This window comes from Methylobacterium sp. E-016, assembly GCF_022829745.1.
Lineage (GTDB): Bacteria > Pseudomonadota > Alphaproteobacteria > Rhizobiales > Beijerinckiaceae > Methylobacterium.
In genome coordinates, this window is sequence record NZ_JAKSYF010000116.1 from 1 (window position 1) to 55,890 (window position 55,890).

Sequence of the window (55,890 nt, forward strand, 5' to 3'; positions counted from 1 at the left end):
GCGTGACCGTCGTGCAGAGCGGCCTGAACCGCAACAACAGCACCGAGTTCGCTGTCGTGCGCGCCGGCCTGAACTACAAGTTCGGCTCGTACTAGGACCTGCCGGATCCGCCGCGGCTCGCCCAGAGCCGCGGTTCGACCCGACCCGAGAAGCCCGGCCGAAAGGCCGGGCTTTTTTCGTCGCACGATCGCATCGTCCTACGGCGAAGATTTCTTCGCCGCCCCTGACAAACCTCGGGCGTGCTCCCCATCTTGGAACTGGTCCATGCGGCGCACGATGCCGCGGGTTCGATTCGAGGAGGACGACTCCATGAACAGCGAAGAACGCGACGTCATCTCCGGCATCTTCCAGCGGCTCGAGCAGGCGTCCAGCCAGCCCCGCGACGCGGATGCCGAGCGCTTCATTGCCGACAAGCTCAGGGCCCAGCCCTATGCGCCCTACGCGATGGCGCAGCTGATCTACGTGCAGGAGGAGGCGATCAAGAGCCTCAACCAGCAGCTCGAGCAGGCCCGCCAGCAACAGGCGCAGCCGCAATCCTCGGGTGGCGGCGGGTTCCTGTCGAGCATCTTCGGCGGCGGTTCGCAGCGCCAGGATCCGCAGCCGCAGCAGCGGGCGGGCGGCGCCTGGGGCAACCAGGGCGGCGCGCCGCAGGGTTACCCGCAGCAAGGGTATCCGCAGCAGGGCTACCCGCAACAGGGGTATCCGCAGGGCGGACCGCAGCAGGGCGGCCCGTGGGGCGGCCAGCAGCAGGCGCCGGCTCGCGGCGGCGGCTTCATGGCCACGGCCTTGCCGATGGCGGCCGGCGCGGCCGGCGGCATGCTGCTCGGCAGCGCCCTCTCGAACGCCTTCGCCGGCGGCCATTCGAGCCTCGGCAGCGCGGCGGCGGCCGGCCTCGGCGGCGGCACGACGGTCGAGAACAACTACTTCGGCTCGGACGCCGGCGGCACCCAGGATTTCGGTGCGCCGCTCGGCGGCGGGAGCGACACCGCCTTCGACGGCGGCAACGACGATTTCGCCGGCGATCTGGGTGGTGGCGACGACAGCGACTGGGCCTGATCGCGCGGCCCGATCCGGGCGCGGCCCGCTCGGATCGGGCCGGATGACATGCGTCCGACGACGTCGAAGGCTCGGGTCGCTCCTCTCGGCGATCTGAGCCTTCTTGCGTTCGATCCCGCGGTCACATCACCTCGACCCGCGTCCCCACCGGCACGCGTTCGTAGAGGTCGACCACGTCGTCGTTCATCATCCGGATGCAGCCGGACGACACGTTCTGGCCGATCGTGTGCGGCTCGTTGGTGCCGTGGATGCGATAGAGCGACGAGCCGAGATAGAGTGCCCGCGCACCGAGCGGATTGCCGGGGCCGCCTTCCATGTGGCGCGGCAGGTCCGGCCGGCGCGCCAGCATCTCCGGCGGCGGCGTCCAGCCCGGCCACTCGGCCTTGCGGCTGACGGTCTTGAGGCCCGACCAGGCGAAGCCCGGCCGCCCGACGCCGATGCCGTAGCGCATCGCCCGGCCGCCGGGTTGGACGAGGTAGAGATACTTCGACGGCGTATCGATCACGATCGTGCCCGGGCGCTGGGGACCGGAGAACGCGACCTCCTGCCGGGCGTAGCGCGGATCCGGCGCGCGGGCGATGCGGTCGCTCTCGGCAGGTGGGTCGGCCTGGGCGGGCAGGCCCTGAGGCAGCGCCGCGTAGGCTCGCGATGCGACGCCATAGGGTTCGATCGGATCGCCGGATCGTGCCGACGCGCCTGCGTAACCCGGCCGGGCCGGCGCAACGGGGCGGGCACCGCCGCGTGGGGCGACGCCGCCGGTGACAAGGTATTCGATCAGGCCGCCGCCGTATCCGTCGGGCTCGGCATAGCGCGCCTGCGCCTGGACCGCCCCCGACCAGACGGATGCGGCAAGCGCCGCCCCCACGCACCAACTCGTCCGCATCGCCGCACTCCCGCACCACGGCCGGGCTCGATGCCGGCCGTCATGGTTGAGAGGGTCGGACCGGGACGCGCGACATTCGATGAAGGAACGTGGTGAATCGGTCGCGGACGGGCTTCGCTGCCCCGGTCGTCACGAAGCAACGTGAATCGACTGTAAATCTGACCGAATGCTTTCGATCTTCAGCAAACTGCAACCGTTCCCGGTCCTAGATCGGATCCGGGTTTCCAAGACGGCCGGTTCGAACCGATGACTCACAAGCGCTACCGCATCGAGGACAGCCTCGGCCTCCCGCCCGCGGCGGGGACGACGATGTCCAGTGCCGGGCCCGTGGAGGGCGGGGCGCGCCTCGACGAGATCCTCTCGGCGATCCAGGACCTGCGCCGCATCACCCAGTCGAGCGCCGGCGAGACCATCGAGGCGTGCCGCCGCGAGCTGTCCGAAGCCTTGGCGATGCGCTCCGAGCTCGACGTGATGAAGGCGGCGATCACCAACACCCGCGACGAGATCGCGGCTCTGTATCACTCCGAGTCCAACGGCAAGGGCATGCGCCGCGCCGCCGACGAGCTGGGCGCCGTGGTCGGGTCGACCGAGCGCGCGACGTCGACGCTGCTCACCGCGCTGGAGGAGATCGAGGCGAGCGCCAACATCCTGCGAGCCGGCAACCTCGGCAAGGGCGGCCAGGACAAGGTCGACGTCATCCTCGACCGCGTCATCGTCGCCTACGAGGCCTGCAATTTCCAGGACCTGACCGGCCAGCGCATCAGCAAGATCGTCAACGTCCTGAGCTTCGTCGAATCCCACCTCGACCGCATGATCGCCGCCTGGAGCGGCCTCGACGGGTTCCGCGACGTGTTCTCCGCCGGCCCCGCCACCGTCGTCGATCCGGACGACGAGCGCTCGCTCCTGAACGGCCCGAAGCTCGACGAGGATCCGGGCCACGTCGACCAGTCCGACATCGACGCGCTGTTCGGCTGAGGGCCGAGGTCCGCCGGCACGCCTTTGCGCATCGCGCCCCTTCCCTCGCCAGTTCCGCGGGCTTAGATCACGGCGATGAGCCGGAGAGTCCCGTCAGGTCGCGCCACCGAGGATCTGCCCCAGGAGGCTTTCGACGACGAGGCTTTCGACGAGGAGCGGGACGAGGCCGAGCCGGCGCAGGCCGACGAGGCGCCCGAGATCGACTTCGATTTCGAGCCCGGCGCCGTCGAGGCCGGCACGGAGGTGATCCGCCGGTTCTGGACGACGCTGCCCTCCGGGCCCGGCGTCTACCGGATGTTCGATGCCAAGGGCGACGTGCTCTACGTCGGCAAGGCGAAGAACCTGAAGGCCCGGGTCGGCTCCTACGCCCGCGGGCAGGCGCATTCCAACCGCATCGCGCGGATGATCTCGCAGACGGCGGCGATGGAGTTCGTCACCACCGCCACCGAGACCGAGGCGCTGCTGCTCGAGGCGAACCTGATCAAGCAGCTGAAGCCGCGCTTCAACGTGCTGATGCGGGACGACAAGTCGTTCCCTTACATCCTCGTCACCGCCGACGGCCCGGCACCGCAGATCGTCAAGCATCGCGGCGCCCGCCGCCGCAAGGGCAGCTATTACGGCCCCTTCGCCAGCGTCTGGGCGGTGAACCGCACCGTGAACGCCCTGCAGCGCGCCTTCCTGCTGCGCACCTGCACCGACAGCTACTACGAGAACCGCACCCGGCCCTGCCTGCTGTTCCAGATCAAGCGCTGCTCCGGCCCCTGCACCGGCGAGATCGCGCTGGAGGATTACGCCGGCATGGCCGACTCGGCCAAGAACTTCCTCGCCGGGAAGTCCAATGCGGTGAAGGACCGGATGCGCACCGAGATGCAGGCGGCCTCCGACGCGATGGAGTTCGAGCGTGCGGCCCGCTTCCGCGACCGGATCAGCGCGCTCTCGGCGATCCAGGGCGTGCAGGGCGTCAACACGCAAGGGGTCGAGGAGGCCGACGTGTTCGCCCTGGACGAGCAGGCCGGGCAGTTCTGCATCGAGGTGTTCTTCTTCCGCAACTTCCAGAACTGGGGCAACCGCGCCTACTTCCCCAAGGCCGACCGATCGATGACCCCGGACGAGGTGCTGGGCTCGTTCATCGGCCAGTTCTACGACACGATGCCGGCGCCCCGGCTGGTGCTGACGAGCCACGCGGTCGAGGATGCGGAGCTGGTCGCCGCCGCGCTCTCCAGCCAGGTCGCCTACCGGGTCGAGCTGCACCAGCCCCAGCGCGGCGAGCGCAAGGCGCTCGTCGACTACGCCCAGCGCAACGCCAAGGAGGCGCTCGGCCGCCGGCTCGCCGACACCGCGTCGCAGGGCAAGCTGCTGGTGGCGCTGGGCCAGGCCTTCGCCCTCGAGAAGACGCCGCGGCGGATCGAGGTCTACGACAACTCCCACATCATGGGCACCAACGCGGTCGGCGGCATGGTCGTCGCCGGCCCGTCCGGCTTCATGAAGACGCACTACCGCACCTTCAACATCAAGTCGGAGGAACTGACGCCCGGCGACGATTACGGGATGATGCGCGAGGTGCTGCAGCGCCGCTTCAAGCGCCTGGTCAAGGAGGCGCCGCGCACCGTCGCCGAAGCCGCCTTCGCCGCGGCCGAGGGCGGTCCGGCGGAGCCGGTGGCCGAGGCGCCCGAGGATGCCGACGCGTTCCCCGCCTGGCCCGACCTCGTGCTCATCGACGGCGGCAAGGGCCAGCTCGACGCCGCGCGCAAGGCGCTGGAGGAGATCGGCGTCGCCGACGTGGCGCTGGTCGGCATCGCCAAGGGGCGCGACCGGGACGCCGGCCGCGAGACCTTCTTCATCCCCGGCCGGCCGGCGTTCAAGCTGCCGCCGCGCGATCCCACGCTCTACTTCGTGCAGCGCCTGCGCGACGAGGCGCACCGCTTCGCCATCGGCACCCACCGGGCCAAGCGCAAGCGCGAGCTGGTGCGCAACCCGCTCGACGAGATCGCCGGCATCGGCCCGAGCCGCAAGCGCGCGCTCCTGCACCAGTTCGGCACCGTGAAGGCGATCGAGCGGGCGGCCTACGAGGACCTCGCCAAGACACCGGGCGTGAACGCCGCCACCGCGCGCGCCGTCTACGACTTCTTCCATGCGGGCGGCTGACGCATGAGCGACGGCATCGGCGACGCATCGGAACGGTTGACGCTCAGGCAGGCGCATGATTTCACCGGCCCGATGAACGCCGTCCTCCCCCGACGCCGGTCGCAGGCCTGGACGCTCGCGAACTGCCTGACCTACGGCCGCCTCGTCGCCGTCCCGGTGATGGTCGCGCTGCTGTTCTGGCCCGACGCGATCACCATGCGCTTCACGGCGCTGGCGGTGTTCGTGCTCGCCGCGATCACCGACTACCTCGACGGCTACGTCGCTCGCACCTACGCACAGAGCTCGGCGCTCGGCCGGATGCTCGATCCGATCGCCGACAAGCTGCTGGTCGCCGCCTGCCTGCTGATGCTGGTGGCCGACCGCACCATCGTCGGCGCCTCCGTCTGGGCGGCGATCGTGATCCTGTGCCGCGAGGTGCTGGTCTCGGGCCTGCGCGAGTACCTCGCCGAGCTGAAGGTCGGCGTGCCGGTGAGCAAGGTCGCCAAGTGGAAGACCACGGTGCAGCTCGTGGCGCTGGGCTTCCTCGTCGCGGGGCCGGCCGGCGAGACGATCCTGCCCGGCACCGAGCGGATCGGCCTCGTCCTGCTCTGGCTCGCCGCCGCCCTGACGCTGTGGACCGGCTGGGACTACATGCGCGCCGGCATCAAGCACGTGATCGACGATCCGCGATAGGGTGATCCCGCCAGGCTTCCTCGCCCGCTGCGGCAGAGGGAGAAGCGACCTCGTGCATCGGGTGCGACCCGAGGAAACCGAACCATGAAGCTCGTCTATTTCGCCTGGGTGCGCGAGCGCGTCGGACGCCCCGAGGAGACCGTGACGCCGCCGGCGGAGGTCGCGACGGTGGGCGACCTGATCGGCTGGCTCAAGGGGCGGGGCGAGGAATACGCCCACGCCTTCGAGAAGGACGGCGTGGTCCGCGCCGCGATCGACAAGGTCCACGCCAAGCCCGACGCACCGATCGCGGGCGCGCGGGAGATCGCGTTCTTCCCACCGATGACCGGCGGCTAGGACCGACGCAGGGCGAGCGCCACCACCGCCCCGGTCATCGTCACTGCGCGCGGGCGCGGTCGACCACCGCGCGGGCGGCGGCGAAGGCCTCGTCGGCGTCGAGATGGGTGGTGTCGAGCCGTACCGCGTCGTCGGCCGCCCTGAGCGGCGCCGTGCTCCGCGCCGCGTCCCGGGCGTCCCGCGCCTCGATGTCGGCGAGGATGGCGGCCAGCGTCGTCGTCTCGCCGCGGCTCTCGAGCTCGCGGTGGCGGCGGCGGGCGCGCTCGGCGGCGTCGGCGGTGATGAACAGCTTCACGCGCGCGTCCGGGCACACCACCGTGCCGATGTCGCGCCCGTCGAGCACCGCGCCGGCGCTGGTGCCGGCGAAGCGCTGCTGCCACGCGAGCAGGGCCGCGCGCACCGCCGGCACCGCCGAGATGCGCGAGGCCGCCTCCCCCATCGCCCGGTCGCGCAGGCGCGGGTCGGCGAGGCGGTCGGCGATCAGGCCCTCGGCCGCCCGCGCCGCGGCGGCCTCGTCGTCGAGGGAAGCGCCGGCGTCGAGCAGGGTCAGCGCGACGCCGCGATAGAGCAGGCCGGTGTCGAGGTGGGGCAGGCCGTAGTGCCGGGCGAGGCGCTGGGCGAGCGTGCCCTTGCCGGAGGCGGCCGGGCCGTCGATGGCGATGACCATGGCTGTCGGGTTGTCGGGCATCGGGCCTATTCCCCGATCCCGGCGCCGAGCGCCTGCATCGTCGGCAGGAAGCTCGGGAAGCTCGTGGCGATCATCGCGCCGTCGTCGACGGTGACCGGCTCAGCGGTGGCCAGCCCCATCACCAGGAACGCCATGGCGATGCGGTGGTCGAGATGGGTCGCGACCGTGCCGCCCCCGGGCGGCGCGGCGCCGTCGCCGTGGACGAGGAGGTCGTCGCCCTCGATCAGGTGGGCGACGCCGTTGGCCTTGAGCCCGGCGGCGACCGCGGCGAGGCGATCCGATTCCTTGACCCGCAACTCGTGCAGGCCATTCATCCGCGTGGTGCCATGGGCGAAGGCGGCGGCGACCGCGAGCACCGGGTACTCGTCGATCATCGCCGGCGCTCGCTCGGCCGGCACGTCGACGCCCTTGAGGCGGCTCGCGCGCACGCGCAGATCGGCGACGGTCTCGCCGCCCTCCTCGCGCTCGCGCAGGCGCTCGATGTCGGCGCCCATCTCGATCAGCGTCGTGATCAGCCCGGTGCGCAGCGGGTTCATCATCACGCCCTCGATCGTGATCTCGGAGCCGGGCACGATCAGCGCCGCCACCAGCGGGAAGGCGGCCGACGACGGGTCGGCCGGCACCACCACCTCGGTGCCGCGCAGCGTCGGCTGGCCGGTGAGCGCGACCGCGCGGCCGTGGCCGTCCGGCCCGTGCGGGGTGACGGAGACCTCGGCGCCGAACAGGCGCAGCATCCGCTCGGTGTGGTCGCGGGTGGCCGCGGCCTCGATCACCGTGGTGGTGCCCGGGGCGTTGAGGCCGGCGAGGAGCACCGCGGACTTGATCTGCGCCGAGGCGGCCGGCGTCTCGTAGCGGATCGGGATCGCCTCGCGCGGGCCGCGCAGCGTCAGCGGCACGCGGCCGCCCTTGGCCTCCGCGAGCACCTGGGTGCCCATCAGCCGGAGCGGATCGAGGATGCGGCGCATCGGCCGGCTGCGCAGGGAAGCGTCGCCGTCGAAGGTCGCCGTGACCGGCTGGCCGCCGACGACGCCCATCATCAGCCGCGAGCCGGTGCCGGCATTGCCGAAGTCGAGGGTCTCGGCCGGATCGGACAGGCCGCCGATGCCGACGCCGCGCACCACCCAGCGTCCCTCCCCCAGGCGCTCCATGGAGGCGCCGAGCGCACGGGCCGCGGCCGCGGTGCGCAGCACGTCGTCGCCCTCCAGCAGGCCCTCCACCCGCGTCTCGCCGATGGAGAGCAGGCCGAGGATCATCGCGCGGTGCGAGATCGACTTGTCGCCCGGCGGCCGCAGCCGTCCGCGCAGGGGCGCGCCGGGCGCGGCGGAAAGCGGGGTCGGCTCGGAATCGTGCGACACGGGCGGTCAACTTCGCGAGGGATCCGGGCCGGGGCCGCGGGATCGCCAGAGGAGGCGCTGAGGCGCCGAAAAGCCGGTGCGACGCGTGGCGCCGCGCGGGAACATGGGGCGGTCGGTTATCACGCGCGCCGCGATCCGTCATCCGAGCTGCGGCGCCGATCCGACGGTCCGCCGCCGCCCTGGATGCATCGAATGTCGCCGGCGAACGATCGCCGATCGCTTTTCCGCAAAAAGGGGGTTGAGTCCGATCCGAGGCCCGCCTATAGAACCGCCCTCGCCGGACGGCATCGCCGGGCCAGCGAGACACCAGCGCGGACCTCCAGAGCCGCGGTGGACGAGAGTGGGGCCTTAGCTCAGCTGGGAGAGCGCTTCCATGGCATGGAAGAGGTCATCGGTTCGATCCCGTTAGGCTCCACCACTCTCCCTCTCAGACCCGGATACGGTTGTCCGAGAGGGGTTCGGCATGGACGATGTTCCATCGCTGCCCCATACGATCTTGTACCGACATCCCGTACGATAGGCAGGCCGCCGCCACGTCTGCGACCGAGACCAGGTACGGTTTCTATCTGCCGTCGAACGGCGCGGTTTTCAGAAGAATCTGCCGTTACGGGCTGACGTCGGGTTCGCCGACGCTGGTGACTGCATCACGCGCGGATGACGTCGCGTGCCCATTGTCGACCGATCGCATCGACCCTCACGGCTCGCGTCGACGGTCGTCGCGCGAGGGAGGCCGGAACCGAACCGCCGATCGCGACCTTACATCTTCAATCACTGGTTGTGTGAGGCTGTGATGGTTGCGATCGTGATGGCGGCGGTCTTCGGCGCGGGGCTGTCGATCCTGCTCCTGGCCAAGTTCGGCCTCCTCATGGCGCTGCTGGCGATCCCCCTCGGCGGGAGCACCGCGGGCATGGCGGCCGCGCTCGGCCTCGCCGCGGCGCGCGATCGGCGCCCGCCGAACCGGATCAGCCGGAGACCTGCGATGGCGCGGCCCGTCACCATCGTCCGCTGACGCCGCAGCTCGCACCGCGACGCCGCTTTCGGCTGGCGCCTACCGGTGCCGGTCGAGGAACTGCGCGAGGTAGGCGCCGGCCGCGTCCGGTCGCTCGACGGCGAGGAGGTGGGCGGCGTGCGGCAGCGTCACCAGTTCCGCCTGGGGGATGCCCCGGCAGATCTCCTCGGCCATCGCGGGCGGCGTCGCGGGGTCCTCGCGGCCGGCGACGACCAGCGTCGGGGCGGTGATGGCCGGCAGACGCGGGCGCAGGTCCATGCGCCCGATCGCGCCGCAGCAGACCGCGTAGCCGGCCGCATCGCAGGCCGTGAACGCCGTGCGGATCGGCGCGACCACCTCCGGATGCCGTTCGGAGAAGCCCGGCGTGAACCAGCGGCCGAGGGTCGCCGCGACGATCGCCTGCGGTCCCGCCTCGCGCACCGTCGCGGCGCGCGCGTTCCAGCTCGCTTCGCTCGGCATGTGGGCGGCCGTCGCCATCAGGGTCAGGCTCGCCACGCGGTCGGGCGCGGCGCTCGCCAGCGCCTGCATCGTCATGCCGCCGAGCGACAGGCCGACGGCGTGGATGCGGTCGATGCCGAGCCCATCGAGCAGCGCGAGCAGGTCGCCGGCGAGATCGTCGATCTCGGCCGGCGCGTCCCGCGTCGCCGAGCCGCCATGGCCGCGGGTGTCGTAGCGCAGGATGCGGTAATGGTCGGCCAGGTGCGGCACCACCGCGTCCCACATGGCGAGCGTCGTCCCGAGCGAGTTGGAGAACGCCACCACCGGTGCGTCCTCCGGGCCGGTGAGGATGTGGTTCAGAGGCTGGTGAGCCATTTCAAGCCGCCAGCCCGAGGGCGGCGCGGGCCTCGGCCGGTGTCGCCGGCCGGCGGCCGTGGCGGCGCACCGCCTCGGCGGCGAGCCCGACGAGCTCGGCGTTGCTCGCGGCGAGCCGGTCCTTGGCGATGCGGATGTTGTCCTCGAGCCCGGTGCGCACCGCATCGGCGCCGCGCGCCAGCGCCCACTCCATCACCACCGCCTGGTTGCGGCCGATCCCGGCCGCCGTCCAGGTCGCCCCGGGCAGGATGCGCCGGGTCTCGGCCAGCAGGATGTCGAGCAGGTGCTCGTCGGCCGGCATCGCGTTCTGGACGCCCATCACGAACTGCACGTGCGGCCGCGCGTCGATCAGGCCGGCCTCGACGAGGCGGCGGGCGCCGTGGAGGTGCGACAGGTCGAAGATCTCGATCTCCGGCCGCACGCCGAAGCGCGTCATCTGCGTGGCGAGGTCGGTGACGAGGGCGGCCGGATTCTCGTAGACGATGGTCGGGAAGTTGACCGAGCCGGTCGAGAGCGAGGCCATGTCCGGCCGGTGCTGCAGCGAGAGACCCCGGCTCGCCGGGTCGCGCCCGCGCCCGCCGGTGGAGAACTGCACCACGAGGCCGGGGCAATGCTTGCGCAGGCCCTCCTGCACGGCGGCGAAGCGGTCGGGATCGGAGGACGGGGTCTCGTCGTCGTTGCGCACGTGGATGTGGGCCAGCGTCGCCCCCGCCTCGAAGGCCTGGTGCGTCGACTCGATCTGCTCGGCCACCGTCACGGGAAGCGCCGGGTTGTCCGCCTTGCGCGGCACCGAGCCGGTGATCGCCACCGCGATCACCACGGGCGCGCTGGTCTCGATCTGGCTCATGGTCCCTCCGTGGCTCGGCCGCGTCCTCGCGCGATTCTCGCGGGATGTAGACCGCCGCGCCCGCGCGCAAAGCCCGGGGCGGAGACAGCGCCGCCGCTCTGTCGGCCCGCTTGATGCCGCGGCCGCGGCGGTTCATGGGTCGAGCGTCCGTGCGCGGACCGCGCGAAGGAGGATGTCATGAGCCGTCTCGTCACCGTGCTGAACGGCCCGAACCTGAACCTCCTCGGCCGGCGCCAGCCGGAGATCTACGGCCACGAGACCCTGGCCGACGTCGAGGCCGCCTGCCGGGCGCTCGCCGGCGAGCTCGGGCTCGCGCTGCAGTTCCGGCAGTCGAATCACGAGGGCGCGCTGATCGACTGGATCCACGCGGCGCGGGACGAGGCCGCCGGCATCGTCATCAACCCGGCCGCCTTCACCCATACCTCGGTGGCGCTGCTCGACGCGCTCAACGCCTTCGACGGCCCGGTGATTGAGGTTCACATCTCGAACGTGCACAAGCGCGAGGCCTTCCGGCACCACTCCTACGTCTCGCTGCGCGCCGACGGCGTGATCGCCGGCCTCGGCACCGAGGGCTACGGCCTGGCGCTGCGCCGCGTCGCGACGCTGATCGGCCAGGCCGAAGCGGCGCGCTGATGCGGGACGGGACGGTGGGCCGGGCGGGCAGCGCGCACGCGGCGCATGGACGGTTCGGCCGCCGATGCCTATGGCGTAGCGCGAGCCCGCCTCCGTCGGTCCGGGCGCTCCTCCTGCTTGCGATGGCGATGTTCGGTTCGATGCGTCCCGTCTCGGCCGAACCGGTTCCGCCGCCCGAGGCGACGACGGGACTGATCGAGGCCCTCCAGGCCCGCATCCTGTCCGGCCACAGCGCGACCGCGGTGCTGGAGGCGTGGTGCGCCGAGCGCGGCCTGTCGGCCGAGCCGCACCTCGTCGCCCGCCGGGTCCCGGAGGCCGAGAAGCCCCTCGACGCGGCGCAACGCAAGCGTCTCGGCCTCGCGCCGGACGAGCCGGTCCGCTACCGGCGCGTCCGGCTCGCCTGCGGCGTCCACGTCCTGTCCGAGGCCGACAACTGGTACGTGCCGGGCCGGCTGACGCCCGCCATGAACGCGGCCCTGGACGAGACCGACGCGCCGTTCGGCCGGGTGGTGCGCCCGCTCGCGCCGACCCGCCGCAACGTCGCGCTCCGCCCGCTCCGCGATCCCGGCGCCCCCGCTCCGGGTCCGGACGACCCGCTGTTCGAGGTCGACGCGGTGCTCGCGACCGGGGCCGGCCTGCCGTTCTGCGAGGTCGCCGAGACCTATCTCGGGGCCGTGCTCGGGCGCGGACCTTAGCAGCCGCCGCTGCGTCTTGCGGGACTTCGGTGCGCACGGCTATTGCCGGGCCGATCGCCCGGACGGGCGGCACGCTCGGAGGATCCGCATGAGACCGGCAACTGTGTTCGCTCCCACCCTCTTCGCCGCCTGCCTCGTCGCGTCCTGCCTCGTCGGCAGCGGCGCGCAGGCGCAGAAGGCCGCCGACCCGGCCGGGATCTGGCTGACCGAGACCGGCGACTCGAAGGTGCGGCTGACGCGGTGCGGCGCCGGCTTCTGCGGCACCATCGTCAGCACTGCGGGCAAGGGCCTCGACGCCAACAACCCGGACCCGGCCCTGCGCACCCGCAGCGTCGTCGGCGTCCAGATCGTCAACGCCACGAGCCCGTCGGGCGACGGCTATTCCGGCACCCTCTACAACCCGAAGGACGGGAAGACCTATTCCGGCTCGCTCAAGATGACCGGCCCGAACGCGATCGAGGTCTCGGGCTGCGTGATGAGCGTCTTCTGCAAGCGCCAGACCTGGAAGCGGGTGGGCTGAGCCGTCAGCCCGCCGCCACCGCCGCGGTGATCGCGTCGAGGGCGGCCTTCGCGCCGGCGCCCTCCGGGCCGCCGGCCTGGGCCATGTCGCGGCGGCCGCCGCCGCCCTTGCCGCCGAGATGGCCTGCGCCGGCCCGCACCAGGGCGACGGCGTCGTAGCGCTCGGTGAGGTCCGGGGTGACGCCGACCACGAGGCCGGCCTTGCCGTCGGCGCCGACGCCGACGATGGCGACGATGCCGGAGCCGAGCTTCTGCTTGCCGGCATCGGCCAGGCTCTTGAGGTCGCGCATCTCGACGCCCTCGATCGCCCGCGCCATCAGCTTGATGCCGGCCACCTCGGTCGCCTCGTCGCCGCCTCCGGCGCTGCCGCCCATCGCCAGCTTCTTGCGCAGGTCCGAGACCTCGCGCTCCAGCCGGCGGCGATCCTCCAGCAGCCCGGAGAGCCGGTCGGACACCTCCGCCACCGGCGCCTTGAGCTGGGAGGCCAGCGCCCCGAGGGTGCGGCTCTCCTCGCCGCGGTGGCGGCGGGCGGCGTCGGCGGTCATCGCCTCGATGCGGCGCACCCCGGCGCCGACCGCGCTCTCGGCGAGGATCGTGATGGTGCCGATGTCGCCGGTGCGCGCGGCGTGCGTGCCGCCGCAGAGCTCGATCGAGAAGTTCGGCAGGCGGCCGCCCTCGATCTCCGTGCCGGCATCGTCCACCGGCCGGCCCATGGAGACGACGCGGACCTCGTCGCCGTACTTCTCGCCGAACAGCGCGCGCGCCCCGGACTCGATCGCCTCGTCCACCGCCATCAGCTTGGTCACCACCGGCACGTTCTGCAGCAGCACCGCGTTGGCGAGGTCCTCGACGCGGGCGAGCTCGGCCGCCTCGATCGGCTTCGGGTGGCTGATGTCGAAGCGCAGGCGCTCGGGGGAGACCAGCGAGCCCTTCTGCGCGACGTGGTCGCCAAGCACCTGCCGCAGGGCCTCGTGCAGCAGATGGGTGGCGGAATGGTTGGCGCGGATCGCGGCCCGGCGGGCGTGGTCGACCTTCAGCTCGACGGCCTGGCCGAGGCTCAGGGTGCCCGCGTCCACGGTGACGTGGTGGACGAACAGGTCGCCGAGCTTCTTCTCGGTGTTGGTCACGCGGGCCTTCAGCCCCGGCGCGGCGAGCGCGCCGGTGTCGCCGACCTGTCCGCCGGATTCGGCGTAGAACGGCGTCTGGTTGGCGATGAGCAGCCCGCTCTCACCGGCCTGCAGGGCCTGGACCTCGGCGCCGTCGCGCAGCAGCGCCGTCACGACGCCCTCGGCGCTCTCGGCCTCGTAGCCCAGAAACTCGGTGGCGCCGGTCCGGTCGCGCACCGAGAACCACACCGTCTCGGTGGCGGCCTCGCCCGAGCCCGACCACGCCGCGCGCGCCGCCTGCTTCTGGCGCTGCATCGCGAGTCCGAACGCCTCCGTGTCGACGCCGATGCCCCGGGCCTTCAGGGCGTCCTGCGTCAGGTCGAGGGGGAAGCCGTAGGTGTCGTAGAGGGTGAAGGCGGTCTCGCCGGCGAGGTTCTGGCCGGCGGCGAGGTCGCGGGTCTCGGCGTCGAGGATCGCGAGGCCGCGCTCCAGGGTGCGGCGGAAGCGTGTCTCCTCGAGGCGCAGGGTCTCGGAGATCAGGCTCTCGGCCCGCACCAGCTCGGGGTAGGCCTGGCCCATCTCCCGCACCAGCGTCGGCACGAGGCGGAACATCGCCGGCTCGCGCGAGCCGAGCAGCTCGAGGTGGCGCATGGCGCGGCGCAGGATGCGGCGCAGCACGTAGCCGCGGCCCTCGTTGCCCGGCAGCACGCCGTCGGCGATCAGGAAGGAACCGGCGCGCAGGTGGTCGGCGATCACCCGGTAAGAGGCGACGTTCGCGGGCTCGGGCGGGCGGCCGACCGCGTGCGACACGGCGTCGATCAGCGACCGGAACAGGTCGGTCTCGTAGTTCGAGGTCACGCCCTGGAGGATCGCGGCCATGCGCTCCAGGCCCATGCCGGTGTCGATCGACGGCCGCGGCAGGACCAGCCGGTTGCCCGGCTCGACCTGCTCGTACTGCATGAACACGAGGTTCCAGAACTCGAGGAAGCGGTCGCCGTCCTCGTCGGGCGAGCCGGGCGGGCCGCCGGCGAGCCCCGGGCCCTGGTCGATGAAGATCTCCGAGCACGGCCCGCAGGGGCCGGTGTCGCCCATCTGCCAGAAGTTGTCCGAGGTGCCGATGCGGATGATCTTGTCGTCGGAAAAGCCGGCGATCTTCTTCCAGAGCGTCGCCGCCTCGTCGTCGTCGGCATAGACCGTGACGAGGAGCCGGTCCGGCTTGAGGCCGAACTCCTTGGTGATCAGGGTCCAGGCCAGCTCGATCGCCTGCGGCTTGAAGTAGTCGCCGAAGGAGAAGTTGCCGAGCATCTCGAAGAAGGTGTGGTGGCGCGCGGTGTAGCCGACGTTGTCGAGGTCGTTGTGCTTGCCGCCGGCGCGGACGCATTTCTGCGCCGTCGTCGCCCGCACGTAGGGCCGCTTCTCGACGCCGGTGAAGACGTTCTTGAACTGCACCATGCCGGCGTTGGTGAACATCAACGTCGGGTCGTTCTTCGGCACCAGCGAGGACGACGGCACGATCGTGTGCCCCGCACCCGCGAAGTAGTCGAGGAAGGCCGACCGGATCTCGTTGACGCCGCTCATCGGATAACTCTGTGCTGGGCCGGGCTTTTTCGCGCGGCGACGCCCGGCCGTCCCGGGCCGTTCGTCGCGGATGCGCCCTCATACGGAGGGACGGGCGCCAAGTCACGGGCTCACATCGCGCCCCACCATCGCCGGAGGAACGGGTGATGGCCGGCCGGCCCCCGGAAACCGCCGGCACGACCGGAATGGTCCAGCCTCGGCCGTGTTGTCGCCACATCTGTCAAGCCAGATCGGGGGGTGGCGCCGCAATCGGCGCGAAACCGGGATTTTGGGACGCACATGCAGGGCCGCACCGTCGGAACGTCTCGCAAGGCCATCGCGTCCGGCTCCGCCGCCGTCGGCAAGGGCGCGTCCAAATCGGCGTCCACGGGCCGCTTCGGGGCGGGCGCCACCGACTGCATCACCCTTTCCGCCCCGGTCGGCCGCGGCCACGGCAGCCGTCCGGCGCTCGCCCGCTCCGTCCTGTCGATGTCGCTGTTCGCCGGCGCGCTGAGCGCGCTGCTGATCGGCTCGGGCGTCGAGCTCGGCAAGATCGGCCTGGAGAATGCGGTGTCCTCGGCCCAGGCCGCCACCGAGATCCCGATGCCCCGCCCCCGCATCCAGGTGAGCGCGCTGCCGCCCGTCGTCGCCGAGCCGCCGGTGGTGCTGCGCGCCTCCTCGGCCTTCGCCGCGGTCCACGATCTCGACACCGAGCTCGGGTCCAACGCGGTCGACCGGGTCTCCTACGACTTCCTGCTCTCGGAGAGCGCCGGCGGCGACCCGAACGACGTGCTCGAGTTCGGGCCGATGAAGATCCGTCGCCACATCGTCCAGACCATCGTCCGCGCCGCCCAGGCCGTGCAGACTGACCCGGTGCTGCTGATGGCGGTGGCCGACAAGGAGTCGAGCTTCATCACCGCCGTGCAGGCCAAGACCTCCTCGGCCACCGGCCTTTACCAGTTCATTGAGCGGACCTGGCTCGGCTGCGTGCGCGACTTCGGCGCCAAGTACGGGATGGAGAAGGAGGCGGCGCTGATCGTCGCCGATTCCAACGACCGGCCGACGGTGACGGACGCCGCCGAGCGCACCCGGATCCTCGAGCTGCGCCGCGATCCCTACCTCTCGGCGCTTCTGGCGGGCGAGATGCTGAAGCGCGATGCCGCCCGCATCGCCCTGCGGATCGGGCGCGAGCTGTCTCTGGGCGAGGTCTACCTCGCCCACTTCCTCGGGCCGGACGATGCCGAATCGTTCCTCGCCCAGGTCGTCGACAAGCCCGGCGCCGCCGCGGCCAAGCTGCTTCCGGGCCCGGCGCGGGCCAACCGCTCGATCTTCTTCGCTTCCGAGCGCAACCGCCGCCGCAAGGCCGCGAGCCTGTCGGTCGCGCAGGTGCACGAGAAGTTCGAGGCGATGATGAGCGCCCGCGGCGCGCGCTACCGCGACGTCCGCGCCGTGTCGGGCGTGATGGCCTACGCCGACGCCGACGCGGCCGCCCGCTAGGATCGGCCGCCCCAGGTATCTCGGGCGCTCCAGGTATCGGGCACCTCGGGGATCGGCCGTCCGCAAGGATCAAACGGCCGCCTGAATCGTGAAGCAGGCGCAACTGACTGCGCTTTCCCGACTTCTTTCTTCAAGCGACTCCGCATCCGCGGCCCGCGACGCGAAGACTTCGGGGGAAGTTCTTGACCAAACCGCTCCGACACCGGCCCATCGACACGCTGAGCCCCGACATACCCCTCGACCGGATCGGGGAGACGCTGGCGTCGTTCTACGACAGCCTCGTCGCCGAGGGCGTGCCGGAGCATCTGGCTGCGCTCGTGCGCAAGGTCCGGCAATCCGAATCCGACGGCGACGTTGCGAAGCCTGCGGCGCCCCCTGCCCCGCGGGCCGAGCGGATCGCCCTCGTCGTCGAGGACAATCCCCAGGTTCGCGGCCTCGCCGAGGCGCTGCTCGAGGAGACCGAGCTTTCGGTCGTCGGCTGCGACAGCGCCGAGGCGGCGCTCGCGGTGCTGCAGGCACGGGGCGGCGACGTCGCCCTGGTCTTCGCCGACGTGCGTCTGGCCGGCGAGATGGACGGCCTCCAGCTTGCCCATGCGGTCGCGACGCTGTGGCCGCGGGCGCGGCTCGTCATCACGTCGGGCCACTGCGTCGGCCGCCCCGAGATCCCGCCTGAGGCGGTGTTCATTCAGAAGCCGTGGCGCGCCTTCGACGTGCTGGTGGAGGCGGAACGGGCCGTCGGCGAGCCGGCACCGCCGATCCTCTGACGCCGGCCCTGCGCGCTACCCTTCGCGTCGACGGCATCGTCCGGCTCCGCATGGAACGCGGCATCGGCCGCTTCGATCGCCGTCCCGGACCGAAACGGGCATGTGGGCGTGAAATTTGCAGCACGGACGTCGCACCGGCGCATCCGCGGAGTGTTACGTCCTTGCCGATCCTGTCCGTCCGGCACCTCACCGTGTACCGCTACCGCCGCCCGGTCTCCTTCGGCGAGCACCGGATCATGTTCCGCCCGCGGGACAGCTACGATCAGCGCCTGATCGAGGCGACCCTCGACATCGACCCGCTACCGGCCAGCGTGCGCTGGATGTTCGACGTGTTCGGCAACTGCGTCGCGATCGCGAGCTTCGACACGCGCAGCGACACCCTGCGCTTCACCTGCGGCATCACCCTCGACCATACGCCCGAGCACGCCCCGGTCTTCCCGCTGGCGCCGCACGCGACCCACTACCCGTTCGGCTACGGCGTCGAGGACATGCCCGACCTGTCGCGCTCGATCGAGCGGCAATGGCCCGACACGCACCACGTGGTCGACGCCTGGGCGCGCAGCTTCATCCCGGCCGACGGCCGCATCCCGACACAGGACCTGCTCGCCGACATGACCCGCGGCATCCGCCGCAACTTCACCTACCTCGCCCGCAGCGAGAAGGGCGTGCAGGACCCGGTGACGACGCTCCGCCTGAAGCGCGGATCGTGCCGCGACTTCGCGGTGCTCATGATGGAGGGCGTCCGCTCCCTCGGCATGGCGGCGCGCTTCGTCTCCGGCTACCTCTACAATCCGCGCAACGACCGCGACCGCCACGTCGGCGGCGGCTCGACCCATGCCTGGGTCGGCGTCTATCTTCCGGGGGCCGGCTGGATCGAGTTCGACCCGACCAACGGCATCGTCGGCAATCGCGACCTGATCCGCGTCGCCATCGCCCGCGACCCGCGGCAGGCGGTGCCGTTGCACGGGTCGTATTTCGGTCTGGCGAGCGACGACCTCGGCATGCGCGTCGACGTCGCCGTGACCGAGAAGCCGGCGCTGGAGCTCGCCCCCGCGCAATAGGGGTACCGACACGCCGGTGCGGGCATCATGAACGTATGCTTCGTTGAGGAAGGTTGGCAGGTGGCGCGATGAAGATCAGGACCGGTTTCGATATCGCCTTCGATTCGGCGCAGCCGATGCCGATGATCCTGATGCTCAGCGTCCACCCGTCGCGGCTGCCGGACCTGCTGTCGCCGCAGGCGATCGCCTTCGATCCGCCGATCCCCTGCCACCAGTATGAGGACGGCTTCGGCAACATCTGCCATCGCATCGTCGCGCCGCCCGGGCTGCTGACGATCTCGGCCGATTTCACGGTGCAGGATTCCGGGCAGCCCGACGCGTTCGTGCCGGATGCGCGGCAGATCCCGGTGCAGGACCTGCCCGACGAGGTCCTCGTCTACCTGCTGGGCTCGCGCTACTGCGACACCGACAAGCTTTCGCAGACCGCGTGGTCGTTGTTCGGCAGCACGCCGGAAGGTTGGGCGCGCGTCCAGGCGATCGTCGACTACACCCACGAGCGCATCCGCTTCGACTACATGCGCGCCGACGCCACCCGCAGCGCTCATGACGGCTTCATGCAGCGCGAGGGCGTGTGCCGCGACTTCGCGCACCTGGCCGTCACCTTCTGCCGCTGCATGAACATCCCGGCGCGTTACTGCACCGGCTATCTCGGCGACATCGGCGTTCCGAAGGATCCGGCGCCGATGGACTTCTCCGCCTGGTTCGAGGTCTACCTCGAAGGTCCGCAGGGCGGGTGCTGGTACACCTTCGATGCCCGCCACAACACGCCGCGCATCGGGCGGATCGTGATGGCGCGCGGGCGCGACGCCACCGACGTCGCGATCACCACCAACTTCGGCTACGCGCCCCTCGCCCGCTTCGACGTGCACACCGACGAGGTGGCGTGATCGCGCGCCCTCGATCGGCGCGATGACGTCTTCGCGGCTTACGTATTCCCACGCTCCTGAAATCTTCGCCGGCCCGTGGAACCCTCTGCCTATGCTCACGCTTGTAATAGCAAAGGTTACTGCACAGGTAGGCCACATCATGAAGACCTCAGCCACCGCTCTCGCCGCCCTTCTCGGACTCTCGATTGTTGCCAGCGTGCCGGCCATGGCCGCCTCGACCTACGATCCCTTCGGCACCGATGCCGGATACGAGGAAGATCAGTCCTACGGTTACCAGGGTACGCAGAGCCGTGACTATTACGGCCAGCGTCCCGTCTACGAGCCGGGCTACGGCCAGGGCGTGCAGGCCGCGCCGCAGGCGCAGGTCCAGCCGATCCAGCGCGAGATCGTGGCGTTCAACGGCAACTATGCTCCGGGCACGGTCGTCGTCTCGACCGCCGAGCGTCGCCTGTACTTCGTGATGCCCAACGGCGAGGCGATCCGCTACGGCGTCGGCGTCGGCCGTCCCGGCTTCACCTGGTCGGGCACCAAGACCGTGACCGCCAAGAAGGAGTGGCCGTCGTGGACGCCCCCGGCCGCGATGATCGCCCGCCGCCCCGACCTGCCGCGCTACATGGCCGGTGGCATCGAGAACCCGCTCGGCGCCCGCGCCATGTACATCGGCAACACCGAATACCGCATCCACGGCTCGAACGAGCCGGACACGATCGGCCAGGCCGTGTCCTCGGGTTGCATCCGGATGACCAACGACGACGTCACCGACCTCTACGAGCGCGTGAAGGTCGGCGCCAAGGTCGTGGTCCTGAACTGATCCGACAGCGCACCTGTCTGCGAAATCATGAGGGCCGCGTCATCCGAGAGGGTGGCGCGGCCCGTCTCGTCTGAACACCTCGGCGCCGCTTCGCTCGGCTCAACGGGGCCGAGCCCTGCGCCGGCGATCCGGCGCAGCCGCCGATACGGAGACGCGGAAGGCGTCGGGCGCGCATTCGAGGCCTCCGCCTCGCGGTGCGAAGGCGGTCGCGCGTCAGGGCACGACGCGGCCGACCGCCGTCTGCGGCTGGCTGAACGAGGCGATCGGCATGTCGCAGAAGCAGCGCGCGCCCAGTGGCCGCGGGCCCGGAAGCGGGCAGGAATAGGGTTGCGGGCCGGTCAGGCCCTGCTGGACCGCATCGCAGTTCAGGCCGACCGGGCGGGCCGGGGCCGGCCGCTCGCGCCGCCGGGGGTAGGCCGGGCGCTCGTCGTACCCGCGGGGCGGCGCGTCGTAATACTGGGCGTCGGCGGCCTGCACGGCCAAGGTCGTGAGCAGGGCGGCGAGGCCGAGGCGTGTGATCTGTCGCATGGCATCCCTATCGGCGGAACGTCGGAACCCTGTTCGGGCCGATGCAGGCATGCTCGCGGAAACCCGGCGAAAACGAGACGGCCCGCCCCCGACGATCGGAGGCGGGCCGGTGAGCGATTGCCGGTGCCCCGTCCCCCGGAGGGGCGGGCATGGTTTGAAGGGCTCAGTGCGTCGCCTTGTTGGCGGCGTCCTGTGCATCGTGCGCCGCCTGCTTGGCGGCATCCGTGCCCTGCTCCATCGCCTTGCGGGCGTTGTCGGCACCTTCCTGCATCACGGACTTCGCGCGCTCGGCACCCTGCTGCATCGCGCTCTGGGCGAGACCGCCGAAATCCTTGGCTTGCGCCTGGATCGCGGCGAACTGGCTGCGCACGAACTCGGCCTGATGCTGCATCGCCTCCTGCACGTCCTTCGAGCGGACGAGCTTCTGGGCGAGGTCGAAGGCGGCGTTGACGTTCTGCTCGGCATACTCGAAGCCGCGGGCGGACACGTCCTTGACGCTGGTCCGGGTCGCCTCGGTGGACCCGGTCACGGTCTCCGCGGTGCGGCGTGCGGCGCCGATGAAGCTGTCGAAGGCCTTGCGGGCCTGGTCGACGCTCTTTTCGGCGAAATCGCGCATCTCGGTCGGGACTTCGTAGGTCGGGGGGGTGCTCATCGCTCGTCTCCTCTCACGTTGCCGGTTGATGCATCATTGTGCGCTGCACAATAACACAGGTATCATCGTACGCCACCCGGCGAGGCAGCATTAACGTTGATGCGAGGTAAACGTGTGACGGGCGCGAGAAAGGTCCAGCACCCTTCGGCGCTCCGCCTACAATAAGCACGGTACAATCATATTTCCGTAACCGAACGGGCCGGGACGCGGCCGATGGGGACACTTCGTTGAACGTTGGCGACAGCACGCGTGCAGGCCTCACGGCCGCTCTGGAGGCCTGGGCGGGCGATCCCGTCCTCGCCGCGACGCTGGCTGATTCGGCGCGGGCCTACCTCGTCCTCGACGGGGCCGCGACGGCGATCCTGCATGCCTCCGCCGCGGCCGGCCCGTTCCGCGACGCGGTCTCGGACGACGCCGGGACGCTGAACCCGGCCCTCGCCGGCCAGATCCGTGCCGTCGGCGGCACCGCGCGGCCGCGGCTGGTGCGCCTGCGCCTCGATCCGCGGCGGATCGCGCCGCCGACCGCCTGCCTGATCGCCGGCGGCACGATCGACGGCGCCCCCGCCCTGCTCCTGATCGCGGTCGGCCCCCTCCCCGCCTTCCGCCCGCGCCCGGTTCCGCCCGCGACCACGGATCGGCCGGACGATCACGTCATGCCGGCCGCTCCGGTCGCGGCCGCGGCGCCGATCGCGCTCGATCCGGGCGACGCGGTCGTGCCCATGGCCGGCGATCGCTTCGTCTGGCGGAGCGATGCCGCGGACCGCCTCGCGACGATCTCCGGGGCATCGTTCGGGCCGCTCGCGCCGCGCCTCGTCGGGCACAGCTGGGCCGACCTCGCCGGGGCCGGCCGCTTGCGCGATGCAGACGCGTTCCTCGCCGCGGTCGGATCCCGGCGCACGTTTCGGGCGCTGCCGGCCGTGCTGGACGCCGGCCCGATCGGTGCGCTCGCCCTCGACCTGTCCGGCGCCTGCCTCGGCCGCAGCGGCGACACGTTCTCGGGATTGGGCGGGTACGGCGTGGTGCGCGCGGTATTTGCACCGTCGGCAGCGTTGGAACCCCCGACCGATGCGGCGCAAGCCGGTCCGGATCCGGTCGTCCCCGTTCCCGATCCCCAGCTGCCCGACGCCGTCTCCCCGCCTGACGCGGAGGCGGGCCGCCCGGGCTCCGCGGGAGCCGATCGCACGCTGCCCGACATCCGCAAGGCCGCGTGGCCGCCGGCGACGATCACCGCCGCCCGCTTCGGCAGCCCTTGGGCCGGCGATCCATTCGCGCGCGATCCCTGGTCCGGTGCCCGCGGCCCGGCGCCGGTGCCCGATATCGACGCCGCCCCTGCGCCGATCGCGGTCCTGCCGGACCCCGAGCCGGCGCCCGTCGAGCAGAGCCCGCCCAGCGAAAGCCCGGTCGCGGTGCAGGAGGGCGCCGACGCCGCCCTGTCGGTGACCGAGCACGCGGCCTTCCGCGAGATCGCCCGCGCGCTCGGCGCCCGCTACGCCGGCGACGACGAGATCCGGGACCCGGCCGACGCCGCGGACGCGCGCGGCGCGAGCGGAGCGGTGATGCCGTTCCCGACGCTCAGGGCCGTGGAGCCCGAGACGCCGGTGCAGCCGGACGGCGTCGCTCCGCCCCTGGACGACCTCCCCCTTTCGATGCTGATCCACCGCGGCGACGCGGTGCTGGCGGCCAACCGCCGCCTCCTCGACCTCACCGGATACGCCGACCTCGCGAGCCTTCAGGCCGCGGGCCTCCATCGCCTGTTCCCCTGGCTTGCCCCGGCCGACCGCGCCGCCGGTGCCGCCGCCTCCGCCGGCCCGCGCATCGTCGAGACCGCGCAGGGCGGCAGCCGTCCGGTCGCCATCGAGCGCGGGCCGACGACCTGGAGAGGAGAGCCGGCGACCTGCATGATCCTGCGCGTGGTCGACGAGGCCGATCCGGCCCGCGAGCGGGCGGCCGAACGCCTCGCCCAGTCGTTTCGCGACGGCCACGCCGCGGACGCGCGTGCGACCCTCGACGCCCTCGACGACGGCGTCGTCACCCTCGACCCGGCCTCCCGCATCGTCGCGATGAACCGGGCCGCCGCCGGCCTGTTCGGATGCGATCCCCGCGAGGTGGTCGGCACCGGCTTCGACACCCTGTTCGAGGCCGCGCAGCGCGACGCGGTGCGTGCCGGCATCGCCGGGCTCGGCACCGAGACGCGCATCGCCGCCGCCGGTGGTCGTCCGCTGACGCTGCGCGTGTCCGGCCGGGACGGGGCCCGCGTCGCCCTGCTGCGGCCTGCGCCCGACGATGCCGCGCGGGCGCGGCCGGACTTCGATCGCGCGGCCTTCCTCAATCGCCTCGATCGCGAGATCCGCACGCCGGTCGAGGGGATCGTCGGCCTCGCCGACGGCATCCTCGCGGAGCCGCACGGGCCGGTCGACGAACGCTACCGCATGACGCTGCGCGCGATCCGAGCGGCGGGCGACCACGTGCGCGGCCTCGTCTCCGACCTGATCGACATCGCCACCATCGAATCCGGCGGCCTCGCGCTGTCCGTCCGGCCGCTGCCCCTGAACGAGCTGGTCTCCGGCTGCGTCGAGCTGCTGCAGCCCGAGGCGGCGCGCGGGCGCATCGTCCTGCGCACCAGCTTCTCGCCGGATCTCGCACCGCTGGAGGGGGACGAGCCTTCCCTGCGGCAGGCGGCGCTGACGGTGATCGGCGAGGCGATCCGCGCGACGGCGGCCGGCGGGCAGGTGATCGTCTCGACGACGCCGGGCGAGCGCGGCGGCATCGCGCTGAAGGTGCGCGGCACCGGCCCGGGCGCACGCTCCGCCGAGCCCGAGGACGGGCACGACTCCCGCAGCGGCAGCGAGTCGCACGTCGCCGGGCTCGGATTGCCGCTGACCAAGGCCCTGGTCGAGGCCAATCACGGTTCGCTGCGCCTCTCGACCCGGGGCAACGACGGCACCCTGGTGGAGATTCTTCTCCCAGGAACGGAATTCCGGACGGGGTGAGTGGCACGCCGAGACAATCCCCGGCCTTTGTCAGAGGACCGGTTCGAAATTCGTCGTCACCGTTAGACTCTTCAAGCGGGGCCGTGCAGACCATCCCACCGAGGGACGACGGCGGGACTTAGGGTCGGGCTCGAACGGGCCCCGACCTTGGGGCAGGAAAACCGGCTTGACAGCGCTCTCCGGGCGCCCCTAGCAGGAATTGTGTCGCCTCCGGCCGGATGCGGGTCGGGCGGGGGGCGGCGATTGGTGTTACGACGACGACGACGATAATCTTTGGAAGCCCCGGCTGCGCGGACAACTGCGATACGATCGGGCACCAATCAGGGAGACGCGAGATGGACGGGAAGGTCGTCGAGGTTCGGGACACATGGCGCGAGGGCGCCCATGTGGACGACGCCAAGTATCGCGAGATGTACGCCGCCTCGGTTGCCGACCCGAACGCGTTCTGGGGCGAGCACGGCAAGCGCATCGACTGGATGACGCCGTTCTCCAAGGTCAAGAACGCCAGCTTCGAGCCGGGCCAGGTCTCGATCAAGTGGTTCGAGGACGGCAAGACCAACGTCGCCTACAATTGCGTCGATCGGCACCTCGAGACCCGCGGCGACCAGACCGCGATCATCTGGGAAGGCGACGACCCGAACGAGTCGAAGCACATCACCTACCGCGAGCTGCATGCGCAGGTCTGCCGGATGGCGAACGTGCTGCGCAACCGCGGGGTCGAGAAGGGTGATCGCGTCACGATCTACATGCCGATGATCCCCGAGGCCGCCTACGCCATGCTGGCCTGCGCGCGCCTCGGCGCCGTGCACTCCATCGTCTTCGGCGGCTTCTCGCCCGATTCGCTGGCCTCGCGCATCGAGGGCTGCGCCTCGAAGATCGTGATCACCGCGGACGAGGGCCTGCGCGGCGGGCGCAAGGTGCCGCTGAAGGCGAACGTCGACGCGGCGATCGCGCGCCTCGGCAAGGACGTCGTCGACCACGTCGTCGTGGTGCGCCGCACCGGCAGCGACGTGGCGATGGAGCCGGGCCGCGACGTGTACTACCACGAGGCCGCCGAGCAGGTGACCGACGAGTGCCCGGCCGAGGCCGTGGAGGCCGAGCACCCGCTCTTCATCCTCTACACCTCGGGCTCGACCGGCCAGCCCAAGGGCGTGGTCCACACCACCGGCGGTTACCTCGTCTACGCGTCGATGACGCACCAGTACGTCTTCGATTACCGCGAGGGCGAGGTGTACTGGTGCACCGCCGACGTCGGCTGGGTCACCGGCCACAGCTACATCGTCTACGGGCCGCTCGCCAACGGCGCGACGACGCTGATGTTCGAGGGCATTCCGACCTACCCGTCGAATTCCCGGTTCTGGGACGTGGTCGACAAGCACAAGGTCAACATCTTCTACACCGCCCCGACCGCGATCCGCTCGCTGATGGGCGGCGGCGAAGGGCCGGTGAAGAAGACCTCGCGGGCCAGCCTGCGCGTGCTCGGGTCGGTCGGCGAGCCGATCAACCCGGAGGCCTGGGACTGGTACTACAAGGTCGTCGGCGACTCGCGCTGCGCCATCGTCGACACCTGGTGGCAGACCGAGACCGGCGGCATCCTGATCACCCCGCTGCCCGGCGCGACCCGGCTGAAGCCCGGCTCGGCCACGCGCCCGTTCTTCGGCGTGCAGCCGGCGATGGTCGATGCCGAGGGCAAGGTCCTGGACGGGCCGTGCGAGGGCAACCTCTGCATCACCGAATCCTGGCCCGGCCAGATGCGCACCGTCTACGGCGACCACGAGCGCTTCGAGCAGACCTACTTCTCGACCTATCCGGGCAAGTACTTCACCGGCGACGGCGCCCGCCGCGACGCGGACGGCTATTACTGGATCACCGGCCGGGTCGACGACGTGATCAACGTCTCGGGTCACCGCATGGGCACCGCCGAGGTCGAGTCCTCGCTGGTCGCCCATGCGAAGGTCGCCGAGGCGGCGGTCGTCGGCTACCCGCACAACCTCAAGGGCCAGGGCATCTACGCCTACGTCACCCTCAACGAGGGCGAGGAGGGCGACGACACGCTGCGCAAGGAGCTCGTCACCTGGGTCCGCAAGGACATCGGGCCGATCGCCTCGCCGGACCTGATCCAGTTCGCTCCCGGCCTGCCCAAGACCCGCTCGGGCAAGATCATGCGCCGCATCCTGCGCAAGATCGCCGAGGACGACTTCTCATCGCTCGGCGACACCTCGACGCTCGCCGAGCCCGCGGTGGTCGACGACCTGATCGAGAATCGACAGAACCGCGCCGTCTAGGGCTGGTCTGCGACGACGGGCGGGCCTCGACCCGCTCACCGAGGCGGATGCCCCAGGGCGTCCGCCTCCAACATGCAAAAAATGCAGTCACGTCGACCGGAAGGCGGGCCCGATCGCGGGTACCCCTTCATCGGAGGGAGCACACATGTCCATCACCACAAGCGGCCTCGACGGCCGCCCCGCCCCAGCGGTGCCGCGGCCCGGCAGCACCGCGTCCGGACCCGCCTACGACGAAGTCGCGAAGAGCCCGATCTTCCGCCAGCTCGTCCAAGAGCGCACGAGCTTCGGCTGGATCCTCACCGGCCTGATGCTGCTCGTCTATTTCGGCTTCATCGGCCTGATCGCCTTCGACAAGAGCCTGCTCGCGGTGAAGCTCGGCAGCGGCACCGCGTCGGTCGGCCTTCTCATGGGGGTCGTCGTGATCCTCTTCGCCTTCCTCCTCACCGGCCTCTACGTCATGCGCGCCAACACCCGCTACGACGCCCTGGCCGCCGAACTCAAGCGGAGCCTCGGACGATGATCCGCCCCCTGTCATTCCTGGGAGCCGCCCTGCTGTCCGGCCCCGCGCTCGCGGCCGGCCCCGACATGGGCGCCGTGCAGCAGCAGGCGACGAACTGGCCGGCCATCGGCATGTTCCTGTTCTTCGTGCTGTTCACGCTGGGCATCACCTACAAGGCGGCCAAGGGCACCAAGTCCGCGGCCGACTTCTACGCCGCGGGCGGCGGCATCTCGGCCGGCACGAACTCGCTGGCGATCGCCGGCGACTACATGTCGGCGGCCTCGTTCCTCGGGATCTCCGGCCTCGTCTACACCTCGGGCTTCGACGGGCTGATCTACTCCACCGGCTTCCTCGTCGGCTGGCCGATCGTGCTGTTCCTGATCGCCGAGCGCCTGCGCAACCTCGGCAAGTTCACCTTCGCCGACGTGGCGAGCTTCCGCCTCGACCAGACCTCGATCCGCATCATCTCCGCGACCGGAACGCTGGTCGTGGTGGCGTTCTACCTGATCGCCCAGATGGTCGGCGCGGGGAAGCTGATCCAGCTGCTGTTCGGCCTGCCCTACCTCTACGCGGTGGTGATCGTCGGCGTGCTGATGATCGTCTACGTCGCCTTCGGCGGCATGAAGGCTACCACCTGGGTGCAGGTGATCAAGGCCTGCCTGCTGCTCGGCGGCGCCACCTTCATGGCCGGGGCCGTGCTGCTCAAGTACGGCTTCAACCCGGAGGCGCTGTTCGCCTCGGCCGTCGCCACGCATCCGAAGGGCGACGCGATCATGGCGCCCGGCGGCCTCGTGTCGAACCCGGTCGAGGCGATCTCGCTCGGCGTCGGCCTGATGTTCGGCACCGCCGGCCTGCCGCACATCCTGATGCGCTTCTTCACCGTCTCGGACGCCCAGGCCGCCCGCAAGTCGGTGTTCTACGCCACCGGCCTGATCGGCTACTTCTACATCCTCACCTTCATCATCGGCTTCGGCGGCATCGCCCTGCTGATGTCGGATCCGTCCTACTTCAAGCTCGGGCCGGCCGGCGCGTTCGACAAGCTGAAGGACATGCTCGGCGGGACCAACATGGTCGCCGTCAACCTCGCCAACGCGGTCGGCGGGCCGTACTTCCTCGGCTTCATCTCGGCGGTGGCGTTCGCGACCATCCTCGCGGTCGTCGCCGGGTTGACGCTGGCCGGTGCGTCCGCCGTCAGCCACGACCTCTACGCCCAGGTGATCGCCCGCGGGCGCACCACCGAGAAGCACGAGGTCAACCTCTCGAAGATCGCGGCGGTGGTGATCGGCATCGTGGCGATCTACCTCGGCTACGTGTTCGAGAACCAGAACGTGGCGTTCATGGTCGGCCTCGCCTTCTCGGTGGCGGCGAGCTGCAACTTCCCGGTCCTTGCCATGTCGATCCTGTGGCGCGGCACCACGACCTGGGGCGCGTTGCTCGGCGGCCTCGTCGGGCTGATCTCGGCGGTGACGATGGTGGTGCTCTCGAAGGCCGTGTGGGTCGCGACGCTCGGCCATGCGGCGGCGATCTTCCCCTACGACAACCCGGCGCTGTTCTCGATGCCGCTGGCGTTCGCGACGATCTGGATCGTCTCGACGCTCGACAAGTCGCGGCGGGCCGAGCGCGAGCGCGCCGCCTTCGAAGCGCAGTTCGTGCGCTCGGAGACCGGCATCGGTGCGGAGGGCGCCCACGCGCACTGACGCCCGCCACACCGGCGACGCCTTTCGAGGGGGCGCGGCATCCGCCGCGCCCCTTCTTCGTCGCGGCACGGCTCCGCGACAGGCCTGCTTCGCGCACGAGCCGAAGCAAACCTGTTACAACGTCTTCATTCCTTCCGTTCCGCCCGTCCGACCTGTTGGCAGAATCGAGGCCTCGGGTAACAATCGCGTGTTCGGTTCTTGCCGAACGGCCGGACGACGCGAGCGCGTCGTCCCAAGCCCGGTTCCGCGAAAGGAGCACCGGGACACGACGGATCGGGAGGAATTTCAAGATGGTTGCTGCAACCGCAGTCCCACGGCCGGGAGACGCGGCACGGCCGATGACCTCGGCCGAGAAGCGCGTGATCTTCGCGTCGTCCCTCGGCACCGTGTTCGAGTGGTACGACTTCTACCTTTACGGCTCGCTCGCCGCGATCATCGGGGCGCAGTTCTTCTCGGCCTACCCGCCGGCCACGCGCGACATCTTCGCGTTGCTCGCCTTCGCCGCCGGCTTCATCGTCCGCCCGTTCGGCGCCCTGGTGTTCGGCCGCGTCGGCGACCTCGTCGGCCGCAAGTACACCTTCCTCGTCACCATCCTGATTATGGGCCTGTCGACCTTCATCGTCGGCATCCTGCCCAACGCCGAGACCATCGGCATCGCGGCGCCGATCATCCTGATCGTGCTGCGCCTCGCGCAGGGCCTCGCGCTCGGCGGCGAGTACGGCGGTGCCGCGACCTACGTCGCCGAACACGCCCCGAACGGACGGCGCGGCTTCTACACGAGCTGGATCCAGACCACCGCGACGCTCGGCCTGTTCCTGTCGCTGCTGGTGATCCTGGCGACCCGCTCGTTCACCGGCGAGGAGGCGTTCAAGGCTTGGGGCTGGCGCATCCCGTTCCTGGTCTCGGTGCTGCTGCTCGGCATCTCGGTCTGGATCCGCCTGCAGCTCTCCGAGTCGCCGGCCTTCAAGAAGATGAAGGAGGAAGGCACCACCTCGAAGGCGCCGCTGACGGAGGCCTTCGGCCAGTGGACGAACGCCAGAATCGCGCTGATCGCCCTGTTCGGCCTCGTCGCAGGCCAGGGCGTGGTCTGGTACACGGGCCAGTTCTACGCGCTGTTCTTCCTGCAATCGATCCTGAAGGTGGACGGATACACCGCGAACCTGCTGATCGCCTGGTCGCTCCTGCTCGGCACCGGCTTCTTCGTGTTCTTCGGCTGGCTCTCGGACAAGATCGGCCGCAAGCCGATCATCCTGGCCGGCTGCGCGATCGCCGCCGCGAGCTTCTTTCCGCTGTTCCACGGACTCACCTCGGTGGCGAACCCGGCGCTCGAGCGGGCGATCGACCAGGTGAAGGTCACGGTGGTGGCCGACCCGAAGGAGTGCGGGAACCTGTTCAACCCGGTGGGCACCCGCGTGTTCTCGGCGCCGTGCGACCTCGCCCGCGACTTCCTCTCGAAGTCGTCGGTGAAGTACGCCACCGAAGCCGGCCCCGCCGGCCAGCCGACCGTGGTCAAGGTCAACGACACCGCCGTGCCGTTCCCCGCCGGCAGCCCGGCCGCGGACTTCAACAAGGCCGCCACCGCAGCCCTGCAGGCGGCGGGCTACCCGAAGGCGAACGACGCCGGCATCGTGAAGATGTCGAATCCGTTCGACATCTTCCGGCCGCAGGTGGCGAGCGTGATCGGGCTGCTGTTCGTCCTCGTCCTGTTCGTGACGATGGTCTACGGGCCGATCGCGGCGATGCTGGTCGAGCTGTTCCCGACCCGGATCCGCTACACCTCGATGTCCCTGCCCTACCACATCGGCAACGGCTGGTTCGGCGGCCTGCTCCCGGCCACCGCCTTCGCGATGGTCGCCCAGACCGGCGATATCTATTACGGCCTCTGGTACCCGATCGTCATCGCCGTCGCGACGGTGATCATCGGCCTGTTCCTGGTGCCCGAGACCAAGGACCGCGACATCTACGCCGACGCGGACGCCCCGGCCCCGCGCCGCTGAGCGACGAGATCGTCGCCGCGCACGGATCGGCACGACAACGAGAAGGCCCCGCCGGTCGGCGGGGCCTTCCCTCATTCGGGGGGCTGCGACGCCGCTCAGTGCCGGAAGTGGCGCACCCCCGTGAACACCATCGCCAGCCCGGCCGCGTCGGCGGCGCGGATCACGTCGTCGTCCCGCATCGAGCCGCCGGGCTGGATCACGGCGGTGGCGCCGGCCTCGGCCGCCGCCATCAGGCCGTCGGCGAAGGGGAAGAACGCGTCGGAGGCCACCACCGCGCCGACCGCGAGGCTGTCCGGGAGGCCGAGGCGCTGGGCACCCTCGGCGGCCTTCCAGGCGGCGATGCACGAGGAGTCGACCCGCGACATCTGCCCGGCGCCGATGCCGACGGTGGCGCCGCCCTTGGCGTAGACGATGGCGTTCGACTTCACGTGCTTGGCGACCCGGTAGGCGAAGCGCAGGTCGGCGAGCTCGGCTTCCGTCGGCGCCCGCCGCGTGACCACATTCAGCGCCATGTCGTCGACGACCATGGCGTCGCGGCCCTGCACCAGCAGGCCTCCGGCGAGCGTGCGCACGGTCTCGCCCGCGGCCCGCGGATCCGGCAGGCCGCCGGCGAGCAGCAGGCGCAGGTTCTTCTTGGCGGCGACGATCGCGATCGCCTCCACCGACGCCTCGGGAGCGATGATGACCTCGGTGAAGATCTTGACGATCTCGCGGGCGGCATCCGCGTCGAGGGGCCTGTTGAGGGCGACGATGCCGCCGAAGGCCGAGGTCGGGTCGCAGGCGAGCGCACGGGCATAGGCCTCGGTCAGGCTCGCGCCCTCGGCGACGCCGCAGGGATTGGCGTGCTTGATGATCGCCACCGCCGCCGCGCGGGCCGGATCGAACTCGGCGACGCACTCGTAGGCTGCGTCGGTGTCGTTGAGGTTGTTGTAGGACAGGTCCTTGCCCTGCACCTGCCGTGCGGTGGCGATCCCGGCCCGCGCGATCCCCGGCGCGCGGTAGAAGGCGGCTGCCTGGTGCGGGTTCTCGCCGTAGCGCAGGCCCTGCGCGAGCTGGCCGCCGAAGCTGCGGAACGGTGCCGTGCCGGCGGCCTCCACGTGGGCGGACATCCAGTTGGCGATCGCCGCATCGTAGGCCGCGGTGCGGGCATAGGCCTTCTGGGCGAGCTGCCGGCAGAAGGGCCGGGTGAGCGTGCCGCCGCCCTGCGCCAGCGCCTCCAGAACCGCGCCGTAGTCGGAGACGTCCGTCACCACCGCGACGTCGGCATGGTTCTTGGCCGCCGCGCGGATCATCGCCGGGCCGCCGATGTCGATGTTCTCGACGCAGTCGTCGTAGTCGCGTCCGGCCGCGATCGTCGCCTCGAACGGGTAGAGGTTGACCACCAGCAGGTCGATCGCGCCGATGCCGTGGGCAGCGAGCGCGGCCTGGTGCTCGGGGTTGTCGCGGATGGCGAGCAACCCGCCATGCACCGCCGGATGAAGCGTCTTCACCCGGCCGTCCATCATCTCGGGGAAGCCGGTGAGCTCGGCGACCTCGGTGACCGGCAGCCCGGCCTCGGTCAGCGCCTTGTGGGTTCCGCCGGTGGAGACCAGGGCGATGCCGCGCGCGCTCAGGGCGCGGGCGAAGTCGACGAGCCCCGCCTTGTCGGAGACGGAAAGGAGCGCGCGGGCAACCCGCACCTGATCATGCGACATCGTGGGTCTTGTCGTTTCGAGGGTGTTCCGGGCGCGGTAGCACGAATGGCCGCCGCCGGGCCAGAAGGCCGGTCAGGCCGCCGCGCTCGGCGTGCGTCCGGGGGCCGAGGCGAGGCGCTGGAACGTCCAGTCGACGCGCACGTCGTCGTGGACGGCCACGTGCAGCACGATCTGGTCGGTGCGGCGCGCGCCGGTGAGGCCGGCGAAGTAGACGCTCTCCTCCAGCCGGATCTCCGCGCCGGTGGCGTGGAAGGTCCAGACCTCGCCGAGCGGCGAGGACAGCTCGAGCCCGTCCTCCTGATGGCGCACCGCGATCGCCGGGTGCAGGTGGAAGCGGATCGCCACGTCCTGCGTCCGCGGCCGGCCCTTCCTCGCGGACGCGCGCAGGAACGCGTCCTGCCCGTCGAGCCGCCCCTCGGCGCCGGCGAGCTGCCAGCGTCGCTCGTGGACGATGCCGTGGTCGCGGGCGTAGCCGTCGTGCCGGGCGGCGAGCACGGTGGAGGCGCCCTCGTCGCTGCGCTCGGCCTTCACCGCCGCCGGCCCGCGCAGGACCACGGGGCCGACGCGGCGTTCGAGCCACCGCGCCGCGACGCGCTCGCCCCACCACCCGCCGGACCCGAGGAAGCGGCAGGACGATGCGTCGGCGACGCAGGCGGTGGAGTGGGCGGCCGTGGTGCGGGCGAGCCGGCGCAGCTCCGGGCCGCTCGCGGGCAGGCCGCAATTGATCACGATCCGCTGCGGCCCGCTCGACATCTCGAACGACAGGCAGCCGGCCCCGGCATTGAGCGAGTACGGCAGCGGCGGCGGGGCGCCGACGTCGGCGATGACGACGATGCGGCCGCCTTCCAGCCGCTCGTAGCCGGAATTCGGCGCGTGCATCATCGGCTGCGCCAGGGCGCCGTCGTAGATCAGCAGCGTCGCGAGGTGGTCGGCGGCCGTCGCGCCCATGCCGTTGAAATGGCTCAGCGAGGCGTCGGCGTGGCGCAGCAGGCGCAGCAGCGGCAGCATCCGGTCGATGGCGCGCAGCAGGGCCTCGGGCGGCTCGACGCTGCGGCTGAGATAGCTCTGGCGCAGGGGCAGCAGGTCGAGGAGCAGCTCCATCGCGAAGCGCGGATCGCGCGAGCGGTGGCCGCCGTCCGGCATGATCTGGCGGTCGAGCTCGCGCGACAGCACGCGGGTGGCGCGCCGCAGGATCGGCTGGATGCCCTCGCAGCACAGCCCGGCGAAGCAGAGCGCGACGGCCGCGTTCAGCCGCCATTGCGGCGGCACCCCGCGCCGCAGGTCGCGCTCGAGCTGCTGCGCCCCGCGGGCCAGCGCCCTGAGGAAGGTCTGGTAGAAGGCGTGGTCGGCCCCTTCCAGCACCAGCGGCGACTGGCTCAGGAACGAGATCAGACGGCGGGCGGCCACCGGCGTCTGGCGCGCCAGCGCCGGGTCGCCGCGCCCGGCCACGAAATCGGCCACGAAGGCTCGGGCGTTGGCGCGGGCAAGCGCCGTGTCGGAGGCGCGCAGGTGCCTGAGCCAGCCGAAGCCGTAGAGCACGTCGGCCCATTCCGGCGAGGGCGGCGTGTAGTCGAACGGCGAGCCGCCGCTCACCGCGAGCGAGCGCCCGGCGAAGACGAAGAGCCCGGCATAGATGTCGTCGGCGAAGGTGGCGTCGGAGGTGCGCAGGTCGTGCGGCGCGATCACGAGGCCGGTGACGCGGACGCGGGCGAGGATGTCCGGTGGCGCGGTGAAGCGGGCCGAGGCGGCGCGTGCGGTCCGGGCGACCTCGCGTCCGACCAGCCGATACAAGCGCCAGCGATCAGCCCCCCAACGCACGCGGTTCCCCTGAAGGCCGGTGCGCGGAGATCGGCGCCGGTCACTCTCACGATCAAGCTAGAGCGGGCGTCTTAACCATCGGTTTACGATCTGTCATTGCTGGAGGTGACGGGTGCCGCGGCGTCGGCCGACCGTTTCCCCGTGCCGGGTCGCCCGCCATACTGCCTGATGGTCTCTGAATCCAAGGCTCCGCAAGACGCGGGCGATCGTTCCAAGCTCGTCGCCAACGAGAGCGCCAAGCTCACCGCGACCTACGTGAACGGCGTCGCCATCGCGATCCTGGCCGTGGGCGGCCTTGCACCTGTCTTCTCCGGGCGGCTCGCCGGCATCGACTTCGGAGCTGCGCTCCTGGGCGCCAACCTTCTCCTTTGCGCGATGACGAGTGCGGCCCTACATTGGCTCGGACGCAGAATTCTCAGGACCCTCCGATGAGCGATCCGCACGTTCTGTTGATGTTCGCCTTTCCGATTTGCGGATTGATGCTCGGTCTCTGGGCGTTTTGGCTGACGCGGCGAGCGCACGACTAGACTGCACGACGAGACGGGTCGCGGGACGACGCGGCTTGGCGCCGGCCGCCGTCCCTGTGGAAACCGATGAGAGCGGGGACGATTGGGCCGATTCGACGGTTCGTTGCCGGCAAAGCCTTGAACGCCCTAAGCCGTTTACCCGCCGAGCTTTTTTCTGATGTATCGAAGAAGCATCCAGCACCTGCCGGGGGGCAGCGTCGATGCGGTTCGATATCACCGAGGATCCGAGCGGCCTTTGGCTGTGGACGCTGGTCGACGACCGCAACGGACCGGTGGTGTGCTCGCCCGTCCGGTTCCGGACCCAGGTCCAGGCCTATGCCGACGTCGCCGCCTTCAAGGCGATGGTGTCGGGCGCCGGCGTGCTGGTCAGGCGCGGCCCGAAGCGCCGCAACTCCGGTGACGGCGGCGGTCAGCTCGGCCTGCTCTGAGCGTCACGACGGCCCCAGCGCCGCGCCGAACGCGCGCAGGTTGCTCCGCATCATGTCGAGATAGGTCGATGCCGGGCCGGCCGCCCCGGACAGCGCGTCGGAATAGACCTTGTCGCCGATCCGCGCGCCGCTCTCCCGCGAGACCTGCTGCATCAGGCGCGGGTCGGCGATGGTCTCGATGAACACCGCCGGCACCTTGTCCTGGCGGACCTGCCGGATGATCCGGGCGACGTCCTGCGGGCTCGCCTCGCTGTCGGTCGAGACCCCCTGCGGCGCCAGGAAGGTCAGGCCGTAGGCGGCGCTGAAGTAGCCGAAGGCGTCGTGCGTGGTGATGACCTTGCGGTGCTCGGGGGGAATCCTGGCGAGCGTCGCGCGGATCTCGGCGTCGACCGCGTCGAGCCGGGCCAGATAGGCCTCGGCGTTGCGGGCGTAGTCGGCGGCATGGCCCGGATCGACCCTCGCCAGGCCATCGCGGATGTTAGCGACGTAGACCTTGGCGTTCGGGATGCTCTGCCAGGCATGCGGGTCGGGGCTCGACGCCGCGTCGTGGCCGCCCGCGCCGCCGTGGTGATGGTCGTGCCGGCTGGGAATCGTCGCGACCCCGGCCGAGGCGACGACGACGGGCGCCTTCGAGCCGGAGGCGCGGATCAGCCGGTCGAGCCAGCCCTCGAAGCCCAGGCCGTTGACGAACACGATGTCGGCGGCGGCCAGCGTCCGGGAATCGCCGGGCGCCGGGCTGTAGCCGTGGGCATCCGCATCGGGCCCGACGAGGGTGGTCACCGCGCCGGCGTCGCCGCCGACCTGCCGCACGAGATCGCCGAGGATCGAGAAGGTCGCCACCGCCCGCACGCGGTCCGCCGCGAAGGCCGGAAGCGATGCGGCGTGCAGGCACAGCGCCAGGGCCGTCGCTCGGAGGAGGCCGAGTCGCGTCGTGGTCCGGGTCGCCATCGTCGAGTACTCCTCACAGCCGTCCGGCGTGCTGATAGTGTAATAGTGTTACATCGCCAAGCCGCGCGCGGCGACATACCGCCGAAACACGGATGCGGTGTGATCGGTGCGGCAGCGGGACGGCCGGTCGGCTCGGCCGCGCTGCGGATCCGGCGGCACCCGATCCGGGCTCGCCGCGGAAGGAATGGAGACCGAGATGGTCGGACGTGTGATCAAGGGTGCCCTCGTCGCCGGCCTCGCCGGCCTTGCCCTGGCCGGCGCGGTCGCGGCGCGCGACGGCGAGGACGGCCCGCCCCGCCGCTGGGGCGGCCATTGGAGCCGGCTCTCCCCCGAGGACCGCGCGGCCTTCGCCGACGCCCGCATCGCGGCGCTCCATGCGGGCCTGCGCCTCAACGCCGACCAGGAGAAGCTGTGGCCGCCGGTCGAGACGGCGATGCGCGACCTCGCCCGCCAGCGCCGCGAGCGCATGGCCGCGATGCGCGATCGCAAGCGCATGGACGAGGACGCGCCGGCGGCGTTGCGCGCCATGGCGGATGCCGCCACCGTCCGCGGCGCGGCTTTGGGCAAGCTCGCCGACGCCTCGGGGCCGCTCTACGCCACCCTCGACCCCGACCAGAAGCGCCGGGCGATGATCCTGGCCGGGCCGGTGGGCGGGCATCGGCACCGCCACGGCGGCCGTGGCGAGGACGGCGGCGAGGGCGAGCAAGGCCCCCGCGACGGGCGCTGACGCAGGCGGCGCTTGATCCGCGGCGGCCGGGGCGGCACACCCGCGCCACCGCCGCCTCGGGCGACGGTGGGCCGGCGCCCTTCGCCCGGACGATCTCGGAACCCGCGATGGCGCGCCTGAAGGGCGACACGATCCCCCTGCTCCGCCGGCTCTGGCGCGAGTGGCTGTCGCCGCACCGGGGCACGCTGGCCGTGGTGCTGGTGCTCATCGCCCTGGTCGGCGCCTCGACCGGCCTGTACCCGGCGCTGATCAAGGGCGCGTTCGACGCCTTCGACCGCAAGGATGCCGGCGCGCTGGCCTACGGCCCGCTGATCGTCATCGTCGTCACCTCGGTGCGCGGTTTCGCGCTGTTCGGCCAGACGGTGCTGACCAACCGTGTCGTGACCCGGGTCGAGGCCGACATGCAGGCCGCGCTCTACGGGCACCTGATCGACGCCGACCTGGCGCAGCTCGGGCGCGAGAGCCCGGCCGCCTTCACACAGCGCTTCACCACCGACTTCGCCTTCATCAAGGAGGCGCTGACCCGGATCTCGACCGTGCTGCTGCGCGACGTCGCCATGCTCGTCGGCCTCGTCGCGGCGCTGATCTGGATGGATCCGGTGCTGACGCTGGTGGCCGCGGTCACCGTGCCCTTCGTCGCCGGGCCGATCGGGCGGATCGGCAAGAAGCTCAGGCGCGTCTCCACCACCACCCAGGAGCAGATGGGTGCCACCGCCAGCCTGATTTCCGAGAGCCTCCAGGGGGTGCGCATCGCAAAAACCTACGCGATGGAGGGCTACCTCAAGGGCCGCGCGGCCGACGCGCTCGACTCGGTCCGGCGCCTGAAGATGAAGGCCGCCAACGCCCGCGGGCGCCTCGACCCGCTGCTCGAGGTCGGCGGCGGGTTCGCCGTGGCGGCGGTGCTGATGCTGGTCGGCCAGCGGGTGATGGCGGGCGAGCGCACGGTGGGCGACTTCACCGGCTACGTCGCCGCGCTCCTGCTCGCCGCCCAGCCGGCCCGCGCGCTCGGCACCCTCAACGCGATCCTGCAGGAGGCGGCCGCCGCGCTGACCCGCTACTTCGCGCTGATGGACGAGGCGCCGACGATCCGGGAGGCGCCCGCCGCCGTCGCGCTGAGGCGGGGACCGGGCGAGATCGCCTACCGGAACCTGCACTTCCGCTACCGGCCGGACGCGCCGGCGCTGGAGGGCATCGACCTCGTCGTGCCGGCCGGCTCGACCACGGCGCTGGTCGGCCGCTCGGGCTCGGGCAAGTCCTCGCTGCTGAACCTCGTGCCCCGCCTCTACGACGCCACCGCCGGAACGGTGGCCATCGACGGGCAGGACGTGCGCGGGGTGACGCTGGCGTCGCTGCGCGCGGCCGTCGCGGTGGTGTCGCAGGAGGTGGTGCTGTTCGACGACACCATCGCCGCCAATATCGGCTTCGGCCGGCCCGGCGCCACGATGCCCGAAATCGTCGCCGCCGCGGAGGCCGCCGCCGCCCACGGCTTCGTCGCGCGGCTGCCCGAGGGCTACGACTTCCGCGTCGGGCCCGCCGGCGGGCGGCTCTCGGGCGGCGAGCGCCAGCGCATCTCGCTCGCCCGCGCCTTCCTCAAGGACGCGCCGATCCTGCTCCTCGACGAGGCGACCTCGGCCCTCGACTCGGAATCCGAGCGCCTGGTGCAGGACGCGCTGACCCGGCTGATGAAGGGCCGCACCACCCTGGTCATCGCCCACCGGCTCTCGACCGTGCGCGAGGCCGACCTGATCGTGGTGATGGAGGCCGGCCGCGTCGTCGAGACCGGGCGGCACGAAGCCCTGATCGCCCAGGGCGGCGCCTATGCCCGCCTGCACCGGATGCAGCTTTCGGACGACCCGGCACCGGCGCCGGTGTCGTGAGCCGAATCGGGTCTCGCGCGTAATCCCCGCGTCACGGGACGGGAACGGGCGATGACGGGCGAGACCTTCGGACGGACGGCGGACGGGGAGACGGTGACACGCTTCACCCTGGTGCGCGGGCCGCTGCGCGTGCAGGTGCTCGATTACGGCGGGATCGTCACCGCGATCGAGACGCCGGATCGCGGGGGGCGCGTCGGCAGCGTCGTGCTCGGCCTCGATACGGTGGCGGGCTACGAGACCAAGAGCCCGCATTTCGGCGGCCTGATCGGGCGCTTCGCCAACCGCATCGCCAAGGGGCGCTTCACGGTCGACGGCCACGCCTACGCCCTGCCGATCAACGAGCCGCCGAACGCGATGCATGGCGGGCCGCGCGGCTTCGACCGGCGGATGTGGCGCGTCGAATCGGTCGATGACGCGCACCTGACGCTCGCGCGCCGCTCGCCCGACGGCGAGGAGGGATTTCCGGGCAACCTCGACGTCGCGGTGACCTACGGCCTGCCCGAGGACGGGACGCTGCGGATCGACTACCGCGCGCATACCGATCGCCCGACCGTGCTCAACCTGACGAACCACGGCTACTTCAACCTGGCGGGCGAAGGCGCCGGCGACGTCATGGGCCACGTCGTCACGATCCCGGCCGACGCGGTGCTGGAGACCGACGCGACGCAGGTGCCCACCGGCACGCTGCGGCCGGTGGCCGGCACGGCGTTCGATTTCCGCACCGGCATGGCGCTCGGCCGGCGCATCCGCGACGGCGATCCGCAGCTCGCGTTCGCCAAGGGCTACGACCACTGCTTCGTCCTCCGCGATGCGGACGGACGGCTGCGGCCGGCGGCGACCTGCATCGCGCCGGGGAGCGGGCGCCGCCTCGACGTGGCGACGACGCTGCCGGGCCTGCAGCTCTACACCGGCAACAACCTCGACGGGACGCTGATCGGCCCGAGCGGCCGGATCTACCGCTCGGGCGACGCGGTCTGCTTCGAGACGCAGGCCTTCCCCGACGCCCCGAACCACCCCGGCTTCCCGCCGGCGGTGCTGCGGCCCGGCGAGCGTTTCGCGTCGGCGACGACCTACCGGTTCTCGCTCGCCTGATCGGCGTCCGCCCGCGCCGCCCGGCGTGCGGCGACCGCGTCGGCGAGCAGGCACAGGATCTCGAAGGCGAGCTGGCCGCCGGTGAGCGCGGTGAGCCCCGACGGGTCGAGGGGCGGCGCCACCTCCACGAGGTCGGCGCCGACGAGGTCGAGGCCGCGCAGGCTGCGCAGCAGGGCCAGCGCCTCGCGGGTGGTCAGCCCGCCGATCTCCGGCGTGCCGGTGCCGGGCGCATAGGCCGGGTCGAGGCTGTCGATGTCGAAGCTGAGATAGGTCGGGCCGCGGCCGGCGATGGCGCGGGCCTCGGCCGCGACCTCCGGCATGCCGCGGCCGGCGGCCTCCTCCATGGTGATGACGCGGATGCCCCGGGCGCAGGCCCAGTCGCGCTCGTCCGCCGCATCCATGCTGCCGCGGATGCCGATCTGCACGCAGCGCCGCGGATCGAGCACGCCGTCCTCCACCGCGCGGCGGAACGGGGTTCCGTGGGTGAGCCGGGTGCCGCCGTACTGCGCGTCGTCGGTGTCGCTGTGGGCGTCGATGTGCACGAGGCCGAGCGGCCGGTCGCGCCCGAGCGCCCGGAGGATCGGATAGCTGATCAGGTGGTCGCCGCCGACGCCGAGCGGCACGATGCCGGCCGCTCTGAGGCCGCCCATGAACGCCTCGATCCGCCGGCAGGTCTCGCCGGCGTCGATCGGGTTCACCGGCACGTCGCCGAGGTCGGCGCAGGCCGCCAGCGCGTAGGGCGCGAGCCCGCTGGCATGGTTGATCGCCCGCGTGCCGGTCGAGGCCTCGCGCACGCCGCGCGGGCCGAGGCGGGTGCCCGGCCGGTTCGTGGTCGCCCCGTCGAACGGGATGCCGACGAGGCCGATCTCGACGCCCTCGGCGCCTCGCGGATCGCGGCAGGGCAGCCGCATGAAGCTCGCCACGCCGGCAAAGCGCGGCGTCTCCATGCCGGAGGCCGGACGGAACGCCGCGATGCGAGCCGCATCCGCCTCGCTCACCCTGTGCACCACGCTGGTCCCTCCCCGGATCGCCCGGTATCATCCCGGGCCGGCCCGGCGCGATCAAGCCGGATGCGCCGATCCGCGTTGACGACGCGGCGTCCCGTGGCTATAGAGCCGGCTCTGCCGAGGGCCCGTGCGGTTGCACGCGTCGTCGGCTTCGCCATTCGCCACACCCAGCGCAGACCGATCCGAGGCTCCCCGAGCTCGAAGGTCCCCGCCCTTTGATACGAGGATGCCCATGGCCAACACCGTGTCGGCCAAGAAAATGACCCGCAAGATCGCCAAGCGCACGGCGATCAACCGCTCGCGCCGCTCCCGGATGCGTACCTTCGTCCGCAAGGTCGAGGAGGCCATCGCCGCGGGCGTGCAGTCCGACGCCCTCAGCGCGCTCCGCGCCGCCGAGCCGGAGATCATGCGGGCCGCCCAGAGCGGCATCGTTCACAAGAACAATGCCTCGCGCAAGGTTTCGCGCCTCGCCGCCCGCGTGAAGGCCCTGGCCGCCGCCGCCTGAGCGCGGCCGCCGTCGGCACCGCCGACGCGCCATCAGGTCCCGATACGAAAAAGCCCGGCCTTCGCGCCGGGCTTTTTCGTGTGCCCGAGCCATCGCGGCCATGTCCTCATTCTTCGGGACGGCGAGCGCGCTCGACGCGAGGCGCGTACCCTCCGCGATCGCCCTCCCCTGAGGCGGGCTGCTGCATCTTGCGCATGATGGCAGCCGGTGAGCCTTCGAAGGCCCGCACGGCCCCCTCCCCCGTCCGGGAGAGGGTCGGGGTTGGGGTGAGACCTGCCCGGAAGGACCTGTCCCCTCACCCTGCCCCCTTGACCCTGTCCCCCTGCCGAACGGGAGAGGGCACCGGCGCCGCGCCGGCACGACGCCGTCGTTCAGTCGCCGTCGCGGGGTCGAGCAACGCGGAGATCCGGGCGCCAGCCTGGGCGATGCGGACCGATCGTTGCCCGCGACACCGCCGTCGAGACGCGCTCCGGGAGCGCCTGAGGGCGCGGTCGATGTTCGCGCCTTGTCCCCGCTTGGCGCGTGACGAAGCGTTAACCCATTTTCAAAAATCCATTTCGTTGCGGAGTCTTCGGGGCGGGTGTAGCTTAACAAAACCTCACCACGCCCCAGCAAACCCACAGCATCTCCGCCACCAAGCCGAATCATGCGTCGAATCAAAGCCGTATCGTGCGTCGCTTCGACTCCGCTCGACTCGCCGAAGTGGCGGTCAAGGCTTTCCCCGCAAGTCCCACTGTTAAAACTACCGTAGGCAATTGTTGATAGGCTCTTCAAATCGACCAGCAGCGTCGTCGGACGGGTTGACTCCCTCCGATTTTTGCGCCCCGCCCGTGTTCACGGGGTGTTCCAGTGTGCGTGCGTACGCCCCGTCGGCGGGTCTCCCGTCCTCGGTGCGAGGAGAGTGTCAGTGATGCATGTCGACGAGAGCGTGTCGGGCGGCGGCGGAAGCGGCGGAGGAAACGGGTCCACGGAGGCCGCCGCAGCCTGGGGACGGGTGAAACGCCGCCTGCGGGCCGAGCTCGGCGAGGACGTGTTCGCGAGCTGGTTCGCCCGCCTGGAGCTGGATTGCGTCGTCGGCGGCACCGCCCGCCTGACCGTGCCGACCCGGTTCCTGAAGAGCTGGATCGAGTCGCACTACCTCGACCGGGTGCTGAACACCTTCAAGGCCGAGGTCGAGGAGGTCGGCCGCATCGAGGTCGGCGTGCGCGGCACCACCGCCCCCGTCCGCCCGGTGGCGCCCGGCGCCCCGAAGCCCGGCCCGACCAGCGGCCCGCTCGCCCGCCTCCACGCCGCCGGCACGCCCGCCCCGATGCCGACGACCCCGGCGCCCGACATGCGCGCCGAGATCGCCGGCGAGCTCAACGGCGCGCCCCTCGACGCGCGGCTCACCTTCGCGAACTTCCTGCTCGGCCGGTCGAACTCCCTGGCGCATGCCGCCGCCGACCGCGTCGCCCGCCACGATGGCGAGGGTGCGCTCTACAACCCGCTCTACTTCCATGCCGGCGTCGGCCTGGGAAAGACCCACCTGCTGCACGGCATCGGCCACGCCGCCCGCGAGGCCGGCCGCCGGGTGATCTACCTCACGGCCGACCGCTTCATGTACGGCTTCGTCAACGCCCTGAAGACCCAGAACGCGCTCGCCTTCAAGGAGCGCCTGCGCGGCATCGACCTGCTGATCCTCGACGACGTGCAGTTCATCCAGGGCAAGTCGATCCAGGCCGAGTTCGGCCACACCATCAACGCGCTGATCGATGCCGGCCGCCAGGTCGTCGTCGCCTCCGACCGGCCGCCGACGGAGCTGGAGGCGCTCGACGAGCGCGTCCGCTCGCGCCTGGCCGGCGGCCTCGTGGTCGAGATCGGGATGCTGGACGAGCAGCTCCGCGCCTCGATCCTCTCCGCGCGGCTCGCCGCCGTGCGGGTGGCGCATCCGAGCTTCGAGGTCTCGCCGGCGGTGGCGACCTACGTGGCCCGCGCGATCACGGCCAACGGCCGCGACCTCGAGGGCGCCGTGAACCGCCTGCTGGCCCATGCCACGCTCACCGGCACCGCCGTGACCATGGAGACGGCCGAGACCGCGATCCGCGACCTCGTGAAGAACCGCGAGCCGAAGCGGATCAAGATCGAGGACATCCAGAAGCTCGTCGCCTCGCGCTACAACGTCTCGCGCTCCGACATCCTCAGCGAGCGCCGCACCGCCGCGGTGGTGAAGCCGCGCCAGATCGCGATGTACCTGTCGAAGGTGCTGACCCTGCGCTCGCTGCCCGAGATCGGCCGCCGCTTCGGGGGGCGCGACCACACCACGGTGCTCCACGCCGTGCGCAAGATCGAGAAGCTGATCGGCGAGGACGCGGTTCTCGGCGACGAGGTCGAGCTCCTGAAGCGCATGCTGCAGGATTGATCCTGCTCCGTCCCTCCCCTCTCGCGGGGCGGGACGCGCGGGGCGGGTCGTCGGCCCGTCCCGCCCCCGATCGCCCTGTGCGAGGGACGAATCGCGCCCTTGCCTTCGCGGCGCCGCTTCGCCAAGCTGAACGGCCAAACTCCGAACCCGCCGGCCGCGGCGGCGTTCGAGCACGGTCCTTCGAGCATTCAGAGTACTGCGATGAGAGTCACTGTCGAGCGTGCGGCCCTCCTACGGTCGCTCGGCCACGTGCACCGCGTCGTGGAGCGGCGCAACACGATCCCGATCCTGTCGAACGTGCTGCTGCGTGCCACCGACGGCGGCCTCCAGCTGCGGGCGACCGACCTCGACATCGAGGTGACCGAGACCGTGCCGGCCGACGTCTCGGATCCGGGTGCCACCACCGTGCCGGCCCACGTGATCTACGACATCGTGCGCAAGCTCCCCGAGGGCGCGCAGGTCTCGCTCGAGACCGGCGGCGAGTCCGGCCAGATGACGATCCGCTCCGGCCGCTCGCGCTTCGCGCTCGGCGCCCTGCCGGAAGGCGACTTCCCGGACCTCGCCGCGGGCGAGCTGCCGCACAGCTTCGGCATCGCGGCCGCCGACCTCAAGCGCCTGATCGAGAAGACCCAGTTCGCGATCTCGACCGAGGAGACGCGCTACTACCTCAACGGCATCTATCTCCACACCATCGAGGCGGAGGGGCTGAAGCTGCGCGCGGTCGCCACCGACGGTCACCGGCTCGCCCGCGTCGAGATCGACGCGCCGGAGGGCAGCGCCGGCATGCCGGGCATCATCGTGCCGCGCAAGGCGGTCGCCGAGATCCAGAAGCTCGTCGACGACGGCGGCGACAGCGTCGCCATCGACCTCTCGCCCGCCAAGATCCGCCTGCGCTTCGCCTCCGGCGTGACGCTGATCTCCAAGCTGATCGACGGCACCTTCCCCGACTACCAGCGCGTCATCCCGGCCGGAAACGACAAGCGCCTCACCGTCGAGCGCGAATCCTTCGCGCGGGCGGTGGACCGGGTCTCGACGATCTCGTCGGAGCGCGGCCGGGCGGTGAAGCTCGGCCTGCAGGAGGGCCGCCTCTCGCTCTCGGTCAACAACCCGGATTCGGGCAGCGCGACGGAGGAGCTCGACGTCGACTACGAGGCCGCCGGCCTCGATATCGGCTTCAATGCCCGCTACCTCCTCGACATCACCGGCCAGCTTGAGGGCGACACCGCCCTGTTCAAGCTCGCCGATCCGGGCTCCCCGACCCTGATCCAGGACCGCGAGGGCGCCTCGGCGCTGTACGTGCTGATGCCGATGCGGGTGTGAGCGAGGCACCGGTTTCGCACTCGGGTGGGCCATCGAACGAGACGGATGATGCGGATGTGCAGCGCCTCACCCGCCTGACCGCCCGCGACTTCCGCAACCACGCCGATCTCGACCTGCCGCTGTCGGACCGCTTCGTCGCGCTCGTCGGCGAGAACGGGGCGGGCAAGACCAACATCCTGGAGGCGATCTCGCTGTTCGCGCCCGGCCGCGGACTGCGGCGGGCCGAGTTCTCGGCGATGGCGCGCAAGGACGGCCCCGGCGGGTTCGCCGTCTCGGTGACGCTGGCGCGCGACGGGGCGGAGCACCGCCTCGGGACCGGATGCGAGCCGCCGGGCTTCGACGGGCGCATCAGCCGGCTCTGCCGGATCGACGGGGCCGGCGCGCCCTCCCCGGTCGCCTTCTCGGAGTTCCTGCGCGTTGTCTGGCTGACGCCGGACCTCGACGGGCTGTTCCGCGGGCCGGGCGGCGACCGCCGCCGCTTCCTCGACCGGCTCGTGCTCGCGGTCGATTCCGGCCACGGCGCCCGCGTCTCGGCGATGGAGCGGGCGCTGCGCTCGCGCAACCGCCTGCTGGAGGAGCGCCCGAACGACGGCCGCTGGCTCGACGCGATCGAGCGCGAGGTCGCCGAGCTCGGCGTCGCCGTCGCGCTCGCCCGCCGAGAGACCACCGAGCGGCTGGATCGCCTGATCCACGAGACCCGCGACGACGCGCAGCCGTTTCCCTGGGCGGCCCTGCGCCTGGAGGGCGACCTCGACGACCTCGTCGCGGTCTGGCCGGCGCTCGAGGCGGAGGACCGCTTCCGCCTCGCCCTCGCCCGGGGCCGCCCGCGCGACCGCGCCGCCGGGCGCACGCTGTCGGGCCCCCAGACCAGCGATCTCGTGGTCCGGCACGGCCCGAAGGACGTGCCGGCCGCCACCGCCTCGACCGGCGAGCAGAAGGCGCTGCTGATCGGCCTCGTGCTCGCCCATGCCAAGCTGGTGCGGGCGATGAGCGGGATCGCGCCGCTGATCCTCCTCGACGAGGTCGCCGCCCACCTCGACCCCCGCCGCCGCGCCGGCCTGTTCGCGGCCCTCGACGCGTTGCCGGGGCAGGTGTTCATGACCGGGGCCGACGCGGCGATGTTCGCCGAGCTCGGCGGGCGGGCCGATGTGATAGGAATCTCAGACGGGCGCATCGCGCGGCCCTGATCTCGACCCTCGTGACCACGATGCCGCTGTCCAGCCTCGCCTTCTTCGCCGCCGTCTATGCCATCGCCGTCGCCTCGCCCGGCCCGGGCATCGCCGCGCTCGTGGCGCGGGTGCTGGCGCGGGGGACGCCGGGGATCATCGGCTTCGCGGCGGGGTTCGTCGCGGGCGATCTCGTCGGGTTCTCGCTGACGGTGGCGGGCCTTGCCATGGTGGCGCAGACCTTCGCGATCGGATTCGTCGTCCTGAAATACGCCGGCGCGATCTATCTCGCGTATCTCGCCTGGGGAGCCTGGACCGCCCGCACCGACGCGGTCGAAGCCGCGCCCATGGCCGGACACGGCGCCGTTCGCCTGTTTCTCGGCGGACTGACCCTCACTTTGGGCAACCCGAAGGTGATCCTGTTCTTCCTGGCCCTGCTGCCGACTGTCGTCGACCTCGATCATCTCACGCCGCTGGGCATCGCGGAGATCGCGGCGACGATCGTCGTCGTGCTGAGTGCGGTGCTGGCGGCCTATGTGCTCGCCGCGGCCCGCGCGCGCCGGGTCTTCACGTCGTCTCGCGCCCGTCGCGCGATCAATCGTGGGGCCGGAACGGTCATGGCCGGCGCCGCCGTCGCCATCGTCGCGCGCTGACCCTCAAGCCATCGCCGAGCGAATGTCGGTCTGCGGAAAGTCGTCGCCGACGAAGAGCAGGGGAACGTCGTGGACCTGGGCGCAGGCATAGGCGAAGCAGTCGCCCAGATTGAGCTGTGCCGGATGCCCGCGGCCCTTGCCGTAGCGTGCATGCGCGGCGAGGGCTTCGTGGCTTTCCGCCGCGGCGATCGGCACCAATCGGATGCCGGCGGCCAGGAGGAACCGTTCGATCTGCGATTCGGAGTTCGCGACGTCCTGACTCAATTTTCGCGAGAGGGCCATGACGGTCTCGAAGACGGCAAGCGCCGAGGTGATCGGTGCTTCGGCTTGGTCGAGGCACCGGATCAACGCCGCCGCTGGCGGCTCTGCGCTCATGATCGCGACCATGGCGGAGGCATCGACGAACATCACTCGTCGTTCAGGCCGTCGTAGAAGGCCTTGTCGGCCTCCAGACCCGTTCGCGGTACGGCGGCGATCTCATCGAGCAGGGGCCGCAACCGTTCGGCCAGCGGTAGGGCGCGATCCCGCCGCTCCAGTTCGTTGGCCAGCGCGATCTTCACCGCCTCGGTCTTGCTGACCCGGGCGAGGGCCGCCAGTTTGTCGGCGAGGCGGTTCACCTCCTCGCTTCGGATGTTCAGCGGCATCGCGCGCGTCCGTGTAGACAATCTGCTGTTAGTGTATACGCACCCCGGCGGCAAGCCGTGGTTTCACCTGGGACAGGCATGACCTCACGACTCGACGATGCGCGGCGCGCCCTCAAGACCACCTTCGGCTACGACGATTTCCGACCCGGCCAGGACGAGGTGATCGAGGCGGTGCTCTCGGGCGCGGACGTGTTCGCGGTGATGCCGACGGGCTCGGGCAAGTCGATGACCTACCAGCTGCCGGCGCTGGTGGAGGATTCGCTCACCGTCGTGGTCTCGCCGCTGATCGCGCTGATGCACGACCAAGTGCAGCAGATGCGCGGCTTCGGCGTCGCGGCAGCGACCCTGAACTCGTCGGTGGCCGAATCTGTCTCGCGCGAGACCTGGCGGATGATCCGCGCGAACGAGCTGCGGCTGCTCTTCGTCTCGCCCGAGCGCCTGCTGATGGACGGCTGCATGGACGCGCTGCGCGGCGCGGGCGTCCGCCGGCTCGCGGTCGACGAGGCGCATTGCGTCTCGCAATGGGGCCACGACTTCCGCCCCGAATATCGTGCGCTGTCCCGCGCCCGCGAGGCGCTCGGCGACGTCCAGACCGTGGCGCTGACGGCGACCGCCGACAAGGCGACGCGGGCCGAGATCGCCGAGCGCCTGTTTCCCCAAGGGCGCGACCTCAAGACCTTCGTCCACTCCTTCGACCGGCCGAACATCGGCCTGACCTTCGCCGCCAAGGACAACCCGACCCGGCAGATCGAGCGCTTCCTCAAGCACCGCCGCTCCGAGAGCGGGATCATCTACTGCTCGTCGCGCAAGCGCACCGAGCAGCTGGCCGAGAGCCTGAAGAAGGACGGCTTCAACGCGTATCCCTACCATGCCGGGCTCGACCAGGGCACGCGCATGCGCAACCAGGACACCTTCCTGCAGGAGGACGGCGTCGTGATGACCGCGACGGTGGCCTTCGGCATGGGCATCAACAAGCCCGACGTGCGCTTCGTCTGCCACGCCGACATGCCGGGCAACGTCGAGGGCTACTACCAGGAGATCGGCCGCGCCGGCCGCGACGGGCTGCCCGCCGACACGCTGACCCTCTACGGCCTCGACGACATGGCCCTGCGCCGCCGCCAGATCGACGAGAAGGAGGTGCCGGACGAGCGCCGCCGCGTCGAGCGGCGCAAGCTCGAGGCGATGATCGCGCTGTGCGAAGGCGCGGCCTGCCGCCGGCAATCGCTGCTCGCCTACTTCGACGAGGCCAGCGGCCATTGCGGCCGGTGCGACCTCTGCCGCGGCGGCGTCACGCTCGTCGACGGCACGGTCCCGGCCCAGAAGATCCTCTCGGCGATCGTGCGCACCGGGCAGCGCTACGGCGCGGCCTATGTCTGCGACGTGGTCCACGGCAAGGTGAGCGAGCCGATCCGCCGCAACGGCCACGAGCAGCTCAAGACCTTCGGCGTCGGCGCCGACAAGCCGGTCGCCGCCTGGCGCGCGATCCTGCGCCAGCTCTTCGCCGCCGGCGCGGTGGCCGAGAACACCGACGGCTACGGCGGCCTCACCATGACCGACAAGGGCGAGGCGATCCTGTTCGGCCGCGAGCCGGTGCAGCTCCGCCCCGACCCGGAGCCGAAATCGGCCGAGCCGCGCGAGCGCCGCCGCGCGGGCGCCGTGCGCGACGCCGGCTCGGACGACCTGAGCCCGGCCGACGAGGCCCTGTTCCAGCACCTGCGCGGCCTACGCGCCACCATCGCGCGCGCCGACAACATCGCCGCCTTCATGGTGTTTCCCGATCGGACGCTGATCGAGATGGCCAAGGGCAAGCCGGTGGATCTCTACGCGCTGCGCACCGTCCACGGCGTCGGCGAGCGCAAGCGCGAGGCCTACGGCGAAAGGTTCGTCGCCGCGATCGCCGAGTTCCTGGCGCATCCCCCGGCGGCGTGACGGGCGGAGCCGGCATCGGCGACGTCTCAGCTTGTAGGCTCGCTCGACAAGCTTCTCGCGACCCACGCCAGACGTGCGGAGAGCCGTGGGCGCTCCTCCGACGCAGCCATCCGTGGTGGTCGAGCAAACGCAATTCCGCGCGGGAAGCGAACCTTGACCGTGGGAAGGCGTCCTACGGCATCGCCGTGGCCCACTGCCGGGTGTTTGCGGTTGAAGCAGCGGCTTTCGCGGACCGACCCAAGCTAGGTCAACTTCCTCGGTCCGGCCAACCCCCATCGGATACGTATGACCGCTTGGGTGCCATTCGACTTTTGTACAGTCTGGGATGGACGCCAAGGCAGGCGGGGCGGCGGACAATCTGCCGCCCGCGCGCTGCGGCTCGGCCTTCTCCGCTCTCAACCGTGAGCGGGCGGGGTGGCGATGTCCGCCTCGATCGATCCGTCGCCCGGAAGCGGACAGGCCGAAAGCCACTCTTTGCGGTGCCCCCCGAGTTTCTCAACGGGTCATAACGCCGGCGTCTTTTCGCTCGTCTCCGGGGCGTGCCGTCGTGTAGGGAGCCGGCATCCTTCGATAGCAACAGCGCCGGAACGCTCCGTCATCACCCGATTCAGCGACACGCCCACCGCCGATCCGCAAGAGGTGGTCAGGCGCCAGGTCTTCTACCTGCCCGGCTTCGATCCGCGCCAGCCCGAGACCTACTGGGGCCTCTTCCGTCGCGAGAGCCGGCTGACGGCCGCGCGCCGCGGGCTCGACATCGCGGTGAGCGACCCGTCGCGCAGCGCCGACCGCCTCAGCCTCGACTGGACCGTCGAATCGGGGGGCACCCGCACGCGCTACGGCCTGCTGCGCTGGGACGACATCGTGCGTGCGCGCTTCCCGCGCCCCAACTGGCGGCGCCTCCTCACGGTGCCGGCCCTGCTGTGGCGGCTCAGGCGCTCGGGCTACGAACGGCGCCTGCGCCGCGAAGGGCGTAGCTTCGCCATGGTGATCTTCGGCGTCCAGTACCTGTTCCTGGTGTTCGTGGCGTTGAGCCTCGGGCTCGCCGCGCTGCTGCCGCTGGCGCTGCCGGCCGACTGGCGGCCGTGGTCGTGGCTCGCGGTACCGGGCGCGGCCTACGCGATCCTGGCCGGGATCATGGCGATCACCCGCGGCAAGCCGTTCTACTGCGCCCACCTCGTCGACGACACCGCCTTCACCCACGACCACGCGGCCGGCCGCGAAGCCCGGATGCCCGAGCGCCTCGACGCCATGGCCGCGCGCATCGCCGCCGCCGAGGGCACCGCCGACGAAGTCGTGGTGATCGGCCATTCCTCGTCGAGCTTCCTCGGGGTCGAGGTGCTCGACCGGATCCTCTCGGCCGATCCCGCCTTCGGCACCCGCGGCACGCCGGTCTCGTTCGTGACGCTGGGCAGCGTGATCCCCTGGATCGCCCTCGACCGCCCCGCGGTGAAGTTCCGGGCGGCGCTCGCGCGCTTCGCCGCCGCCGACCAGATCCGCTGGCTCGACGTGCGCGCGCCCTGGGACTGGCTGTCGATCCACCTGCGCGATCCGCTGACCGCCTCCGACGTGCCCTCGCCCGACCGCGGGCGCCCGGCCACGCGCTACGTCCGGCTGGAGGACCTGATCGAGCATCGTCTCATTCGAGGCCGACGCTTCAACCTGTTCCAGATGCACTTCCAGCTCTTGATGTCGAGCCTGGACACGGACGGGTTCGACTACATCGCCCTGGTCTCCGGGCCGGAGCCGGTGCACGCGGCGATCGACCGCCGGTGCGGGGCGCGGCCGGCGAGCCCGTCCGAAGGCGGCGCGACGGCCGTCCCGGTCCGCGCCTGAGCGCTCCGACCCCGGGACGGGCCGGGCGGATGTGTGATCGAATGTTGCCAGGGCGGGCGCTTACCCTCTAGAGCCGTGGCGACTCCCGAGCCGGCGCCGACCTTGCCGACGGCGCCATCTCCGATCGGGACCGGATTTTCGTCGAGACCGCCGCATGTTCCGCAACGATGTCCCGATCACGCCCGAGCTCGTCCGCCAGCACGGCCTGACGCCGGACGAGTACCAACGGTTCCGTGGGTTGATCGGGCGCGATCCGACGCTGACCGAGCTCGGCATCGTCTCGGCGATGTGGAACGAGCACTGCTCGTACAAGTCGTCGCGCAAGCACCTGCGCGGATTGCCGACGACGGGGCCGTGGGTGATCCAGGGGCCGGGCGAGAACGCCGGCGTCATCGACATCGGCGACGGCCTCGCCTGCGTCTTCAAGATGGAAAGCCACAACCACCCGAGCTTCATCGAGCCCTACCAGGGCGCGGCGACCGGCGTCGGCGGCATCCTGCGCGACGTCTTCACCATGGGGGCGCGCCCGATCGCGGCCCTGAACGCCCTGCGCTTCGGCTCGCCCGACCACCCCCGCACGCGCCACCTCGTCTCGGGCGTGGTCGCCGGCATCGGCGGCTACGGCAACTCCTTCGGGGTGCCGACGGTCGGCGGCGCGGTCGGCTTCCACCCGCGCTACGACGGCAACATCCTGGTCAACGCCATGGCGGTCGGCCTCGCCAAGGCCGACGCGATCTTCTACGCGGCGGCCTCGGGCGTCGGGAACCCGATCGTCTACCTCGGCTCGAAGACCGGGCGCGACGGCATCCACGGCGCCACCATGGCGTCGGCCGAGTTCGACGCCGAGACCGAGTCGAAGCGCCCGACCGTGCAGGTCGGCGACCCCTTCGCCGAGAAGCTCCTGCTCGAGGCCTGCCTCGAGCTGATGCGCTCGGGCGCGGTCATCGCGATCCAGGACATGGGGGCTGCCGGCCTGACCTGCTCGGCCGTCGAGATGGGCGCCAAGGGGGATCTGGGCGTCGAGCTCGACATCGAGAAGGTGCCCGCCCGCGAGGCCGGCATGACCCCTTACGAGATGATGCTGTCGGAGAGCCAGGAGCGCATGCTCATGGTTCTGAAGCCCGGCATGGAGGCCGAGGCCGAGGCGATCTTCGTGAAGTGGGGCCTCGACTTCGCGGTGATCGGCAAGACCACCGACACCCTGCGCTTCGTGGTGAAGTGGCACGGCGACGTCGTCGCCGACCTGCCGATCAAGGAGCTCGGCGACGAGGCGCCGCTCTACGACCGGCCGCACATCGCCAACACGCACCTGCCCGAGATCCAGGCCGCGGACGTCGCGGCGCCGGCCTCCCTGACCGAGGCGCTGAAGCGGCTCGTCGGCTCGCCCGAGCTGTGCTCGAAGCGCTGGGTCTACGAGCAGTACGACCACTTCATCGGCGGCAACACCGTGCAGAAGCCCGGCGGCGACGCCGCGATCGTCCGCGTCGAGGACGGTCCCCGCGGGCTGGCGCTCACCGCCGACGTGACGCCGCGCTATTGCGAGGCCGACCCGGTCGAGGGCGGCCGGCAGGCGGTGGCCGAGGCGTGGCGCAACATCACCGCCGTCGGCGGGCGGCCGCTGGCGATCACCGACAACCTGAACTTCGGCAACCCCGAGAAGCCCGAGGTGATGGGCCAGCTCGTCGGCTGCCTCCAGGGCATCGGCGAGGCCTGCAAGGCGCTCGACTTCCCCGTCGTGTCCGGCAACGTCTCGCTCTACAACGAGACCAACGGCGTCGGCATCCTGCCCACGCCGACCATCGGCGGCGTCGGCGTGCTCGACGACGTCGCGCGCCACGCCACCATCGCCCTGAAGCGCGAGGGCGACGTGCTGGTGCTGGTGGGCGCCGCCGAGGGGTGGCTCGGGCAGTCGATCTACCTGTCGGTGATCGAGGGCCGCGAGGAGGGGGCGCCGCCGCCCGTCGACCTGTCGCTCGAGCGCCGCAACGGCGACTTCGTCCGCGGGCTCATCGCCTCGGGCCAGGTCGACACCGTGCACGACCTCTCCGACGGCGGCCTCGCGGTGGCGTTGGCCGAGATGGCGATGGCGGGCAGCTTCGGCGCGACGCTGCCCGAGGCGCCGGAGGGCATGCCGGCGCACGCCTACCTCTTCGGCGAGGACCAGGCGCGCTACCTCGTCGCCGTGCCGGCCGAGGCCGCGACCGACATCCTCTACGCCGCCTCGGCGCAGGGCATCGACGCGTCGGTGGTCGGCGTGGTCGAGGGCGACGGTTTGACCCTGCCGGGCGGGCAGACCATATCGGTCGCCGAGCTCCGCGACGCCCACGAAGGCTGGCTGCCGGCCTACATGGCGAGCCTTCCGGCGGCCGCCTGACACCCCCGACCCGAGGAACCGACCGATGCCGATGGACGCGCGCGAGATCGAGCGGATGATCGTCGAGGCCCTGCCCGACGCCAAGGTGGAGATCAAGGATCTCGCCGGCGACGGCGACCACTACGCCGCCACGGTGCTGTCGGCGGCGTTCAAGGGCAAGACCCGCGTCGCCCAGCACCAGATGGTCTACGGCGCGCTCCAGGGGCGGATGGGGGGCGTGCTCCACGCCCTTGCGCTGACGACGGGCGTCCCGCAGGATTAGGCCTCCGTTCCACGGTGGTGCCGATGGACCAGCCGAGCCTCTACGACGACGACATCGTGACCTGGTCCGAGCAGCAGGCGGCGAGCCTGCGCGCCCTGGCGGCTCGGCCCGACCTCTCGAATGCGCGCGCTTGGGAGAACATCGCCGAGGAGGTCGAGGGCTTGGGACGGTCTCAGACGCAGGGCGTCGAGAGTGCCATCCTCCTCGTCCTTGTCCCGAAGTACCTTTCAGCTCCGTCCGCGCAATCGACCCGATCCTGGCGGGTCGAGGTGGTCGCCTACCAGGCGACGGCACGCCGGAACTACAAGCGCTCCATGCGACAGAGGATCGACTGGGAAGACTTCTGGACCACCGCGAAGGCGAACGCCGCCGTGTCGCTCGAGATGTACGGTGACAGCCTCGTCCCTGGGTCGCCGGCGACGATGCCTTTCGATCCGGACGAGATCGTGGCGAAAAGCTTCGATATGGATTGGGCGCTAAAGCGGTTGGCCTCGGCATTGGAAATGCCTGCCGACCATCATTAGATCTGCTGAAACGAACGAGGATCGGAACCCATGAGCGACGTCAACGCAACGATCGAGAACGAGATCAAGTCCCAGGACGTGGTCGTGTTCATGAAGGGCACGCCCACCATGCCGCAATGCGGCTTCTCGGGGCAGGTCGTTCAGATCCTCAACTACCTCGAAGTGCCGTTCAAGGGCGTGAACGTCTTGGCCGACGCCGGCATCCGCGACGGCATCAAGGCCTATTCCAATTGGCCGACCATCCCGCAGATCTACGTGAAGGGCGAGTTCGTCGGCGGCTGCGACATCACCCGCGAGATGTTCCAGTCGGGCGAGCTGCAGACCTTCCTCGCCGAGAAGGGCGTCCCGGTGAAGTCCGCCGCCGCCTGAGCCGGCCTTCGCGGACGGACGACGACGAAGGGCGCCGCGGCGCCCTTTTTCGTGGCCGCATCCGAGAAACGTTCGGCACGGATCCGGCTTGAGCCCGAGAGGGGCAACCGGAGGCGCGCCTCGGGCGCGGCGTCATCATGCACGACGTGATCATCGTGGGCGGCGGCCCGGCGGGGCTCAACGCGGCGCTCATTCTCGGGCGCTGCCGGCGCACCGTCCTGCTCCTCGACCACGGCACCCCGCGCAACGCCGCGGCCCGCCTGACCTGGGGCGTCTACACCCGGGACGGCACGCCGCCGGCCGAGCTTCGCGCCCTCGCCCGCGCCGACCTCGAGCGCTACGACACCGTCGCGCTGCGCCAGGCCGAGGTCGTGGAAGCGCGCGCGATCGACGGCGGTTTCGCGATCACGCTCGCGGACGGCACCCGGGAGACCGCCCGCCGGCTGATCCTCGCCACCGGCCTGCACCAGGACCTGCCCGCGATCCAGGGCTTCGCGCGCTACTGGGGCACCGGCGTCCATTCCTGCCCGTATTGCGACGGCTACGAGGCACGCGACCGGCCGATCGCGGCCTACGCCCACGGCCCCGTCGCGAAGGGGTTCGCCCTGGAGCTGACGGCCTGGAGCGGCAACGTCACGCTCTGCACCGACGGCCATCCGACCGACCTCTCCGAGGACGATCGGGCGCGCCTCGCCCGAAACGGCGTGCGGCTGGTCGAGGCGCCGATCGCCCGCCTGGACGGCGACGAGGCGGGGCCGACGCATCTCGCCTTCGCGGACGGCAGCGCCCTGCCCTGCCGCGCGGTGTTCCTGATGCCGATGGGATGCCTGCCGTCGCA

50 protein-coding genes, 1 tRNA gene and 1 pseudogene (1 of these 52 only partly in view) are annotated in these 55,890 nt (G+C 71.3%); 38 read left to right on the forward strand and 14 right to left on the reverse strand.

Annotated features, from left to right (window positions below):
• A pseudogene (locus MKK68_RS29765) lies at window positions 1–95 on the forward strand (porin family protein); the annotation flags it as partial.
• Between the two features lie 214 nt (window positions 96–309).
• Entirely contained in the window at window positions 310–1,056 is a 747-nt protein-coding gene (locus MKK68_RS15060; RefSeq protein ID WP_147728242.1) for a DUF2076 domain-containing protein, read from the forward strand.
• 121 nt (window positions 1,057–1,177) lie between these two features.
• Here MKK68_RS15060 and MKK68_RS15065 read toward each other — a convergent pair whose 3' ends face one another.
• Entirely contained in the window at window positions 1,178–1,939 is a 762-nt protein-coding gene (locus MKK68_RS15065; RefSeq protein ID WP_244030978.1) for a L,D-transpeptidase, read from the reverse strand.
• A 246-nt stretch (window positions 1,940–2,185) separates the two neighbouring features.
• Between MKK68_RS15065 and MKK68_RS15070 the strand changes: the two genes are divergently transcribed.
• From MKK68_RS15070 to moaD, 4 genes are all read left to right on the forward strand, one after another.
• Window positions 2,186–2,914, forward strand: a complete 729-nt coding sequence (locus MKK68_RS15070; RefSeq protein ID WP_244030979.1) for a chemotaxis protein — start codon at window positions 2,186–2,188, stop codon at window positions 2,912–2,914.
• Window positions 2,915–2,989: 75 nt separating this feature from the next.
• Entirely contained in the window at window positions 2,990–5,059 is a 2,070-nt protein-coding gene (uvrC, locus tag MKK68_RS15075) for an excinuclease ABC subunit UvrC (protein ID WP_244030985.1), read from the forward strand.
• A gap of 72 nt (window positions 5,060–5,131) precedes the next feature.
• Window positions 5,132–5,731 carry a CDP-diacylglycerol--glycerol-3-phosphate 3-phosphatidyltransferase gene (gene pgsA, locus MKK68_RS15080; protein WP_147844136.1) on the forward strand — a complete coding sequence of 200 codons (600 nt, stop codon included), beginning with the start codon at window positions 5,132–5,134 and terminating at the stop codon, window positions 5,729–5,731.
• Window positions 5,732–5,815: 84 nt separating this feature from the next.
• A complete protein-coding gene (gene moaD / locus MKK68_RS15085; protein WP_147728238.1) occupies window positions 5,816–6,067 on the forward strand; it encodes a molybdopterin converting factor subunit 1 in 252 nt (83 codons plus the stop codon).
• 40 nt (window positions 6,068–6,107) lie between these two features.
• On the opposite strand, the gene cmk is transcribed toward moaD, so the two are convergent.
• Both cmk and aroA read right to left on the reverse strand, forming a co-directional pair.
• Window positions 6,108–6,734, reverse strand: coding sequence for a (d)CMP kinase (gene cmk, locus MKK68_RS15090; RefSeq protein ID WP_244030988.1), 627 nt, complete (start codon window positions 6,732–6,734; stop codon window positions 6,108–6,110).
• A 26-nt stretch (window positions 6,735–6,760) separates the two neighbouring features.
• Window positions 6,761–8,110, reverse strand: a complete 1,350-nt coding sequence (aroA, locus tag MKK68_RS15095; RefSeq protein WP_244030990.1) for a 3-phosphoshikimate 1-carboxyvinyltransferase — start codon at window positions 8,108–8,110, stop codon at window positions 6,761–6,763.
• Window positions 8,111–8,452: 342 nt separating this feature from the next.
• On the opposite strand from aroA, the gene MKK68_RS15100 reads away from it, so the two are divergent.
• Both MKK68_RS15100 and MKK68_RS15105 read left to right on the forward strand, forming a co-directional pair.
• Window positions 8,453–8,528 (forward strand) — tRNA-Ala (locus MKK68_RS15100).
• 372 nt (window positions 8,529–8,900) lie between these two features.
• Complete coding sequence (locus MKK68_RS15105; protein WP_244030991.1) at window positions 8,901–9,119, forward strand: hypothetical protein; 219 nt, start codon at window positions 8,901–8,903, stop codon at window positions 9,117–9,119.
• A 39-nt stretch (window positions 9,120–9,158) separates the two neighbouring features.
• Here the strand turns inward: MKK68_RS15105 and pcaD are convergent, their stop codons facing one another.
• Window positions 9,159–9,932: a 3-oxoadipate enol-lactonase gene (gene pcaD / locus MKK68_RS15110; protein WP_244030992.1), complete on the reverse strand. Its 774-nt coding sequence runs from the start codon at window positions 9,930–9,932 to the stop codon at window positions 9,159–9,161.
• A 1-nt stretch (window position 9,933) separates the two neighbouring features.
• A complete protein-coding gene (locus MKK68_RS15115; protein ID WP_147859419.1) occupies window positions 9,934–10,779 on the reverse strand; it encodes a 3-keto-5-aminohexanoate cleavage protein in 846 nt (281 codons plus the stop codon).
• Between the two features lie 177 nt (window positions 10,780–10,956).
• Here MKK68_RS15115 and aroQ point away from each other — a divergent pair, with 177 nt between their 5' ends.
• From aroQ to MKK68_RS15130, 3 genes are all read left to right on the forward strand, one after another.
• Entirely contained in the window at window positions 10,957–11,412 is a 456-nt protein-coding gene (gene aroQ / locus MKK68_RS15120) for a type II 3-dehydroquinate dehydratase (protein ID WP_147844049.1), read from the forward strand.
• Window positions 11,413–11,552: 140 nt separating this feature from the next.
• Complete coding sequence (locus MKK68_RS15125; RefSeq protein WP_244030993.1) at window positions 11,553–12,107, forward strand: hypothetical protein; 555 nt, start codon at window positions 11,553–11,555, stop codon at window positions 12,105–12,107.
• Window positions 12,108–12,195: 88 nt separating this feature from the next.
• Complete coding sequence (locus MKK68_RS15130; protein WP_147726843.1) at window positions 12,196–12,627, forward strand: DUF2147 domain-containing protein; 432 nt, start codon at window positions 12,196–12,198, stop codon at window positions 12,625–12,627.
• A gap of 4 nt (window positions 12,628–12,631) precedes the next feature.
• On the opposite strand, the gene alaS is transcribed toward MKK68_RS15130, so the two are convergent.
• Window positions 12,632–15,310 (reverse strand): alanine--tRNA ligase, encoded by a 2,679-nt coding sequence (gene alaS, locus MKK68_RS15135; protein WP_244030994.1) that lies wholly within the window; start codon window positions 15,308–15,310, stop codon window positions 12,632–12,634.
• Window positions 15,311–15,589: 279 nt separating this feature from the next.
• Between alaS and MKK68_RS15140 the strand changes: the two genes are divergently transcribed.
• The 5 genes from MKK68_RS15140 to MKK68_RS15160 all read left to right on the forward strand — a co-directional run bounded on the left by MKK68_RS15140 (window position 15,590) and on the right by MKK68_RS15160 (window position 20,309).
• Window positions 15,590–16,786: a transglycosylase SLT domain-containing protein gene (locus MKK68_RS15140; protein WP_147843539.1), complete on the forward strand. Its 1,197-nt coding sequence runs from the start codon at window positions 15,590–15,592 to the stop codon at window positions 16,784–16,786.
• A gap of 230 nt (window positions 16,787–17,016) precedes the next feature.
• Complete coding sequence (locus MKK68_RS15145; RefSeq protein WP_147726851.1) at window positions 17,017–17,550, forward strand: response regulator; 534 nt, start codon at window positions 17,017–17,019, stop codon at window positions 17,548–17,550.
• A gap of 161 nt (window positions 17,551–17,711) precedes the next feature.
• Window positions 17,712–18,611 (forward strand): transglutaminase N-terminal domain-containing protein, encoded by a 900-nt coding sequence (locus tag MKK68_RS15150; protein WP_147726837.1) that lies wholly within the window; start codon window positions 17,712–17,714, stop codon window positions 18,609–18,611.
• A 68-nt stretch (window positions 18,612–18,679) separates the two neighbouring features.
• A complete protein-coding gene (locus MKK68_RS15155; RefSeq protein WP_147726835.1) occupies window positions 18,680–19,498 on the forward strand; it encodes a transglutaminase-like domain-containing protein in 819 nt (272 codons plus the stop codon).
• Window positions 19,499–19,637: 139 nt separating this feature from the next.
• Complete coding sequence (locus MKK68_RS15160) at window positions 19,638–20,309, forward strand: L,D-transpeptidase (protein ID WP_147843537.1); 672 nt, start codon at window positions 19,638–19,640, stop codon at window positions 20,307–20,309.
• 213 nt (window positions 20,310–20,522) lie between these two features.
• On the opposite strand, the gene MKK68_RS15165 is transcribed toward MKK68_RS15160, so the two are convergent.
• Together MKK68_RS15165 and MKK68_RS15170 are read right to left on the reverse strand one after the other, a co-directional pair.
• Window positions 20,523–20,837 carry a hypothetical protein gene (locus MKK68_RS15165; protein ID WP_244030995.1) on the reverse strand — a complete coding sequence of 105 codons (315 nt, stop codon included), beginning with the start codon at window positions 20,835–20,837 and terminating at the stop codon, window positions 20,523–20,525.
• A gap of 163 nt (window positions 20,838–21,000) precedes the next feature.
• Complete coding sequence (locus MKK68_RS15170) at window positions 21,001–21,489, reverse strand: phasin (RefSeq protein ID WP_147726829.1); 489 nt, start codon at window positions 21,487–21,489, stop codon at window positions 21,001–21,003.
• A 227-nt stretch (window positions 21,490–21,716) separates the two neighbouring features.
• Between MKK68_RS15170 and MKK68_RS15175 the strand changes: the two genes are divergently transcribed.
• The 5 genes from MKK68_RS15175 to MKK68_RS15195 all read left to right on the forward strand — a co-directional run bounded on the left by MKK68_RS15175 (window position 21,717) and on the right by MKK68_RS15195 (window position 30,957).
• Window positions 21,717–24,479, forward strand: coding sequence for a PAS domain-containing protein (locus tag MKK68_RS15175; protein ID WP_244030997.1), 2,763 nt, complete (start codon window positions 21,717–21,719; stop codon window positions 24,477–24,479).
• Between the two features lie 335 nt (window positions 24,480–24,814).
• Window positions 24,815–26,764, forward strand: coding sequence for an acetate--CoA ligase (gene acs / locus MKK68_RS15180; RefSeq protein ID WP_244030999.1), 1,950 nt, complete (start codon window positions 24,815–24,817; stop codon window positions 26,762–26,764).
• Between the two features lie 145 nt (window positions 26,765–26,909).
• Complete coding sequence (locus MKK68_RS15185) at window positions 26,910–27,284, forward strand: DUF485 domain-containing protein (protein ID WP_147726407.1); 375 nt, start codon at window positions 26,910–26,912, stop codon at window positions 27,282–27,284.
• Window positions 27,281–28,960: a cation acetate symporter gene (locus MKK68_RS15190; protein WP_244031001.1), complete on the forward strand. Its 1,680-nt coding sequence runs from the start codon at window positions 27,281–27,283 to the stop codon at window positions 28,958–28,960. The genes MKK68_RS15185 and MKK68_RS15190 overlap by 4 nt, the downstream gene beginning before the upstream one ends.
• A 290-nt stretch (window positions 28,961–29,250) precedes the next feature.
• Window positions 29,251–30,957 carry an MFS transporter gene (locus MKK68_RS15195; protein WP_244031003.1) on the forward strand — a complete coding sequence of 569 codons (1,707 nt, stop codon included), beginning with the start codon at window positions 29,251–29,253 and terminating at the stop codon, window positions 30,955–30,957.
• A 95-nt stretch (window positions 30,958–31,052) separates the two neighbouring features.
• On the opposite strand, the gene purH is transcribed toward MKK68_RS15195, so the two are convergent.
• Entirely contained in the window at window positions 31,053–32,651 is a 1,599-nt protein-coding gene (gene purH, locus MKK68_RS15200) for a bifunctional phosphoribosylaminoimidazolecarboxamide formyltransferase/IMP cyclohydrolase (RefSeq protein ID WP_244031005.1), read from the reverse strand.
• A gap of 72 nt (window positions 32,652–32,723) precedes the next feature.
• Window positions 32,724–34,469: a heparinase II/III family protein gene (locus MKK68_RS15205; RefSeq protein WP_244031010.1), complete on the reverse strand. Its 1,746-nt coding sequence runs from the start codon at window positions 34,467–34,469 to the stop codon at window positions 32,724–32,726.
• A 168-nt stretch (window positions 34,470–34,637) separates the two neighbouring features.
• On the opposite strand from MKK68_RS15205, the gene MKK68_RS15210 reads away from it, so the two are divergent.
• The gene (locus MKK68_RS15210) at window positions 34,638–34,901 is read left to right on the forward strand and encodes an amino acid transporter protein (protein WP_244031013.1); all 264 of its coding nucleotides are present in this window, start codon (window positions 34,638–34,640) and stop codon (window positions 34,899–34,901) included.
• A gap of 295 nt (window positions 34,902–35,196) precedes the next feature.
• Window positions 35,197–35,424 (forward strand): hypothetical protein, encoded by a 228-nt coding sequence (locus tag MKK68_RS15215; protein WP_244031015.1) that lies wholly within the window; start codon window positions 35,197–35,199, stop codon window positions 35,422–35,424.
• Window positions 35,425–35,427: 3 nt separating this feature from the next.
• Here MKK68_RS15215 and MKK68_RS15220 read toward each other — a convergent pair whose 3' ends face one another.
• Window positions 35,428–36,372 (reverse strand): metal ABC transporter substrate-binding protein, encoded by a 945-nt coding sequence (locus MKK68_RS15220; RefSeq protein WP_244031016.1) that lies wholly within the window; start codon window positions 36,370–36,372, stop codon window positions 35,428–35,430.
• Between the two features lie 196 nt (window positions 36,373–36,568).
• On the opposite strand from MKK68_RS15220, the gene MKK68_RS15225 reads away from it, so the two are divergent.
• The 3 genes from MKK68_RS15225 (at window position 36,569) to MKK68_RS15235 (ending at window position 40,068) form a co-directional block, all read left to right on the forward strand.
• Window positions 36,569–37,099 carry a Spy/CpxP family protein refolding chaperone gene (locus tag MKK68_RS15225; protein ID WP_244031018.1) on the forward strand — a complete coding sequence of 177 codons (531 nt, stop codon included), beginning with the start codon at window positions 36,569–36,571 and terminating at the stop codon, window positions 37,097–37,099.
• A 107-nt stretch (window positions 37,100–37,206) separates the two neighbouring features.
• Entirely contained in the window at window positions 37,207–38,976 is a 1,770-nt protein-coding gene (locus MKK68_RS15230; protein WP_147859414.1) for an ABC transporter ATP-binding protein, read from the forward strand.
• A 51-nt stretch (window positions 38,977–39,027) separates the two neighbouring features.
• A complete protein-coding gene (locus MKK68_RS15235; protein WP_244031019.1) occupies window positions 39,028–40,068 on the forward strand; it encodes an aldose epimerase family protein in 1,041 nt (346 codons plus the stop codon).
• On the opposite strand, the gene speB is transcribed toward MKK68_RS15235, so the two are convergent.
• The gene (gene speB, locus MKK68_RS15240; protein ID WP_244031113.1) at window positions 40,047–41,015 is read right to left on the reverse strand and encodes an agmatinase; all 969 of its coding nucleotides are present in this window, start codon (window positions 41,013–41,015) and stop codon (window positions 40,047–40,049) included. The two genes, MKK68_RS15235 and speB, sit on opposite strands and share 22 nt — an antisense overlap.
• 292 nt (window positions 41,016–41,307) lie before the next feature.
• Here speB and rpsT point away from each other — a divergent pair, with 292 nt between their 5' ends.
• From rpsT to MKK68_RS15265, 5 genes are all read left to right on the forward strand, one after another.
• On the forward strand, window positions 41,308–41,580 hold the full coding sequence (gene rpsT / locus MKK68_RS15245; RefSeq protein ID WP_147728871.1) for a 30S ribosomal protein S20: 273 nt from the start codon (window positions 41,308–41,310) through the stop codon (window positions 41,578–41,580).
• 910 nt (window positions 41,581–42,490) lie between these two features.
• The gene (gene dnaA / locus MKK68_RS15250) at window positions 42,491–43,978 is read left to right on the forward strand and encodes a chromosomal replication initiator protein DnaA (protein ID WP_147862941.1); all 1,488 of its coding nucleotides are present in this window, start codon (window positions 42,491–42,493) and stop codon (window positions 43,976–43,978) included.
• Between the two features lie 201 nt (window positions 43,979–44,179).
• Complete coding sequence (gene dnaN, locus MKK68_RS15255; RefSeq protein ID WP_147844487.1) at window positions 44,180–45,298, forward strand: DNA polymerase III subunit beta; 1,119 nt, start codon at window positions 44,180–44,182, stop codon at window positions 45,296–45,298.
• A gap of 56 nt (window positions 45,299–45,354) precedes the next feature.
• Entirely contained in the window at window positions 45,355–46,485 is a 1,131-nt protein-coding gene (recF, locus tag MKK68_RS15260) for a DNA replication/repair protein RecF (RefSeq protein WP_244031020.1), read from the forward strand.
• Between the two features lie 20 nt (window positions 46,486–46,505).
• Complete coding sequence (locus tag MKK68_RS15265; protein WP_244031021.1) at window positions 46,506–47,117, forward strand: LysE family translocator; 612 nt, start codon at window positions 46,506–46,508, stop codon at window positions 47,115–47,117.
• A 3-nt stretch (window positions 47,118–47,120) separates the two neighbouring features.
• Here the strand turns inward: MKK68_RS15265 and MKK68_RS15270 are convergent, their stop codons facing one another.
• Both MKK68_RS15270 and MKK68_RS15275 read right to left on the reverse strand, forming a co-directional pair.
• Window positions 47,121–47,525 carry a type II toxin-antitoxin system VapC family toxin gene (locus tag MKK68_RS15270; RefSeq protein ID WP_147729276.1) on the reverse strand — a complete coding sequence of 135 codons (405 nt, stop codon included), beginning with the start codon at window positions 47,523–47,525 and terminating at the stop codon, window positions 47,121–47,123.
• Window positions 47,525–47,761 (reverse strand): type II toxin-antitoxin system VapB family antitoxin, encoded by a 237-nt coding sequence (locus tag MKK68_RS15275; RefSeq protein ID WP_147729277.1) that lies wholly within the window; start codon window positions 47,759–47,761, stop codon window positions 47,525–47,527. The genes MKK68_RS15270 and MKK68_RS15275 overlap by 1 nt, the downstream gene beginning before the upstream one ends.
• A gap of 78 nt (window positions 47,762–47,839) precedes the next feature.
• On the opposite strand from MKK68_RS15275, the gene recQ reads away from it, so the two are divergent.
• From recQ to MKK68_RS15310, 7 genes are all read left to right on the forward strand, one after another.
• A complete protein-coding gene (gene recQ / locus MKK68_RS15280; protein WP_147859671.1) occupies window positions 47,840–49,690 on the forward strand; it encodes a DNA helicase RecQ in 1,851 nt (616 codons plus the stop codon).
• Between the two features lie 639 nt (window positions 49,691–50,329).
• A complete protein-coding gene (locus MKK68_RS15285; RefSeq protein WP_244031022.1) occupies window positions 50,330–51,523 on the forward strand; it encodes a hydrolase in 1,194 nt (397 codons plus the stop codon).
• Window positions 51,524–51,677: 154 nt separating this feature from the next.
• Window positions 51,678–53,897, forward strand: coding sequence for a phosphoribosylformylglycinamidine synthase subunit PurL (gene purL, locus MKK68_RS15290; RefSeq protein WP_147727613.1), 2,220 nt, complete (start codon window positions 51,678–51,680; stop codon window positions 53,895–53,897).
• Between the two features lie 25 nt (window positions 53,898–53,922).
• Window positions 53,923–54,159, forward strand: a complete 237-nt coding sequence (locus MKK68_RS15295; RefSeq protein WP_147727612.1) for a BolA/IbaG family iron-sulfur metabolism protein — start codon at window positions 53,923–53,925, stop codon at window positions 54,157–54,159.
• A 23-nt stretch (window positions 54,160–54,182) separates the two neighbouring features.
• Entirely contained in the window at window positions 54,183–54,683 is a 501-nt protein-coding gene (locus MKK68_RS15300; RefSeq protein ID WP_279605362.1) for a DUF29 family protein, read from the forward strand.
• Window positions 54,684–54,713: 30 nt separating this feature from the next.
• On the forward strand, window positions 54,714–55,052 hold the full coding sequence (grxD, locus tag MKK68_RS15305) for a Grx4 family monothiol glutaredoxin (RefSeq protein ID WP_147727610.1): 339 nt from the start codon (window positions 54,714–54,716) through the stop codon (window positions 55,050–55,052).
• Between the two features lie 137 nt (window positions 55,053–55,189).
• Window positions 55,190–55,890, forward strand: partial view of an NAD(P)/FAD-dependent oxidoreductase gene (locus tag MKK68_RS15310; protein WP_244031025.1) — the 5' portion only. It continues 199 nt past the right edge of the window; only the first 701 of its 900 coding nucleotides appear in the window; it begins with the start codon at window positions 55,190–55,192; its stop codon lies beyond the right edge, outside the window.

Excerpts from the sequence above, each read along its gene's own strand:
- aroQ (WP_147844049.1), top strand. The coding sequence starts at position 10,957 with ATGAGCCGTCTCGTCACCGTGCTGAACGGCCCGAACCTGAACCTCCTC.
- alaS (WP_244030994.1), bottom strand. The coding sequence starts at position 15,310 with ATGAGCGGCGTCAACGAGATCCGGTCGGCCTTCCTCGACTACTTCGCG.
- recQ (WP_147859671.1), top strand. The coding sequence starts at position 47,840 with ATGACCTCACGACTCGACGATGCGCGGCGCGCCCTCAAGACCACCTTC.
- cmk (WP_244030988.1), bottom strand. The coding sequence starts at position 6,734 with ATGGTCATCGCCATCGACGGCCCGGCCGCCTCCGGCAAGGGCACGCTC.
- MKK68_RS15140 (WP_147843539.1), top strand. The coding sequence starts at position 15,590 with ATGCAGGGCCGCACCGTCGGAACGTCTCGCAAGGCCATCGCGTCCGGC.
- MKK68_RS15155 (WP_147726835.1), top strand. The coding sequence starts at position 18,680 with ATGAAGATCAGGACCGGTTTCGATATCGCCTTCGATTCGGCGCAGCCG.
- MKK68_RS15125 (WP_244030993.1), top strand. The coding sequence starts at position 11,553 with ATGCGTCCCGTCTCGGCCGAACCGGTTCCGCCGCCCGAGGCGACGACG.
- MKK68_RS15185 (WP_147726407.1), top strand. The coding sequence starts at position 26,910 with ATGTCCATCACCACAAGCGGCCTCGACGGCCGCCCCGCCCCAGCGGTG.
- speB (WP_244031113.1), bottom strand. The coding sequence starts at position 41,015 with ATGGAGACGCCGCGCTTTGCCGGCGTGGCGAGCTTCATGCGGCTGCCC.
- purH (WP_244031005.1), bottom strand. The coding sequence starts at position 32,651 with ATGTCGCATGATCAGGTGCGGGTTGCCCGCGCGCTCCTTTCCGTCTCC.
- MKK68_RS15275 (WP_147729277.1), bottom strand. The coding sequence starts at position 47,761 with ATGCCGCTGAACATCCGAAGCGAGGAGGTGAACCGCCTCGCCGACAAA.
- MKK68_RS15130 (WP_147726843.1), top strand. The coding sequence starts at position 12,196 with ATGAGACCGGCAACTGTGTTCGCTCCCACCCTCTTCGCCGCCTGCCTC.
- MKK68_RS15295 (WP_147727612.1), top strand. The coding sequence starts at position 53,923 with ATGCCGATGGACGCGCGCGAGATCGAGCGGATGATCGTCGAGGCCCTG.
- MKK68_RS15170 (WP_147726829.1), bottom strand. The coding sequence starts at position 21,489 with ATGAGCACCCCCCCGACCTACGAAGTCCCGACCGAGATGCGCGATTTC.
- pgsA (WP_147844136.1), top strand. The coding sequence starts at position 5,132 with ATGAACGCCGTCCTCCCCCGACGCCGGTCGCAGGCCTGGACGCTCGCG.
- MKK68_RS15300 (WP_279605362.1), top strand. The coding sequence starts at position 54,183 with ATGGACCAGCCGAGCCTCTACGACGACGACATCGTGACCTGGTCCGAG.
- dnaA (WP_147862941.1), top strand. The coding sequence starts at position 42,491 with ATGCATGTCGACGAGAGCGTGTCGGGCGGCGGCGGAAGCGGCGGAGGA.
- MKK68_RS15065 (WP_244030978.1), bottom strand. The coding sequence starts at position 1,939 with ATGCGGACGAGTTGGTGCGTGGGGGCGGCGCTTGCCGCATCCGTCTGG.
- MKK68_RS15220 (WP_244031016.1), bottom strand. The coding sequence starts at position 36,372 with ATGGCGACCCGGACCACGACGCGACTCGGCCTCCTCCGAGCGACGGCC.
- uvrC (WP_244030985.1), top strand. The coding sequence starts at position 2,990 with ATGAGCCGGAGAGTCCCGTCAGGTCGCGCCACCGAGGATCTGCCCCAG.
- MKK68_RS15105 (WP_244030991.1), top strand. The coding sequence starts at position 8,901 with ATGGTTGCGATCGTGATGGCGGCGGTCTTCGGCGCGGGGCTGTCGATC.
- MKK68_RS15060 (WP_147728242.1), top strand. The coding sequence starts at position 310 with ATGAACAGCGAAGAACGCGACGTCATCTCCGGCATCTTCCAGCGGCTC.
- MKK68_RS15070 (WP_244030979.1), top strand. The coding sequence starts at position 2,186 with ATGACTCACAAGCGCTACCGCATCGAGGACAGCCTCGGCCTCCCGCCC.
- MKK68_RS15165 (WP_244030995.1), bottom strand. The coding sequence starts at position 20,837 with ATGCGACAGATCACACGCCTCGGCCTCGCCGCCCTGCTCACGACCTTG.
- purL (WP_147727613.1), top strand. The coding sequence starts at position 51,678 with ATGTTCCGCAACGATGTCCCGATCACGCCCGAGCTCGTCCGCCAGCAC.
- dnaN (WP_147844487.1), top strand. The coding sequence starts at position 44,180 with ATGAGAGTCACTGTCGAGCGTGCGGCCCTCCTACGGTCGCTCGGCCAC.
- MKK68_RS15270 (WP_147729276.1), bottom strand. The coding sequence starts at position 47,525 with ATGTTCGTCGATGCCTCCGCCATGGTCGCGATCATGAGCGCAGAGCCG.
- MKK68_RS15225 (WP_244031018.1), top strand. The coding sequence starts at position 36,569 with ATGGTCGGACGTGTGATCAAGGGTGCCCTCGTCGCCGGCCTCGCCGGC.
- MKK68_RS15230 (WP_147859414.1), top strand. The coding sequence starts at position 37,207 with ATGGCGCGCCTGAAGGGCGACACGATCCCCCTGCTCCGCCGGCTCTGG.
- pcaD (WP_244030992.1), bottom strand. The coding sequence starts at position 9,932 with ATGGCTCACCAGCCTCTGAACCACATCCTCACCGGCCCGGAGGACGCA.
- MKK68_RS15215 (WP_244031015.1), top strand. The coding sequence starts at position 35,197 with ATGCGGTTCGATATCACCGAGGATCCGAGCGGCCTTTGGCTGTGGACG.
- MKK68_RS15210 (WP_244031013.1), top strand. The coding sequence starts at position 34,638 with ATGGTCTCTGAATCCAAGGCTCCGCAAGACGCGGGCGATCGTTCCAAG.
- MKK68_RS15160 (WP_147843537.1), top strand. The coding sequence starts at position 19,638 with ATGAAGACCTCAGCCACCGCTCTCGCCGCCCTTCTCGGACTCTCGATT.
- MKK68_RS15235 (WP_244031019.1), top strand. The coding sequence starts at position 39,028 with ATGACGGGCGAGACCTTCGGACGGACGGCGGACGGGGAGACGGTGACA.
- grxD (WP_147727610.1), top strand. The coding sequence starts at position 54,714 with ATGAGCGACGTCAACGCAACGATCGAGAACGAGATCAAGTCCCAGGAC.
- rpsT (WP_147728871.1), top strand. The coding sequence starts at position 41,308 with ATGGCCAACACCGTGTCGGCCAAGAAAATGACCCGCAAGATCGCCAAG.
- MKK68_RS15265 (WP_244031021.1), top strand. The coding sequence starts at position 46,506 with ATGCCGCTGTCCAGCCTCGCCTTCTTCGCCGCCGTCTATGCCATCGCC.
- MKK68_RS15115 (WP_147859419.1), bottom strand. The coding sequence starts at position 10,779 with ATGAGCCAGATCGAGACCAGCGCGCCCGTGGTGATCGCGGTGGCGATC.
- MKK68_RS15195 (WP_244031003.1), top strand. The coding sequence starts at position 29,251 with ATGGTTGCTGCAACCGCAGTCCCACGGCCGGGAGACGCGGCACGGCCG.
- moaD (WP_147728238.1), top strand. The coding sequence starts at position 5,816 with ATGAAGCTCGTCTATTTCGCCTGGGTGCGCGAGCGCGTCGGACGCCCC.
- acs (WP_244030999.1), top strand. The coding sequence starts at position 24,815 with ATGGACGGGAAGGTCGTCGAGGTTCGGGACACATGGCGCGAGGGCGCC.
- MKK68_RS15190 (WP_244031001.1), top strand. The coding sequence starts at position 27,281 with ATGATCCGCCCCCTGTCATTCCTGGGAGCCGCCCTGCTGTCCGGCCCC.